This window comes from Nostoc sp., from assembly GCF_036917155.1.
In the GTDB taxonomy this organism is placed as follows: domain Bacteria; phylum Cyanobacteriota; class Cyanobacteriia; order Cyanobacteriales; family Nostocaceae; genus Nostoc.
Genome location: NZ_JBALDZ010000234.1, coordinates 1 through 57,671, shown reverse-complemented (window position 1 = coordinate 57,671; position 57,671 = coordinate 1). Strand labels below are relative to the sequence as shown.

Below are 57,671 nucleotides of genomic sequence, written 5' to 3'. Positions count from 1 at the left end.
TAAAAGTTTGGCCAGGCTGGAGGTGGCACTCAACACGGTATGATTAGGGGGTGCGATATTCCTCAAATCCTCTAGGACACATGATCCCCGCGTATTGTTGTACAAAAGTGGTGCATCTACAGGATTACCAACAGCATCGACTAGCAAGACAGTGGAAGAAGTACCATTGATTGCGATCGCTTTAATTTCTCGCCGCAATTGGTTAGGTATTTGTTCCACTAGCACAAACAAAGCCTCTTGCCAAATTTTTGGCGTAACGGCGGCTGGTGAGTCGTGGAAAGGATATCGCACCTCAGCCTGAATACAAGAAGCTTCCTCGTCAATCACCACGCCGCGCGCGCCAGATGTGCCGAAGTCGATACCCAGATATAAATTCATATTTTTATAAATTTTTTTTAATGGAAAATAAATAAGGACTACTGACTAATAACTGCTTTTGTTGCATCTTGTAACAAGATATTCCACAATCTTGGCAAAACAAGGAAAAGTAGTAAACGAACTGTTCAAAATCTATTCAGGTTAGGAGGTTTTCAGCCATGCCTATCTTAGATACTCTGTACATCGCTCAGATATCTTCTCTCTCAGATACTCAAGTCTACATCGCTCTAGTTGTGGCGCTGATTCCAGGAGTTCTAGCTTGGCGGTTAGCCACAGAACTTTACAAATAACGCTCCGATGTGACACAGTTGAAAAGCTAATAATCCTGGCAGTACGGGGTGCAATTTCCAGAAACTTGTGGCATAGAACCACAAGTGGCTAGAAACCTGGCACTTACGTAAGCCAGGTTATTTTTTAACTGGTGCAACACTTGTAGCTATTTCAAAAAAATGAAGTAATATGACAGCTAAATCAAGCATTCAGGAGTGCCGATCTCGGAGTGCTGAGTGCTGAGTGCTGAGTGCTGAGTGGACAGGAAGAAGCAATGAGTAAAAAGTAGTACTTATTAATCTCCCCACTCTAAGCCGAGACACTAGCTACTCTGAACTGATTTGATGCCAAGTTCTAATTCAGTTCCGAGTATCGAGTGCTGTACATGGATAGCGGGGCGTTTAGCCCGGCTAAGTTGTAAATATCACTCAGCACTCAGCACTCATAACTCAGCACTCTTGATAGTGCTTCCCTTCACTAAGCGAGGTTATCTTTTAGCATCATGAACGCAATTCAACCGTCCAGACCACCGTCACAACCGATACAAAAACGCCGGGTCATTCCTCGACCAAAGCGGCATATTCGTCAACGTTCTTACCAGGTGATGGCACTGGAAAGCACAGCCAAAATAGCAGTGAATTTCGTCATTACAGCCGTTGCCGCATCTGCGTTGGCACAACTTTTGCCTTATCATTGGTTACAGCAAGAAAAGTTGCGAGAAATCAGTACTGAAGTCAAGCAGATGGAAGGGCATGTCAATAGTTTGCAGGCGGAATTTAGCCGTAACTTCGATCCGCAACAAGCTAAAAGTATTAGACAACAGCAAGGATACCGATTTGATCCCAGCCAGCGTCAAGTGGTGTTGATGAATCAGGATCGCCGAGAAGATGAACAAACAGAGTCATCGCCCTAAGACAAATAGCGAATTTAGAATTATTTAGGTTTCTTGTAATTCTAGCTATGTATAAACCGGGTGTTAATTTATATTATTGCTAATAAATAATGGTTAATAGCTAATTTTTGAATAGCTATGTAGTTATCATCTATTAGTCATTAGCGATGCAGCGTCGCTTTGCTCAAATTCAAAATTCAAAATGAAGAATCTGCTTTTTGAACCTTGAAATTTGCCAGAAGGATTAATCTACCAATTAGGACGCTGATTCAGATAGTAACTCGTTGAGCCGATTTTCGAGTTGTAAACGCAAGCGATAACCAATAATATCATTACTGTTATCGAGAGAGGGCAGTTGAGTGAGGGCGCGACGATAATCTGCGATCGCACAATTCCAGTCGCCCCAAAGATGGTAAGTCTTGCCGCGTTCAGCCCAGATATGAGCTTCTAGTTGACCGAAAAGCAGTGCTACCTCAAAATTCTCAATTGCCTCCTCGTATTGCCCCAAATCACGCCAGGTAATGCCTCGGTTAATCCGCGCTCGGACATGGCGCGGATTCAAATTAATCGCTTGATCGTAGTCGGCAAGTGCTGTTGCTAATTCTCCACAAGTCGCATAGTAATTTGCCCGATTATTATAAACACTAGCCAAATGGGGATCGAGTTTAAGGGCGGTGTTATAGTCGTAAAGCGCTTTTTGCCTTTCACCACTTTGAAAATAAATCAGCCCCCGATTGTTGTAATCAACGGCATTATCGGGGTGGCGGCAGATTAGTTGGGTTAAAAGTGCGATCGCTTCAGTATAATTTCCTTGTTGAGCCAACCTCAAAGCACAAGAGCGTAAGTCACTATCCCCAAAAATCGATTCGCTGCGATCGCTTGTACCCCGGTCTTGAAGTTTGTTTGTAGTATATAGAACATACTTATATTGCTTACTTTGCTGGTTATCGTCAGCTAAAAATGAGTGAATATTCATCTTTACCTACATTAAAGCCCTGCTTTTTGAAATAAAAGTCTAGTTTTTTACCACTGTCTTTATTCTTAAGGTATTTATGGTTACTTGGAAGCCATCTCAAGACTGAATTTAACTACTCACACCACTAGAAATCTACGCCCTAAATAAACAATTGCTCCTCAAACCTAATTATGGATACTCGATCCCGAAGGTGAATTCCAGAAATAGCAGACGTGAATCTCAAAGACTAGTCAAGTAGTGAGAGCGACAAATTGGTAGAATGCCAACAAGCTGTTCGTTAAAGAGGGGACTGGGGACTGGGAACTGGGGACTGGGGACTGGGGACTGGGAACTGGGGACTGGGGACTGGGGACTGGGAACTGGGAACTGGGAACTGCAAAGAATTCACTACCCCCTCTCTCCATGCCCAATCCCCAATCCCTAATCCCTAATCCCCAATCCCTAATCCCCAATCCCCAATCCCTAATCCCCAATCCCTAATCCCCAATCCCTAATCCCCAATCCCCAATCCCCAATCCCCAATCTCCAATCCCCAATCCCCCATCCCCAATCCCCATATTCAATTTTTTTGAGAAATTTCCTAATGACAACCGCAACTTCTTATTCCAATGCCCCTGATTTAGCAACCGATGATTACATTGTCATCGGCTTGGCAACCTGCTTCGTCAAAGAAGATGGAGAAGTTTATCAAATCGAAGTTATAGAACCGATCCCCTCTGCGGCTTTAGAAGCGCTGTTAAAGGGCATTCCTACCTCCTATAAGCTGGCTCATGCCACAACTTTGGGATCTGTGCTGGATGGCGATTCACAACTGCTGCCAGATGGCTTCCCAGAGTCGGCTCAGTTTGGAGAGGAATTTGTGCCACGGGCATTTGCAGCAGCTCGTACCTATAAACGTCGTGAATCCGCAAAATCTCTGATTCCCTTAGGTACAAACTACAGTGATTTTAAGTATTCCATTGAGCGCAAGCGGGTGTTAAACGCCGCTAGAGTTGTCACCAAAGAAGACAACGTTAAACAGCATTCTCACACTCACAAAGTTCTTTAATTAATTATGGTAAAACTTTACGGCGGCGCTCGGAGTCGAGCATCAATTGTTCACTGGTATTTAGAAGAACTAGGAATTCCCTACGAATTCATCAAGCTTGATATGCAGGTGGGTGAACATCTCAAGCCTGAATATTTGGCAATTAACCCATTTGGTAAAGTTCCAGCCATTGTTGATGGGGATTTTCAGCTTTGGGAATCTGGGGCAATTTTGCTGTATCTTACCGATAAGTACAGTAAAACTTCACTTTCACCAGAGGAACGTGCTGTACTTTCTCAATGGGTGTTGTTCGCTAATGCTACCCTTGCTCCAGGAATTTTTGGAGAGGAGAATCGGGAACGGGAAATGCCCCGCTTGTTGACTCCGTTAAATGAAATTTTCGGTAAGCAACCTTTTTTACTTGGCAATGAGTTTACTGTTGCTGATGTGGCAGTGGGGTCTATTCTGAATTATATTCCCATGATACTGAAGCTAGACCTCAGCCCCTATCCAGAGGTGTTGAACTATATGAAGCAGTTATCTGAGCGTCCGGCATTTCAAAGAAGTATTGGCGGACGGGCTTAAAATAATTCGTAATGACGCTCCTGCGTCGCTAACACTGCGCTAACGTAATTCGTAATTCGTAATTCGTAATTGAATGCGTAACTACGAATTACGAATTTGTTAACGATAATTTGTAAATTGTAAAGCAACTGGGTAGTCTTCTTGTTTTAGTCGCTGCATGACAACTTGCAAGTCATCTTTAGATTTGGCAGAAACCCGCACAGCATCACCTTGAATTGAAGCTTGTACCTTTTTGAATTCGTCCCGAATCAATTTGGAAATTTGTTTGGCGATTTCCTGACTGATGCCTTTTTTGAGTTTGATTTCTTGACGCACGCGATTACCACTGGCTGATTCAACCTTGCCAAAATCAAAGATTTTCTGGGAGAGGTTACGCTTGGCGGCTTTTTCTCGCAAAATGGTGTGTACAGAATCTAAGGTAAACTCACTGTCAGTGCTAACGTTAATGCTTTCTTCGACTAACTCGACAGTAGTTTCAGTGTCTTTGAGGTCGTAACGACCTTTGATGTCTCGTATAACTTGATCGACAGCGTTAACCAACTCTTGTCGGTCAAAGTCGCTCACAATGTCAAAGGAAAAAGTAGAAGCCATATAAAGATTTTAGATTTTAGATTTTAGATTGGGCATGGGGCATGGTAATTTTCCTTGTCCCCCTTGTCTCCCTTGTCTCCCTTGTCTCCCTTGTCTCCCCACTCGCCTAACTAGTAGTCTGTCAAGAACTAATTGAAGGATAAATTCCCTGTAGAGACGGCGATTTATCGCGTCTCTCTAACCGTCAAAATGAATTTGACAGACCACTAGTAGCTTGGATGATGCTCAAAAAGATGAGAGTGGCAGAGCTAGAGATGCCAATGGCAAACATGAGCGATCACAAAAGGGGTATATTCAAAATATAAAAAATCGAGTATAGGAAACGAACCACCACAAAGGCGATCGCAGCTATTTGGGCTGTAAAAGAATTTACACCAGTTACATAAGCCATCAATGCAGCTGCGGCAAATATCATAAAGGCTTCAAAGGTGTTCTGATGTGCCCAGGTAGCCCGTTGGGCATAAGGTGGCAATTTATCAAACAGAGCGCGAGGAGTAGAAAGCATTTCAGACCCAATACGCACACGGGCATAAGCTACTGGCAAAAATGGCACATAAATGAGAACGGCAGCAGCCGCGATCGAGTACAAAAAAATTATCATTACTTATTAGTCGTTGGTTATTAGTCATCAGTCATTAGTCATTAGTCATTAGTCAAATACAAATGACGAAAGACAAATGACAAATGACTAATCAAAGTAGAAAAGCGTCACCACTTTTCTTTGTTCTTCTGCATCCTGACAAGTTTGTAACAGGGTGCGACTGTCGTGAAACGCAAAGCAGATTAGTTGCTGGCAACGGGAGACAATCTCCTTGTTGCACAAATAACTAGCTTCCGCCAAAGATAAATTATCATTACTGGGATTTTCGACTAGATGCATTACCTGTTCTAGTTGCTGGCGCGATTCTAAAGGCTGGCGTTCCAGGCTTTGGGGTAGAATCACTGTCAACAAATTTGCATCAGCCCGGGTTGCTCCCTTGATGGCCGCGGAATTTGTCCCTGTAGCACCAGAAGTAATGATTCGATTACCCGATAAAACTAGGGCATAAGTCATCATTTCAATAAGATTCTGATGCGTTATCGGGACGTGACGAGAACCTAGCAAAGCAATTCTTTTAGAACCTGTTTGCTGGATTGTCGCCAATTCTTGGGCTAATGTATCGAGGTTAATAAGGTCTGTTGATTGGCTCAAAGATGGAGATAATCAGACTAAACGACCCAGATATTTTACCAAACAGCGTGTAGATGCGAGGAAAACTTAAGTTAGACATTGCGACTAATTTTCGATTCTTTGGTTCAGTAACTCCATTACTTGGTAACACCAGGCTAGCCAATGTGTTTCATAACTAATGCCATTTAGGAGAGTTAAATACTGAAATTTGCCTGATTCTGGCAGTTCTTGCGGATTCTGAAAGTAATGCTGTTCTAAGTTATGGTACGTAGACAATTTTTTTTGATAGGCTTTTTGGTGATTTTCTAGCTCTGCCAAGATAACTTGCTTAGCGCTCTTCTATGACTCTGGAGAGAGAATAATCCAGGCGATTAGAAATAGTGGCTACACAAGTAAAGTCCGCCTGCGCGGACTAACGCCAAAATAGGGTTTCAAATTTAATCTGACGAGAGTAATAAAAGAGCGTTAGATAATTCCGTGGTTAAAGCGATTGCTTGTCTGCGACACACACTTGCGAACGTCCTTCCTCCTCGCTGCGGACAGGCTGACAGAGCGATCGCACAATCCTATTGCTAGATGACGAAACCAAGTACTAGGGGGAATTTTAAGACTTGTGTGTACACCGTAGCCTATGAGGTGGGGATTATTGCAGGTCAATCAAGGGGGTTCACTCTTTGATTGACAATCTCTTTATCAGGTCGCGTAATACCTCTGTTTGATTTCTTTCGCTCAATTCACAATACTTCTGCAAATGTTCTTTCTCTCGTTGAGATCACCTCAAGCTAATCTGCGACACAGTAGCAAATACATATAGATATGCTACCATTATACTGGCTGCTGACCCACCCACACGGCTCATAACAAACGGCCGCAGTAGCGTTAATACGCTATGACTTGACTAAGAGCGTGAGAAAAGGAGAAAGACCTCGGTCACTGGTTCGCATGATTACGTTCTGCGGTAAAAGATAAGCCATACAAAGGTGTACGTAAAAATAATTACTGCCTTGGGAAGCAGGGCGGCTGCGCGGGTTCTCCTTTCAGAGGAGATAAAGGTAGCAATACCAGAGACGTTGTGTAAGACCAGACGCTCGTTCGCCCTTGGCGTCTCCCCTTCTCCCAAAGGGAGAGGCTAACGCCAAGGGAGAAGACTCGGCTTAGCTGCGCTATCATCGGGTTTGTCCCGAATTTTTAGCAATAGGAATTCCTAACGTGGCAATGGCGAGTGAGACGCGAAGCCCCATCCGTCTATACGATGGGGTACTTCACTAGTTTGAGTTGATGAATCTAAGACAATGCCGCTGCGGGAGTTAAACCTAGTTTGGATAACAAGCGGTCAATGTCAAAATGCTCGGACATCAACTGACGAATATACTGAACCTTAATCGGCTCGTGGACACGGACTTGACCAAAAGTGCGGTCAACAATTCCGACAGTAGTCAGGGTATCTAAGTCAACAGACAAAATGGGTATTTCTAGTTCTTCAGCGCGACTGAGAATGAACGGCGGCGGGGGTAGTTGCCCGGTGAGAATTAAACATTGGGTAGAAGTTTCCAAAGCCGCTTGCTGAATTTCCACCCGATCGCCTCCTGTCACCACTGCCATATTCCGGCGTTTGCGGAAATATTTCACAGCTGAGTTGACATTCATCGCTCCAATTGCCAGACTTTCTACCAACAAATCCATGCGATCGTTGCGACAGAGAACATCAGCCTTTAACTGCTTGACTAGTTCGCCAACACTCACACTGCGGAGCAAATCGCTGTTTGGGAGCATTGCTAGCACCGGAATCCCCTGCTGTTCCAAAAATGGGTGCAAGAGAGTGTCAACCGCTTCTAGTTGGGTGACAGGGATATCATTGATCACAACTCCAATCAAGCGATCGCCTACACGCTGTTTTGCAGCCAATAGGGCCTCAACGGAAAGCAACGATTTATAGCGGGCTACCAACAGCACAGCAGCATCCAATACTTCAGCCATTTGCAGCAAAGACAAGTCAAACAAATTGCCTTCGGATAAATCACCAGGCCCTTCCAGTAATACCAAATCTCCTTGAGATTTATGTAAATATTGCTGTATTAGGGACTGCTGATAATTGGTTTTGTCTTCCCCTCGCAAGCGCTTTTGCACATTTGGTTCATCCAAAGCCAGCATTGTAGGTGCAACGCGGTTTTCCGGCAAATTGAGGCTAAGAGCGATGAACTGGACATCTTCTTCAATTACGGTTCCACTAGACGAATTAAAAGACGTACCGAGTGGTTTACCGTAAGTAATATCCAGACCTTTTTGCTGTAGCTGATGAGACAAACCCAGAACAGTTGCAGATTTACCGCTGTAAGTCTCGGTTGATCCAATCAGCAAATATTTAGGGGATTTTGGCACACATGCACTCCTAATTTCAAAAGTCAGAAGAACCCAGCTAGGTGTTTCCTAATTCTAGTTCCTTCTGGCAAAAGCCTCTCGCTCTCACTAATTAAGGTTTCCCAGAATTACCTTTTGATTGAACAAGCAGGAGTGGGGAATGGGGAGTGCCTGGATTTCTCACAAGCGAGAAATTGAGGGGTGTGGGGGGTGTGGGGAGTGTGGGGAGAATGAGGAGGAATTGAGAATGGGCACTTCATATCGAGCGCTTTGTGCAACGCAGCACCTCCCACACCTCCCAATACTGCGTAGGTTTTGGAATTTCTTGGTTGAGGCAAGCTGTTCTTGAGCAGGGGGAGAAATGGAGGCTGGCGTTGAGTTTTGCTTCCCCTGCTTCCCCTGCCTCCCCTGCTTATCCGAGCAGTATTGCCACACCTCCCACACTTCCCACACCCTATTAGTGAGAAATTCGGGAGTAGTAGTCTGTCCCATTAATTTTGAGGGATAAAAGAACGAACCGCATTCGCGCACCGTCTCGTAAGAGTTGGACGCAAAGAGGAGGCAGCGCGGTCTTGGGGGTTTCCCCCATGAGCGACTGCCGTCGCAAAGGAAGAAAAGTTAAGAATGAGTTCACCCATTATATTTAATGGGACAAACCAGTAGTAGTTTGTCCCATTAAATTATTGATGGATAAGTTCCCTGTAGAGACGATTTTTGTGCTTTGCGATGGCGTACCCACCCGCTGTAGGCGATCGCACTCTCGCAAAACGGGTATTTGACCACAAAACCAGTCAGGCTATAGGTTCAGCGAGCTTATCCTTTAATTTTTGGCAATCTTTTCCTTTAAGTCACAACTTGTGGTCAGCTTATGGTTCATAGTCTGGCCATTTTTTCGGTAAAAGCACAGTTGGTTGGGTGGAGTACTTAAAATCAAGACGCGTCAGTCTCGTTTTACGGCACTTGCTCCCACTGCTTCTGCTTAATAGAGTTTACCATACTGAGTAATGAATTAGAGCGAAGCGACATATTCATCGACTATAAGCACGCTTTGATCGAATCCAGTTTTTTTGAGTGTTTCTAATACCATTTCCTGCGGAGCAACTATGTAAATATCCGCAGCCGCATCTATTGTTTGTTTGGCAAAAATGAGTACCCGTAGACCCCCACTGGCCATATATTCTAAGTCTTGCATCAACAACACGAGGTGTTTTGGATGCTCAACTACTGCTTTCTCTACCTCTATCTTGAAAATCGGTGCAGTCATGGCATCCAATTCTCCAGACAAAGTGATTTTAGCGACATCATTGCTAATTTTTAGTGTGGCACTGAAAGCCATCATCTTTTCCTTATATCAATTCTACAACTGCAAATTCTGAATCACTCGCGATCGATATTGTTCCAGCACTGAAAGACTGCCTTCTAATATGACGCTTAGGGGTGTAGTTAGTTCGCAGAACTGACTTTCATCATTAGCATCAAAGGAAGTATCTCCTAATTTATTGGTTAAAAGCACCACTGCAAAAACTCGATTTGTGCTATTGAACATCGGTAAGCAAAGGATATTACGAGTATGATATCCAGTGACTTGATCGATTTCTCGATAGAACCGAGGATCGTTCTGAGCATCAGTTACATTCATACTTTCACCCTTTGTGGCAACATAACCAGTAATGCTACCATTCATCGGTAGGAAAATTTCTAATGCTTCTTCGTTTTCATTGGGGACAACCTTAGCCCAAAGCTGATTTTTTGCCTCATCAACGACAAAGATCGTAGCTCGATCCGCAGCCATGATTTGGGCGATTTTCAAGGCTAAAGCCCTAATCACTTCTTCAATATTTGCTTCTAGCATTTGCTCGCTGAGAATATCCATTGCTTGCAAAACTTGTTCAAATTCTTCTTTGAGCTTTTGAAGCAAACTCAAAAATTGAGGGATGGTTAATTCTTGGATCTTGCGGCTCAATTCCTCTTTCTTTGCTTTAACTAATGAGGTCGTTGTACTCTCAATGTCTAGAATTGCTTGCTCTGTAGGCGATGCTAAACGGCCATCTTCTAGATGAACAATCCGATCGGCAATATCTAAAATCCGATTGTCATGTGTTACTAGCAAAATCGTACAATTCTGCTGCTTTGCCAGTTTTTGCATCAATTCTACGACATCTCGACCACTAGTTTTATCTAGCGCTGCTGTTGGTTCATCTGCCAAAATAAGTTGGGGTCGGTTTACTAAAGCTCGTGCGATCGCCACTCGTTGTTTTTGTCCACCTGATAACTGGTGCGGATAAGAATGAATGAGCTTTTGGAGTCCCACTTGCTCTAATATTGCTTGCGATCGCTGTTGTGCTTCCTCCATTGCGATCGCATCATTAAGCACCAAAGACATTTGGACATTTTGGTTTGCAGTTAGAGAACCTAACAAATTATGAGCTTGGAAAATGAACCCTATCTGCTTGCGGACATTTTCCAGCAAACGATTACTCACCCCGCTTAACTCATATCCTAGTACCTCAAGGCTACCTTCCTGAACAGAACGCAATCCCCCAATTAAAGTCAATAGTGTTGTCTTCCCAGACCCGGAAGGACCGGACATAATAACAATTTCTCCAGGATAAATCTTCAGGGAAATATCAAATAAGATTTTTTTACGTAATTGCCCCTTTCCATAATAATGATTGAGATTTTTGATTATAATAATTGGTTCTACAAGCATCATTTTATATCAATGTTTGTTCAAAAATTTTGTTAATAAATATCAGCAGGATCTATCTTTTGAAGTTTTATTGTTGTTATCAGTCCGGAAACAACACACATTAAAACCGTTAAACATAGCACGAGACTAATAACGTTAAAATCCATGTGTAATTGCAGCCCTGTAGCTGTAGAAATTAATTTATAAAAAAGAACGCTTAAGCAAAAACCTGGAAAAAAGCCAAAAAATGAAAGAATGAGAGATTGCAGAAAAACAATATTCACAAGATAAAGATTAGAATGACCAATGGCTTTCAACGTGCCATATTGAGCTAGATTATCTGCAACATTGCTATAGATAATGTTGTAAACGACGACAATTCCAACCACAAAACCGATGATTGTTCCTAGCCCAAAAATAGCCCCAATTCCAGATGCTTGCATCCAATAATCTAGTTCTTTGGCAATAAAATGTTGTTTTGTGTAAACAACTATATCAGATGGTAAAGATTGATTCAAAAACTTTTCTAGACGATTGCTATTCGTTCCTGGAGTCACTTTGAGTAGACCGATATCAACGTCCTTGAGCGATGAACGAAGCTTGGCATCAATGCCAGAAGGTCTAGTTGCAAAGATTCTCAGAAAATTTAGATCGCTGACAATTAAATTGCCATCAGTTACAAAGTCAGCACCCAGTTCAAACGTTCCAATTATTTTAACTTTTACCCCAGAAAGCTCAGTTGTCACACCTGGTTGCATAGAACCATAATCTTTGCGAGACTTGCTATCGGCCAATAGAGTGTTGGGCATTTTGAGGGCGAATTCAGATCCTTGGATCTCAGGCAAGAGAAAAACAGGATCGTCTAGATTAAATGCAAACACTCGGATAGATCTTTCCTCAGCAGTTCCATAACGTCTCCAACTACCAAGAGTCATATAAAGTGGATAAGCGGCTGCAACGCCCTCAAATTCTCTAGCTTGATATAATCGACTTCGATCGAAGGTTTCGTCAATAACGGTAACATACCGTCGCTGGCTGAGGATGATTAAATCAGCATTTAATAGGCGTAGAAAAGCAACGTTACTATTCAACATTGCATTCTGAAATCCGAGTTGTGAAAACATGAGAAAAACTGCAAACGTGATAGCGGCTAATGCTGTGACAAACTGCGATCGCCGCTGGAGCAGGTTGCGCCAGGCAAGGGAAAACTTAAAGAGGGCAACTCGAATCTTTTTGCTAGAAAACATCAGCGGGATCTGCAACTAACACTTTGCGGGCAACAACAAGTCCAGATGTACTAGATGTCAGAATCGTCAGACCAAATACTAATAACATCCGACTAGCAGTCATGGTGATCGGTAGTCTTGTAGCAGTAAAAATGGCATGGTACATACCAAAAGCCAGAAGGCAACCGGGAATAAATCCGAGGGACGCCAGCAGGATCGCTTCCTTGATAACGACCGTCAACAAACGTAGATTACTATATCCAATGGCTTTTAAGGTTGCGTACTCGTGCAAATGTTCAGTGACATCAGAACTCAGGACTTGATAGACAATCACAGTCCCAACCAGAAAAGCCATGACAACGCCAACACCAATGATATAACCGAGCGAAGTAGACTTAACCCAATATTCCCGATCTCTAGACATAACTTCCTGACGACTGAATACTTTAATCGTTGCCGGCATGATTTGGCGTAAGTTTTGCACCACTTCATCAACCTTTACACCCGGCTCAACTGTAATCAACCCCAGACTTATATCATCCAACGATCGCCCCGGATTTAGACGAATAAAATTTTGATCGCTAACAATCGCAGTGCCATCAGCACGGATAGTGTTATTTAAGCTAAACAGCCCCACAATCTCAACTTTTCGCCTGCTCAGTTCAGTTTTCAGACCCACTTCTCTCGGACCAAATTCAGAGCGTGAAAGGCGATTCATTAGCAAAGTATCTTGGCGTTGCAGGGCTTGTAAAGACTGATAAACTTCTGGCACACGCAATACAGCATCCCGATAATTAAACCCCACAACTAAAAGCGCTCGTATTCGCGTCGTTTCTACATTGCGCCACGAGCGAAATGCCAGGTAAAGTGGTCTGGCAGCAGCAACGCCATTCGTCCCTCCCGCCTGATACAAATAACGTCGGGGAAAAGGTGGAACATAGGTGGACTCCGGTGACTTGGATGAAATCAATACAATGTCAAAATCGAGGCTGTCGTAGAGGAGTGTTGCTCCCTTCATCACTCCGCTAAACAGTCCAAGTTGCATAAAGACTAAGGAAACTGCAAAGCTCATGGCTGACACTCCCGCACCTAAGCGAGCTTTACTCTGAATTAAGTTCTGCCATGCCAACGGGGGTCCTTTCCAGTGTTTGCGGTGCTGACGGTTAGTCACATTCCCTGACTCCTGATAATTAGACATCTGCAAAAATTGTTAAAGTCTATCTAAGCAAACTTTTCCGGTGTTGTTTTAATCACAATTAGCGAATTAATTTAAATCAATCTGGGCGTCTACTTGCAGATTACTTAGATCGGAGACAACTTCACTTCGATCTAAGCGGATTTTTACTTCTACCACTCGGACATCTGATTTTGCTGTCGGATCGTCCCCAATAATGTCGTTTTTGAACACCAATTGACCAATTTTTGTGACAGTGCCAGTAATTTTTTCCGAAAAAACCGGACTGGTAATCGTTGCTCGCTGTCCTACCTTAATCAACTTAACGTCTGTTTCAAACACCTCTGTCACTACATACATATTACGTGTGTTGCCCAGAGCCAGAAGCCCGCGATCAGAAATCACTTCCCCAGCCTGGGTGTAAATCTTCAGAACTTGGCCGTTTTTGGGCGCACGGATTATCGTTTGCTCTAACTGTGCCTGAACCAGTTTTAAATTTTGGATGGCTGAAATCAACCCACTATGGCTAGCGACTCGCTTTAAATTCATCTCTGAGCGTTTGAGGTTCTCTTGAGCTACTTTGATATCCGTTTTCCGGGCCGTGGTTAATTGCTCTAACTTGGCTCTGGCTTGACTTAAATTCTCCTGGGTTTGTACAACCAATAACTTCCTGATCTCAAAATCTTCTTGAGAAACTGCGCCTTGACTATAAAGTTTTGTATAGCGATCGCGTATGAGAATTGCCTGTTGCAACTCTGCTTGCGATCGGCGAACAGCAGCCTCTTGAGAGCTAATTTCTTGCAAACGAGGAGTAGAAATCTGACTAATCTGTGCTTGTGCCTGACTAATCTCAATCTGATTGACGGAACTATCTGTTTGTATCTGTTTTTGCACCTCCTCTACCTGGCTAGCAACCAAATTTCGTTTAGCTAGAACTTCTTGATGGCTTTTGAGATAAGCCAAAACTTGCCCGGCTTTAACCCAATCACCCTCAGAAACTTTTAATTCATCAATCTGTGCCCCCACTGGAACTGCAACCTTGGTAATCTCCCCCTCTGGTTCCAACCGCCCCAGTGCCAGGACTTTTGTTTTTTCAGGGGGCAACGATAAGGATGATGGTGAGGTGTTGTTGGCGGGTGACTGGCTAGATACCTTAGATAGGAAAACGTATCCAGCCCCGATACTTAATGCCAGTAGACCAGCAAAGATACTAAGATTGCGAGCAGTAACAGTAGGGGTCATCATAAGTAGCAAAAGTTACTAGTTCTTATTCGTTCTTCAAGTTCAGCCCCGATCGCTGAATTTCGCTTTTAAGTTCATCTATAGATTGTTTGAGATTCCGAATCTCTTCAGATGTCTGTTCTTGAACTCCCCGCATCTGTTCTTCGGTGGTCATCACAATCCCAGCTTCCTGTTCCTGTAACATTTCTTGTAAAAAGATGCTAAGAATCCCTCTAATGGGTTGCCATAACTGATGCCACCGTTTTTTGTCTTCTTCCAGCAGTTGAATGTAGGTATCGAAGCTGTGAGGGAAAGGAATACCTCCCATAAATTCTGCCGCTCCCCCAAAATTCAGAGAGACACCGTGATTTCCCAGTCCGATTACGTGATGAACTTCTCCCACATGCTCGTAATTGCCTAAGTAAAGTTCCCCCAATCTCAAGCCATTGCCAGCAAACATACTCAAAGGGAAAGGAAGGCTAAAAGGTACCAGCGTAAACAGATCCAGTTGATTTTCGATGCGGTAACTAAATCCTTCTCCTAATTGTTCGTTGTAGTAATTGGCAAAATGCTGATTGCCAACTTTCACAGATCCAAAGGTGTATACTTTGGCTCGTAAAGCTGACTCTCCTAAAGAACTAAAGCGGCGTTTTAAGAACAGAGCGCATAGTTGAGCTAAACCACCGCCCAAACTATGACCCCCCACGTAAACCTCAACGCGACTAGTGTTTTTAGGCCTATTAGATATAGAACTCAAGCTAGCACCAGCCCTACGAGTATTCGATAACTCACTCACTTCTCTGGAGATGTCTTCAAAGTTCAAGAGTTCATCGCGAGCAAAACTCCAGGCTCGATTCAGGTTGCCGATCGCATCATAGGAGAAGACTTCCGAAATTAATTTTTTTAATCGGCGCTCAAAGGCAAGTCCAAACCGGATTCCTCCAGCCGCAGCAATGGCATGGGCAATAGCAATTTGTTTGCCAGGATTCAAGGTTTGAAATATCTCAAAATCTTGAGCATTAATTTGACCTAAGAGAACCTGAAAAAAGGCAGCCAGTTCATCTTTGACGGCTTCAAATCCTTCAAAAAATCCCCGTGCGACTTTGACTCGCGTATCTGGTAGGGAACCATAGTTAACTAAAGACCAATTGAGATCGGTCAAAATATCCGTTAATTCAATTTGACCGCGATCGGTAACAATCGAGCCTCGAAAAATCACCGCAAATTGATTACCTCCTTCTCGTTTAAAAATGAAACCTCGGATATTATTTTCATTATTCTGCAAGCTATGAACTAATTTCCAGCCCTCATTCTTATACAGAGAGTTATAGATATCTTGGACTTCGGCATCCTCAACAGAGCCTCCTCCGACTTGAAATATTTCATAACTTCGTTTGGAGAACTTAGCCATTAAAATCGCTTCATCAAAGCTAAAACCACTGCGAAGCTTTAAAGGTATACTCATAATAAGTAGGTCGGTGTGAATATTTATTATTGGAATCGGGCAGAAGCCAGCTACGCTGGAGGCAGAAGGAAAAAGGGTTTAAGGTATTTCATTTTTATTTACATAGTTTGGTTTTTTGAAGTCGTTCTACTTATGTTTGACTTTTATCCTCTAAATCATAGATGTGGACTTGATAGGATAATATCAGTTAGTGCTGTTTTATAACTATCATTGACACTTTGAATCAAGAATCCTCGTACCTTTAGGTCGAGGAGTGTCAAAACACCTCCATCTTTTGAACCTCCACGCGATCGAGACAAGCTTTTAGCTTTTCGGCAAGTACCTCTACATGGGGCGGGAGGACTAAATTCAGATGGTTTCCCGGAATTTGATGAATCTCAACTCCTCCGATTGCTAGATCGCCCCAGCCAAGGGTTGCATCTTGAGGATTTTTTCCAGTTTGTTTGCTTGTCCGAAAGAGAGTAACTTTACCTGGATAAGGCTGTGGCTTGTATTTGAGGAGGGCTAAGTTGTTAGCTTGTATGACTTGAAATAGCCGTCGCGCAGCTGGTTGGAAAAGCTTACTCAGCTTGGACTGGTGGGCGACAACCTTAGCTATACTTCCTGGCTCAACCAAAAAATCCAATGGCTTCGATGTCTGAGTTCCAATCTGTTGGGTGAGTTGTCGTTCTTCGACAGCAGTGAGAAAATGGTCTACTGTCTCATCCAGATAAGGGCCAAGATTGCGGAGGATAGAATTCACCAGAAATTTAGCCATCTGGAAGAAATTCTGAGTGCGATTGTCGCAAAAGGCGGGAGTATCAATCAGTGCTAGTAAGACAATGGTCTGTCCTACTTGCTGTAGCTGTTGGGCCATTTCAAATGCCACCAGCGCACCAAAAGACCAACCTCCTAGACAATAGGGGCCTTCTGGCTGCACCTGTTGGATACCGTGGATGTACTCAGCAGCAATGTCTTCTATACAATCTTTTGATTTGCCTTCGCCAGTAATCCCCGCAGATTGTAGCCCATAGAAAGGTTGTTCTTGACCCAATAACTCTGCCAGGTCGGAATAAACGGAAGCGACACCCATCACCGGATGAATGCAGAAAAAGGGTAGCTTTTCGCCTTGCTGCTGAGAATTTACTCCAGTCAATTGTCTGAGAATTTGAGCAGCGAGATTTCTGATGGTCACACCTTCGAGAAACTTGACCACAGGAACATTGACTTCTAGATCGACTTCGATTTGATGTTTAATCTCAATTGCAGTCAAGGAGTCGAGGCCTAGCTGATGCAAGGGTTGTTGGGGATGCAGTTTCGCCAAGTCAACTTTCAGTCCCCTTGCGAGTTTTGCTTGAATGTAAGACTCTAAGTGCTGCTGTCTTTGTGTGGGAGCGATCGCTAACAGTTCTGCTACTGTAAGTTTAGATTCGCTAGCTCCACCATCCCATTGGGGCAAGATGTCAGCAGCAATGATGTCCAAACTCTCTGTTTGAAATCCATTGCGGCAAGCAGTACGAGAAATCTTACCACTTGATGTTTTGGGAATGCTAGCAGTCTTGAGTAGCAAGACTGCATAAACTGATAACTCATGAACTTGTGATACCGCTTGGCGAATTGCCGCGATCGCTTCATCTGCATTGAGCTTTCTTAAGTAGGTTCGCTCGATTTCTTGAGCAACGACGATTCTTTCTTCCCCTTCTACCTCAATGGCAAACACTGCTCCACAGCTTTGCCGGAGGGCTGAATGACTTTCCTGCACCGTCAGTTCAATGTCTTGAGGATAGTAGTTGCGACCTCGAATCACAATTAAATCCTTGAGTCGCCCGGTAACAAATAATTCACCATTATGCAGAAATCCCAGGTCGCCCGTTCGCAGAAACGAACCCCCGCCTGTATCGTCTAAACAGGCATAGAATGTTTCTTGCGTCTCTTGGGGTTTCTGCCAGTACCCTTGAGCAGTACTCCCTCCTGTAACCCAAATTTCTCCAACTGTACCATCTGGACATCTCTTGAAAGATTGCGGATTGACGATCGCAATTGTTTGACCTAACCCCGTCCTCCCCTGTCCCACAATCTTTATACTATGCTGCTGTTGCTCTGCACATAGCACAACTTGGTTTTGTTCGAGAGCAGCACTTTCTACATTACACACCGTTGGGTAGCACTCTTTTATCCCCCCGGAAATCAACAATGTGCCTTCAGCCATCCCATAGCAAGGATAAAAAGCTTCAGGGCGAAAGCCGTAAGGCTCAAACTTGGTAACAAATCGTTCTAATGTTTGGGCACGAACAGGTTCGGCACCATTGAAAGCAACTTTCCAACTGCTCAGGTCAAGACCCACTAATTGTTCTGGCTGAATCTTCTGCACACACAAGTCATAAGCAAAATTCGGCCCGCCGCTAATCGTGGCTTGATAGCGGGAAATTGTTTCTAACCAACGATATGGCTTCTGCAAAAACGCAACGGGTGACATCAAAATTATTGAGGAACCGACGTAGAGGGGTTGGAGGATGCTGCCGATTAAGCCCATATCATGATAAGGGGGCAACCAGGACACGCCTAATTGGTTGGGAGCGGTTTGGAAAAGCTGATGAATCAGTTCTAAATTGTGTAATAAGTTGCCATGACTGACCATAACCCCCTTGGGTGTCCCGGTTGAGCCAGAGGTGTATTGCAGAAATGCGATCGCATTTGGATCGAGTAAAGGTTCTTGCCATAATTCTGCTTGCTGATTAGCGATGGTGTCTGTAGTGAAAATCTGTTTTGTAGCCAGGTCTGGATGATCCGTAAATTGAGTAGCGATGGTTGTAAGTAGGGAGGTTGTAGTTAGCGCAACCATAGCTTGGGCATCTGCCATAATTCCTATCAGCCTGGAGATAGACTGATTTTGTCGAGGTGGATAAGCAGGAACGGCGATCGTACCAGCGTATAAGCAGCCAAAGAAGGCGGTAATGAAATCAAGACCAGGCGGGTAGAGAAGCAGGACACGCTCATGCTTGGCACTGACAGTTTGCAGTTGCACCGCGATCGCTCGTGCCGATAGATCCAGTTCTCGATATGTGAGACTAATTACTTCCTTTTCTCCATCCACCACAAAACTATAGGCCAGGCGATCGGGCTGTTGTTCGGCGCGATAACGCGTCAGCTCTACTAAATTTTTGACTGACAAACTGGATGTTAACAATTCATTGAATACCATATTCAGCCCTCTCCAAAACCCGATCTGCTTTTGTTTTTGTACTCGTCTCAATACCGAACTGAGGCTAAAGTGTTAACTCCTCTATTTCCTCAACAACATTAGCAATCTGAATAGTTGGTAAACTCAAATTTTTCAAAATTAATTGTTCGTGGCAAGCTTGAGCTAATTCCGCAATGCTAGGACTAGCAATGAACTGTTCGATTGGCAGTTCGATCTTTAAATTGGTGACAATGCGATTTCTGAGACTCATAGCCATCAGAGAATCGATGCCCATACTAGTCAGTGGCTTTTGGACATCAACTTGAACAGCCTCACACTCTAAGGCTTGGACAATTTGTGCTTGAATGTAAGTACTTAATAAATGGGTGCGTTGGCGTAGGCCGTCGTAGACATCGCTGCTTGCCGCTAATGACCATTGCTCTACAATATCAATCTGTTCGGCAATCTTAGAGCAAACCACACTAGAGGCTTCAACAGTATTAGATTCTCCTAATCTATCTTGCCGTGAGGCTTCTGATTCCTGCCAGTAACGCTGTCGTTGCCATGGATAGGATGGCAAACGCACAAAATAACCACCATGAGGATAAAGAGCGTTCCAATCAATGGAATCTTCTAGGGTATAGCGCTCTGCTAAGGAATTCAGCATTTGAGAGCATTCAGTACCAGGATTTTCCTCTACTCTACTGTTTTTGTGTTGCTCTACATAGCCTGAAAACATTGAGGGACGGCTTTCTTGTGCAAGAAAAGCCATTAAATGCTCGGCAAGTTGTTTTTTGGAATCAACCACCATTGCCAAACGGTGGGAGTGATGGCTACGGCGCAAACTAGTTGTGTAGCAAATATCTGCCAAGGAAATTCCGGCGCTAGAATCCTGGGTTAAAAACTCAATATAAGCTTTAGCAAAGGCTTTCAAAGCCTCTGGGCTACGAGCCGACATTAAAAACAGTTGTGGTTGGTTAGCGATCGCAGCGTCAATTGGCCAGGATTCTACACCTTGCAGAATCACATGAACATTTGTACCCCCCATGCCAAACCCATTCACACTCACGATCGGTGGTTGATTATCTTTATTCGTTAGTGGTTCCAGGGATTGTGGCACGCGCAACCGGAGTTCCTGCCAAGGAATTTTGGGATTGGGGGTTTGAAAATGCAGATTGGGTGGAATTTGACGATGGCTAACCGCTAGCGCTGCTTTAATTAATGCGCCAATCCCGGCAGCTGCTTCCATGTGTCCAATATTTGTTTTCACAGATCCGATGGCGCATTCATTGCCCAAAGAGCGATCGCTGCCGATGACAGCCCCAATCGCTTTGGCTTCAATTTCATCGCTCATTGACGAACCGATACCTTGGGTTTCCACATACTGCGCCTGCTGAGGAAAGATTCCTGCCTGCTGATAAGCTTTTTGCATGACTGCTTTTTGCGCCAAAGCATCTGGGGCTGTAAAACTGGTTCCACGGCCATTTTGGTTGACAACACTGCTGCGGATCGTTGCATATATTGCATCACCGTCAGCGAGGGCATGGGATAGTGGCTTGAGGACAACAACCCCCACCCCTTCAGCCCGGACAAAACCATCTGCTACTGCATCAAAACTCTTGCAACGACCATCAGCAGACAGTAAAAATGCCTTACTCATGGCGATGCTGAGTTCTGGCTTGAAGATGATATTGATCCCACCTGCCAGGGCAAGGCTACATTCACCATTCCAGAGACTAGAGCAAGCAAAGTGAACGGCGACTAATGACGAGGCACAGCCAGCGTCAATCGGCAGACTGGGACCTGTGAAGTCAAAGCAATAGGAAATGCGATTTGGTACCAAGTTAAGGTTTGAGCTAACTATGGTATGGGCATTAATCGCATCGCGATTGCGCTCCCCCATTTGAATGTAACTATAATCTCGGTTAAGTACCCCAATAAAAACCCCGGTATCGCTGCCAGCCAGATGTTCCGGCACTTGTCCAGCATCTTCCAGTGCCTCCCACGCCGTTTCTAACAAAAGTCGTTGTTGAGGATCAATCCGAGCCGCTTCCGCGCCGGAAATCCCAAAGAATTTGGCATCAAACTGGTCTATTTGGTCGAGAAACCCACCCCGGCAGCTGCACATTTTACCTGGTTCTACCGGATCGGGATGATAAAATTTGTTGACGTTCCAGCGATCGCCAGGAATTTCTGTAATCGCATCTCCGCCATGACGCAACAAATTCCAGAAGCTAACTGGACTGTGGACACCACCAGGAAAGCGACAACCAATTCCAACGATCGCGATAGGTTCTTGGGTCATATACTACTCACTCGTCGATGAATTTCAGGCAAAAGCTGGACACCAGATTCAAAGTCAATAGCTCTGGCACCCAGGTAAAACATGTACATTGTTGTCAGCCAGTTAGTAAATTCCTGCTTAGAACCCATATGCCGCTCCATATTGAGCATAACCCAGCCCATCTGCGACCAGGTTTGGTAACAGGTTGAGCAATCGGGGTGTTCGCTTGTGCAGCACGTCCTGCTTGATTTTGCATCAGGATTGTAAGCCCGAAAGTGAAGATTGTAGGGTTTACCATTTTTGAACCGTGCAGCATTCTCTGGGCGATTCTCACTGATGCAAGGGCAGACATCATATCCCCAGGTTTCGTTGTACATTTGCCCTGTAGAAAACACTTTGTTCATGTACGAGGTCATTAAGATGCGATCGGGATAGCGGGCAATCATCCGATCAATTTCATGACGCACGGCTGCAAACCCTCGTTCATTATCATAAACACCCCCTAACCCTGCCTTATCCCCGTAAAAGTTAAACATTACGCAATTACCGTTTTCAACACATTGTTCAACAACCCGTTCAATTTCATGGGCGTTACCAGCGGTCGTTGTATAGTACCAAAAGGCTCTGCGATCGTCTTTGTAATTTTTGAGAGCCTTGCTGAAAACATCTAACTTGCCTCCTCCCCGCAGCTTTTTATCGGTTTCGCTATCTCCCCAAAGCGAAACACCAATAGCTGTATTTTCAAATCCCTCATAAGGAATTTTGATCATCCCGTTTGTAACCACAATCATCCAAAAATTTTGCGCCAGCTTTCGCAATCGATCCAGCATTAGGGTAGGCTCACCCCCAACTGCTGTAATGTAGTTAGTGCCTCTAGCTTTTTCTTGTGCAATTAATGCCTCAAATTCAGCATCATCTTTAGGTGCTGCATTTTGATCCAGATCGTCGGTGAAAAAACAACAACCCTCACACCGCAGATTACATAGATGAGTTAAGTCTACAGAGATTCCTTTAATGGCACCCGCTTTTCTAACCTGAGTGAACAGATTATGTAGAAATGGGTCTTCTAAATACTCCATTAAGGGATCTTGCACCTCGGTTTCTATTACCTGAGTAGCCATAGCAATTTATTTCCTTTGCGAAAAACTGACCAATATAGAAACGAATTGATCCTGGGTGATTAACAATTTACTCGTTGATGAATTTCCGGCAAAAGTTGCACACCGGATTCAAAGTCAACCATGCGGCACATCAGGTAAAACAGGTATGTCGTAGTGAGCCAGTTAGTAAATTCTTGTTTGGAACCGAGGTGTCGTTCCATATTGATCATGATCCAACCAACCTGCGCCCAAGTTTGGTAACAGGTTGAGCAATCCTGACTATCACCTGTGCAACAACGCCGAGTTGATTTCAGATCGGGATTGTAAGCGCGATAATGGGGGTTATAACGTTTACCATTTTTAATCCGGTTTTGATTAATTTCATGATCCACAGTGAGACTGGTGCAAACCTCATAACCCCAAGTTTCATCGTACAGTTGCCGCGTGGTAAATACGTTGCTCATGTACGATGTCATTAAAATTTTGTCGGGGTAGCGAGCGATCGCTTTGTCAATTTCACGTCGCACATCTGCAAACCCCTGATTGTGATCGTAAACTCCTCCTAAGTCAATGCGATCGCTGTAAAAGTTAAACAAGACGCGATTACCGTTGGCTACGCACTGCTCAACAACGCTAGCGATTTCATGGGCGTTACCCGGTGTGGTAGTGTAATGCCAAATAGCACGCGGATCGTCTTTGTAATTTTTTAAAGCTTTGCTGAAAACATCAAGTTTGCCACCTCCCCGGAGTGTCTTGTCAGTTTCATGATCGCCCCAAAGAGAAATAGCGATCGGCATTGTTTCAAATCCCTCATAAGGGATTTTGATGACGGCGTTGGTCACAACCATTAACCGAAAATTCTGGTAAAGCTTCTGCAATCGATTTAACATCAAGCTGGGTTCTCCCCCAACCACTGTAATAAAATTTGTTCCTCTGGCTTTTTCCTGTGCAATAAATGTATCAAATTCGGCTTCATCGTTGGGTGCTTTGAATTGATCCAACTCATCTAAAAAGAAATAACATCCCTGACACCGAAGATTGCACGCATGAGTTAAGTCAACTGATATACCTCTAATTTGTTCAGCTTTTCTGATTTGTTTAAAAAGGTAATTTAAAAACGGATCTTCCAAGTATTCCATTAATGAATCTTGGACATCGATATCGACAACTTGAGTAACCATTTCCACCTGCTTTTATAAAAATGATTGGGGACTGTGTAAAGAGCAGAAAATCGTCCTTGCTTCAATCCCACGTTTTTAAGCGTGGGTTCCTCCTGCCTCCTTCACCATCGCCCTTTTATTGCGTAACTTTAACTTCTTGAGCAGCTTCGTCTTTAAACTTGGCGAACAGTTCCACCAAGTCATTGATTGTCTTAAAGCTAGAAACTTCTGTTCTGGGAATTTTTATTTTGAGTTCTCGCATACAAGCAGAAACAATTTCTACGCCGTCAAGACTACTGGCTCCATATTCTCCGATTGTTTTATGCGGATCTATTTCAACATTTTCCAGTCCATCTACGTTGAGCTTGATATGTTTAATTACGACATTTAATACTTGCTCTCGATCCATGATATCTTGTCTCCTATATTGAAAATCAAAAAACAAAATCTAGGCTAAATAGGCCGCTTCGATGTGTGCTAAGGTACCTGGAATTCCAAAACAGATTTTGTGCATTAGGTGTTCGCGGGACAGTGCTGCTTGGAGAACTTGACGCCGGGGTAGAGACAGGGTGTCTTTCACCATCTCCAGAACATGTCTGGGTTTTTCGGCAATTCTCCGTGCCATATCCAAGGTTAAAGTCATAACTTCCTCAGATGGAACTATGTAGTTAAATAAACCTTTTTCCTTGAGTTCTTTGCCCTTGTATAGCTTGGCGGTGAGGAGCATCTCGCTAGCAAAGTGGTGTCCAACCATTGCTGGTAAGACAGATAAGATACCCATTCCAGGAGTAAATCCCAAATCTGTAAAATTAACTCCGTACCGACTGTTTTCGGATGCGATCAGAATATCGCAGTAGAGCGCTAACGCTATGCCACCTCCCACAGCATGACCCTGTAAAGCTGCAATAATTGGTACTGGAAAACTCAGCAGTCGATCGGGCAGTGATAAATCTTTGACATCTGCATTGCCATTGACAACTTGTTTAATTACGTCTAAGGTTGCTCCCGCGCAGAAGACATCCGCTCGCCCACTTAAAATCAGCACCTTAAGGGCGGGTTCTGTCGCTAGATGAGTGAGGGCTGCGATCATTTCATCACACAGTTCTTCACTCAAACGATTTTCGTTGTCAGGATCGTCTATTTTGAGTTGAAAGATGCCATCTTCCGGGTTGGCGAGCAAAATTTTAGACATGGATTTTTCCCCTGTACTTTTCAAACCAGGGTGGCGAGAATCCCTCGGTGAAACTTTGAATTCCTTCTAAGACATCAGATTGTGCTAACCATGAAACAAGTTGGTTAAGGGCAATATTGGTTTGTCGCTGTAAATCTGAACCATAAAGTTGTTCAAAATATTGTTTACTTGCAGCGATCGCTTCGGGAGAAGAGCGAAACAGCCGTTGTAATTGTCGGTTCAAGGTAGCAGCCATACCTTCAGTCGCCACTTCATCCACTAACCCAAATGCCTTGGCTTCTAGGGTGTCGATTCCCCGACTACTGAGGGTTAAATACTTAAGCTGTGCTATGGTCAGACGACGGAGTAAGAAGGGTGCAATTAGAGCAGGAATCATGCCAATAATCACTTCTGGCAACATAAATATTGTGTTCTCGTTGGCAATGACCAGATCGCAAGCCGCAACTAAACCCAGTCCTCCACCTGTAACATTACCTTCAACACAGGCGATTACAGGCAAGTGGGAATGACAAATTAATTGCAGACAATCTATAAAGGCTTGAAACAGTTCTATTTGAGGTCTTCCTCCCTGCTGTAATATCCATTCCAAATCAAGTCCTTTGCAGAAGTCAGTTTCCTGAGCCGAAAGCACGATCGCCCGACAAGATGAATCAGCGATTGCAGCTTGTAATGCTTGACTAAGTTGATTAATCAGGGATGGATTGAGTGCATTACCTGTTTGGGGTTGCACCAAAGCAATCTGGGCAACTCCTGAATCGATTTTATATCGGACGGCCTCTACTATTAACTCCATTTATATTGCCTATAGTAATTTTCAACATTGCTTAACACAAGTAAACCTTGGCCTCGATAGCGTTTTTCATAGGGTTCATCTAAATAGTTTTCTAAGTTAAAGTCCCGGCGATCGCTATATTTTTCACGGGTCAACTCGCTAGCTTCATAATCTGCAACAGATAAACGAAGTCGCTGATTAAGATGTTCGTCAATGTTGAGCGAGCGGACAATTTCAGTTGCAGCCTTTCCAATGGTGGCGCTGTAGAATTCTGCTTGGCAACCACCACCATAAGCAAACAGGGAAATGCGATCGCCCGGATTCAGATCCTTGGCATAATTTAAAAGACTTAACAAACAAATAAAATTGGAACCTCCATAGGAACTACCAATTTGTTGAGCAAAATGTATACTCTCTGCAACTTTTGATTGAAAACTTAACTTAGCAGCCGCTTTCCCTACCGCCTCCAATCGGTTGAGTATGGTGCGATGTGCCTGAAACGTCATTGCTGGGAAGGGTGCATGATAAATGTGTTTTTTGAAATCAGCATCATAGTCTACAGAACCCACGATTTGCTCGTAGTGACTGAATGCTCCCTCCAAAGCATCTAAATAAGAGTAAAGACTCGTTTCACTTTTGATCACTTCGGTGTTGAAAGTGGGGCGCAGGTAGTCAGAAATCTCCTTTGTCCAGTAACCCGCCTTATCCAGTTCAATTTCGAGAATTTGTGGATTAGTACTAACGAGCATCGCCACTGCACCACCTCCGCAGATAAACTCCTGGTCAGTATTGAGTGTCACGCTGCTGAAGTCCGTGTTAATTACCAATGCTTTTTTCCCAGGTCTAGCCCCTGAAGCTACCCACGAAGCTGCCATTTTGAATGCCGCAGTGCCACCGTAACAAGCATGTTTCACCTCGAAGTTACGGCAATTAGGAGACAAATTACAAAACCGATGTACCCAGGTGGACAGGGATTTGCCACAATCAACCGCAGATTCAGTACCCACAATTAGTAGTTCAATGTCTTCCAGGTCTTGAGGTGATAAGAGTTGTTTGGCTGCATTCACCGCCAGAGTAATAGCATCTTCATAGACTGGATAAACCGATCGCGTTTTGCACATTAAACTATCGGCAATGTGCTGGAAGTTTTTACCACGCGCTTCGGCAAGATCGGCAATATCTAGATAGAACTGCCCTGAATACAAATTGAGTTTCTCGATTCCTATAGGCATAGAGTGTCAGTTATAAGCTGTGCATTACTATTTAACTTCTAAAATTTACGTGAAAATTCTCTGAAACTCTTATTCCTCGGTGTCCTCTGCGTCCTCTGTGGTTCGATTTTTCCTTACCTCTGCGTAAGCCCTAATCCCAAAAGAATCATTCCAACAGCGTTGGCGCTGGAAAGGATAAGTGGGCAGAGCAACTCGTTGTCTGGGAGAATCTCTATGAAATTCTGACCAATTAATGTTTATACCCTTCTTGTATAAGGTAGCTAGGCTGTCAAGCAGCGATCGCCAGTCATCGTGCCCTTGTCTTAAAGAAGACAACCAAGTACCAGTGTTTTTAAGTAGACAGCGCTTACCCATACTTGCCAGAGTATCTGTTGGCCCAATTTCCAGGAAAATTTCATACCCTGCCTCTGCTAAGGTCTGGATACCTCCATCGAAACGCACAGGCGATCGCAGTTGAGAGCGCCAGTAGTTAGTATCTAATATTCCTGGCTCGAATTCTCCCGAAAGATGAGAGATAAACGGTAGACAAGGGGAATGAAACTCCATTTTCCTCAAAGTCTGTTCAAAGGCATTTTGGATGGGGTCTACTAAGGGTGAGTGAAACGCGTGGGCAATATTCAGTTCGCGAGTCATAATGAAATCCGATTCCAGACGGGCGATTGCTGCTGAAACCGCTTGTCTATCGCCCGCAATCACAGTTTGGCTAGGGCCGTTAAAGGCAGCAATGGCAACAGCATCCTGGTAGGATGCGATCGCCTCCTCTACAATCTCCTTAGCTGCAAACACCGCCACCATTTGCCCTTCTCTGGGCTGCGTTGCCATCAGTCGTCCCGGTTCGGCACTCAAGTACAGTCCTTCCTCCAAGCTGAATACACCTGTCACGCAAGCCGCTACATACTCTCCGACGCTATGACCCATCACCGCATCGGGTTCAATGCCCCATGACTCCCACAATTTCACTAAGGCATACTCTACGGCAAATAGAGCAGGTTGGGCGTAGGCAGTTTCATCTAGAAGATAAGGCGCTAAGTTTTTTTCGCCTAACTCTGGATACATTACTTCCAGCAGTGGCCGATCCAAATAAGAGCGTAAGATGCGATCGCAATCGTCTAAGGCGGCACGGAAAATAGGTTGGGTGTTGTAGAGTTCCCATCCCATACCAATGTATTGCGAACCCTGTCCAGTGAAGAGAAATGCAATCTTTGGGCGATTATCTGGCTGTGGCTGTCCTGTTGTCTGTTTGCTAGTGGCGAATGTCTTCAGTTGGGAGATTAAATGGGGTAAATCGCCTGATGAAATGATGGCATGACGATGGTTAAAATGTGACCGACCAATATTAGTTGTGAAACAGATATCGGGAATCGATTGAGCGGCGTAGTTTTCTAAACTATCTGCATAGCAACTTGCTAGTTCCCGTAACGCTGTCTCAGTTTTTGCCGAAAGCGTCAACAGATGCCAAGCTTCTTTCTTTTGACCTTTGACTTTTGACTTTTGACTTTCTACTGGTGCTGCTTCCAGTACTATATGAGCATTGGTACCGCCAAAGCCAAAAGAATTAACGCCAGCAAACCGAGGCTTGATATCTATCGGACGATCGATTGTAGGAATCAAGAATGGTGTTGACTTGATGTCAATATGGGGATTGATGGTTTTGAAATGGGGATGAGGGGGAATTTCTCCTTGTTGCAAACAGAGGACAGTTTTGATGAATGCGGCAATCCCACCAGCGGCTTCTAGGTTGCCAATATTAGTTTTCACAGAACCGAGTCCGCAGGGTTGGTCAAGGGTTCGTCCCTGTCCTAGTACCCCCAAGATTGCTTGTAGCTCAATGGCATCCCCCATTGGAGTACCCGTACCATGTGCCTCAACATAGTCAATTTCATGGGGTGCTACCCTCGCATTTGCCAGTGCTTGCCGAATCACTGCTTGTTGAGCCAACCTATTTGGTGCTGTTAGTCCAACACTGCGGCCGTTGTGATTCACGGCGGTTCCCCGCAGTAACGCTAGAATGCGATCGCCATCTTTGACTGCATCTGAAAGACGCTTCAGGATAACTACCCCACATCCTTCTCCACGGACGTAGCCATCGGCTGTAGCATCAAAGCTTTTGCAACGTCCATCAGATGACATCATGCCAGCCTGGGAAAAGGTGACATTGACCTCCGGTAACAACATAATATTCACGCCGCCTACCAATGCGAGATTTGACTCTTGGTGTCGCAGACTTTGGCAAGCGGTATGAATGGCAACCAGGGACGATGAACAAGCAGTATCGATTGTGACGCTAGGGCCTCGCACATCTAAAAAGTAGGACAGGCGATTTGCCGCCATACTATTGGCAATACCTGTGCCGGCTCTAGTGGGAATTGCGGTCATGGCTTTGTAATAATCACAAGTGGCAATTCCCACAAACACACCAGTCTGAGAACCAGCCAGTTGTAAGGGGTCATATCCAGCGTTTTCTAATGCCTCCCAACTTACTTCTAATAGCAGCCGTTGTTGGGGGTCAATAGTCGCTGCTTCGCTCGTGGAAATTCCGAAAAAGGCAGGATCGAATTGATTGATATTTGCTAAAAAGCCACCCCAACGGGTGTTAGTTTTGTCATAACTACTTAAATCAGGATCGTAGTAAGCATCTACATCCCAGCGATCGCCAGGAACTTCGGCGATCGCATCACCACCATTTTTGCATAACAGCCATAACTCCTCTGGGGAGTTAACTCCTCCAGGAAAGCGGCAACCAATACCGATGACTGCAATGGATTCAGTTGCAGCATATTCGAGGGTATTGAGCTTTGCTTGGAGGGCTGATAGTTCCAGCAATGCGTTCTGCATCAATTGTCCATAATCTCTGGTTTCTGAAGAACGACTCATAGCAGTTTTCCCTCTCTGATTGATGCTAGTTTTGCAGCCAGCAAATCTGCAATTTCGTCAAGCGATTGGTCAGGCGATGATAATCTCACTCTCTTTTCTTCTAATGATGATTCTTCCAGTAAGGCTTGTTGCTGGAAACTCTCTGAGTTAGAGGCAGCCTCCTGCGCTGATTCTTTTGGATCTAAGAGGGACAAAACTTGCGTTTCCAGATAATTTGCCAACGCTGCTACCGTGGGATAATCAAATAGTATGGTTGGGGAAAGCGAACAGCCTAAACTATTTTGCAATTGGTCTTTCAACTCCGTAGCAGTTAATGAATCCATCCCTAATTCAAAGAAACCTTGCTGCAAACCGATGGACTGGGGTTGCTTTAAGCCTAAAACTTTGGCTACTAATGAGCGGACATGAGCTACTAATTCCTCCTGTCGCACTCGTACAGGCTTGGTTATTAGCGATTGGAGATATGTTGATTGTGCCGTGTTGATGGTGGCAGCAATGGGCGATGGAAGATGATTGTGGTTAACAGGGTTATTGGTACTGATGCTCTGAGCCAGGATGACAACCTGTTGGAATGAATCACCGACTTGGGAATCAGGCGCAAGATGCACAGCCCCTTGAAATCCACAATCAGACAACAATTCCAGCCAGTCAGACACTCCTAACAAAGGGTAGAATGGTCGCAACTCGTAGTCTGAGAATTTCCACCACCCTGGCGTTAATCCAAAGACCAAATCTAACCAGCGTCGGGGACTTGTTCCCTCCAGCAACACTAATAATCCTCCTGGTGCTAATAGGCTGCGAACGTGACGTAAGGTTTGCTGTAAATCCTCGGTTGCGTGCAGAACATTTGCTGTCACAATGATGTCGTATTGATAGTTAGTAAATCCCTGAGATTGGGGGTCTTGTTCAATGTCTAAGGATTGATAGCGGACAAATGGGTAATCTCGGAATTTCTCTTGAGCCTTGGAAGTGAACCACGTTCCTAAGTCTGTGAACACATATTCAGTTCGATCTGCTGGGAGATGAGGTAGGAGGTAAGCAGTTGTTCCGCCAGTTCCGGCTCCAATTTCCAAAATGCGTACTGTAGCAGTGGAAATCGCGGTGGAGATTGCCTTTTGGACTAGCGCGTTCATCACCTTTGCGCCGGGGGAATCCTGGTAAAGCTGGGTTAATGCTGTCAAATCGCCTTGGGGAAATAGCAACTCCAGTGGGCGAGTTTCACCTTGGAGTACTTGAGCCAGGTGCGAACCGCAACGCTCTAGCAGTGTCAGTTCTGCATTTGCTTGGGGATATTGCGATCGCAGTTTATGTAGTTGCGCTTCTGGTGTCGGTAACTCTAGTATTCGAGTTACTTCCCACTGATTACCAATTCGCTGAAGAATTCCTTCTTCAACCAGCATTTCCAACAGGCGCAAAGCGAGTTTCTGATGTTGCTTGATGACTCCTAGTTTGGTGAGTTGGGGGATGGAATAGCGATCGCCTAGTTGCAAATTCCACCCCATCTGCCGGAATGCCGCCACCACATAAAGGATACTTAGTGATTCCAAAGTACTTAGGGCTTCCCCATAGTTTTTTAGACTCAGTTGGGTTGTCAATTCAGCCAACTGGGGCATAAGCAAACGCTTGATTTCTGCTGGCGAACAGAGCGATTCTCTAGCAGTCACGTCACTAGATGCAGTTTCCATCCAGAAGCGCGATCGCTCAAAGGGATAATTGGGCAACACTACGCGACGATGTTGAAAGCCATGATGAAAGCCTACCCAATCGATGGATATTCCAGACTCGTACAAAGTTGCCAAACTGGACAACATCTGCTGTGAATTTGATTCCTTTTTGAGGCTGGCAAGCCAGATATTCTCCCTACCGGGTAAGCACTGGCGACCCATTCCCAATAAAATCGGTTGCGGTCCTACTTCCAAATACGCTAAGGCTCCCAGTTCTGCTAGAGTTGCCATTCCATCAGCAAACCGGACTGGCTGCATCACATGTTGCACCCAATATTCAGGCGTGGCGATCTCTGCTTTTGCCAGTTGACCTGTGAGATTAGAAATAAAACGAATATCGGGGTTTGCTGGACAGTAGTTTACTTGCTGGACAATTTGCTCAAACTCCGCCAGCATGGGTTGCATCAACGGCGAATGAAAAGCATGGGAAACCTCAAGTGGTTTTGTCTTCACTCCCTTTGCTTCTAACCTAGCCACAGCCGATGTAATAGATTGAGATCCACCTGAGATGATCAGATGTGCGCCGTTCATTGCTGCGATCGCCACATCTGAATATTCATCGATGATGGTCGATACTTGTTGCGATTCAGCAAACACCGCTACCATTGCTCCCACAGGCGGTAATGCTTGCATTAGTCTGCCCCGTGCGGCAATCAACTTCAGTCCATCTTCCAGACTGAACACTCCTGCAACAGTTGCGGCAACATACTCGCCGATACTGTGTCCCATCACCACACTTGGTTTGATTCCCCAAGACTGCCATAGCTCACACAATGCATATTCCAGAGCAAATAAAGCAGGTTGGGTATATGCGGTTTCATTAATATAGGCTTGAGTTGGGTTGTCTAACTCACTCACTGGATATAGAACTTCTAATAGAGGCTGGTTTAAATTGGGCTGCAAGATTTCAGCGCAGCGTTCTATGGCTTGCCGGAAAATGGGTTGCGTGTTGTAAAGTTCCCGCCCCATACCGATATATTGCGAACCTTGGCCAGTGAACAGGAAAGCAACTCCTTGGCAACGATCGCCTGTTCTGGAAGGGGAGTCATCAATGAACGCTGCAAGTTCCTCCCGAAGTTGCTCGGAAGATTCTGCAACCAAAGCTAGCCGATGGTCAAAATGCGATCGCCCGACATTGCTCGTATAACAAATATCCCCTAGAGATACTTCTGAATGAAACTCCAAAAATGCCACATACCGCCGAGCTAATTCCCGTAACGCTATTTCACTTTTTGCCGAAAGCATCAGCACAGATTTGAGTTGTAAATTTACTCCCTTGCTCCCCTGCCCCCCTGCTCCCCCTGCCCCCCTACTCTCTTCCGGCGCTTCCTCCAGAACAACATGGGCATTAGTACCGCCGAAGCCAAAGGAACTTACTCCTGCAAAACGTTGCTCCCCAACACCAGACCACTTCTGAGTCTCGCTGGGAATTGAAAAAGGCGTGTCTTGGATGGTAATCTTCGGATTTAGCTGCTGGAGATGAAGCGTACCGGGAATCTCTTCATGTTGCAAAGCCAGTACAACTTTAATTAACCCTGCAATTCCCGCCGCTGATTCTAAATGACCGATATTAGTCTTTACTGAACCGATCGCACAAGGTTGTTTTGGGGAACGACCTGACATCAACACTGATTGCAAAGAATTAACTTCAATCGGGTCGCCCAAAGCTGTACCTGTCCCGTGAGCCTCAACATAGCTAATGGCTGCGGGTGCGACTCCAGCATTCACAAGCGCCTGATGGATAACGGCTTGTTGGGCAATTCCTCTAGGAGCAGTCAGTCCATTGCTGTGACCATCCTGATTGACTGCCGATCCGCGAATCAGCGCCAGGATATTATCCCCATCTTTGATAGCATCAGTAAAACGCTTCAGCACTACGATTCCACAACCTTCTCCCCGGACATAACCATCTGCATCTGCATCAAAGGTCTTACAGCGACCATCCCCCGACATGAATCTTGCTTGAGAGAGGGCGATTGTCATTTGAGGGGTGAGAATTAAATTAACACCACCTGCCAAAGCCAAGTCACATTCCCTTAACCGTAAACTCTGACAAGCCTGGTGAACTGCAACCAGAGATGAAGAACAGGCAGTATCAACTGCCCAACTGGGCCCATGCCAATCGAACTGATAGGATAGGCGGTTAGCAGCAATGCTCAGAGCGTTGCCTGTACTAGCATAGACATCAATATCAGACAATCGATCGAACTGAAATCTAGCATAGTCATTGGTACTGATGCCGATAAATACACCACTGTTGCTGCCTGTCAAGCGATCGCTTGCTAATCCAGCATTTTCTAAAGCCTGCCAACTCACTTCTAGTAACAGCCTTTGCTGCGGGTCCATCCGCTCGGCTTCTCGGGGAGAAATACAAAAAAACTGGGGGTCGAATTGGTCAACTTGCTCGATAAATCCACCCCAACGAGTACTCATTTTGCCCGGTTGAGCGGGGATGGGGTTGTAGAAAAGATGAGAATCCCAACGATTGGCTGGAATTTGGTCGATGGCACTTTTACCATTTCGTAGTAATTGCCAAAAGGCTTCTGGGTTATTAGCTCCGGGAAAGCGGCAGTCAAGACCAATAATCGCGATCGCCTCGACAGATTTGAGATTTTGTCTGGGTTCTGGAGATTCTCGCTGTTGGGATAAAGTTTCTGTGAGATAGGCTGATAGAGTTGCGATCGTCGGGTAATCGTAAGCCAAAGTAGGCAATAACTTACAACCTAACCAATCCTCTAAATCTGCCGAGAGGCTGACTGCGGCAATAGAATCTAACCCATAGTAGGAAAATGATTCACGCGGATCTATTGAATGCGGTGCAATGTTTTGTCGCTGAGAAATCTGATTTACCAACCAAGCTTGAATTTCCGCCGCTCCCTTTTCTCCTGACTTGCGACTTCTCAACGAAGAGGCAGGGGGCAGGGGGCAGGGAGCGGGGGGAAATGACCCCTGACTCCTGCCGTGTAGCGGAGCGGAACATGTTCTTACGTCCCCGACTTCTATTAAGTGGTTCTCGTTCAGGTGGGGTTGAATCCCTTTCTGTTCCTTCTCCCCTGCTCCCTGCTCCCTGCTCCCTTGCCTCTTGTTCAATTCTCCCTGCTCCCCTGCCTTCCTCCACTGTCCCACCACTTCCAAAGTACCCGCCAAAAATCCTGCACGGGTGGCATAGCGCTGAATCTTCCCACTGGAAGTCTTGGGGATACTGGCTGGCTTCAACAGCAAGACAGCATAAACTTCTAACTCGTGCTGTCTTGTGACTGCTTGTCGGAGGCAGCCTATTACTTCGCTTGCATCAAGCTTGCGTAGAGCAGTTCGCTCGACTTCACACACCACAACGAGTTGTTCTTCACCGTCTACCTCGATCGCAAATGCAGCTGCTCCCTGCGATTGCAAAGCCGAATGACTATTTGTGGCTGTGAGTTCAATGTCTTGAGGATAATGATTGTGTCCTCGAATAATAATTAAATCCTTGAGTCTTCCGGTGATAAATAGCTCGTCGTCTTGTAAAAAGCCTAAGTCTCCTGTGCGGAGAAACGGGCCTTCCCCTGTGTCTGCTAAATAAGCTCCAAAAGTGGATTTTGTTTCCTCTGGTTGCTGCCAATAGCCTTGGGTGATACTCGCTCCCGCTACCCAAATCTCGCCGACTTCATCCGCTAAACATCGCGTCAACAATTCCGGATGAACGATCGCAATTTGGGTATCGCCCTGCTTGCTATTGCCGCATCCAACTAAAAGCCGCGAGTTGAAATCCTCTACTGTTGCCAGCACTACCCGATTCTGTGTCAATGCGGTTGACTCTACCCTAATAATTATCGGCTGAGTTTGTGCCTCTACGGTTGTCACTTTCAGCGTTGCCTCAGCTAGCCCGTATGCCGGACAAAAAGCTGTTTCTTGAAACCCACAGGAGGCAAATGCTTTGGCAAACCGTTGGAGCGTTTCTCCTTTAACTGGCTCGGCACCATTGGAAGCTACCTGCCAAGAACTGAGATTTAGGCTAGCACGTTGTTCTGGGGTAATCTTCCGGACGCATAGTTCATAGGCAAAGTTGGGGGCGCTACTATGGGTTGCCTGATAGCGGGAAATAGCTTGCAGCCAGCGAATCGGACGCCCAATAAAGGACACAGGTGCCATGATATAGCTAGGAAAGCCGTAGTACAAAGGTTGCAGGACTCCATAAATTAACCCCATATCGTGAAAGAAGGGAATCCACGTCACCATCACGCTATTAGCTGTGTGATTCCAGCCTTGGTCAATGTAGGCTAAATTGTGCAGCAGATTGCTGTGGCTGACCATCACTCCTTTAGGCATTCCCGTAGAACCGGAGGTGTATTGCAGAAACGCTAAAGTATTTCCATTGATATTAGGTGCTTGCCATTTGTGTGCGTAGGCGTAGCCCGTCGTAGACATCGCATCAGAAATCGCATCGCTGGCCAACACTTTTAGAGATGCTAATTCTGGATTGTTTGCAAAGTAGTTCTTAACAAGCGGCAACCATGCTGTTGTTGTCAGTATCGCAGTTGCTTGGGCGTCGGAAACGATCGCACCCAACCTAGCAATCGACTGATTTTGCCGAGGGGGATAAGCAGGAATCGCGATCAGACCAGCATATAAGCACCCGAAAAAGGCAGTAATAAATTCTAAACCAGGTGAGTAGAGAAGGAGTACCCGATCGCCTGGCTTTGCAAATGTTTGCAAGTAGGTAGCGATCGCTCTTGCCAGTTTATCCAATGCTCCATAAGTGAGTCTACTTCCTTCAGATTCACCATCTACCAAAAAGGTATAGCCTAGCGTCTGAGGTTGCTGAATAGCTCTGTAGTGCAATACGTCTACTAGCGTCTCACTAGTATGTTGTTCTTCCATCCATGACTACTCCTAAAACCTGGAAATTTTTCAGATCGCTAATCTCTAGCACATTGACAAACAAAGACAACATCCGCAATTAAAATCTTATCAGACTGATGGCTTTAATCAGTCTGATAAACTTTTGGATCTCCGAAAAATCTTGATTTTATTCAGAATACCAAGATTTAACGCTTCACCCACAAATCTTATAAATTCTCAACTATTTAAGGGATGACTTTCATATCAAAATAACTTAATAGTTATCGCAGGAGACTTGTAGAATTTATATCTAATTAGCAGATGCATTCAATTCAGTGAAGTAATTGCCGTGCTGAATCTTACCCCTAATAAAGCGACAGGTCTATATTATGATCCAACAATCTTATGAAGAGAATGGCATAGCAGAAAAACATCAACAGCTAATTGAGGAACTGAAGTCCCTGCGGCGAGAGGTAGCTGAATTAAAAACAGAAAAAGCTGCTTTCCAAGCTCAAAAAAAGCTGCTGGAGCATTCAGTAGCGACAATTATTCGCGCTTCATCTGAAGAAGAGATGTTGAAAGCTACTTTACAAGACACGTTAGATGTTTGTAGTCAGCTTACTGGTGCCCAGAAAGGCAGTCTGTTTTTACTCGATCGCCAGGGTGCTGTCACCGATAGTATCCTCACCCAAAGGGAGACAGCACTAGCGGAGCGCGATCGCCTGATTGGTTGTGTTTTAGCACAGGGGCTTGCTGGTTGGGTATACAGGCAGCGCCAGGTAGGATTGATCGTAGACACTGAGACCGACGATCGTTGGTTGCAGTTGCCCAATCAGCCTTACACTGTACGTTCAGCATTAGCTGTTCCCATTCTCAGGAATGAAGAGGTGTTAGGCATTCTTACCTTGCTACACCAAGAACCGGGGCACTTTAGCCCAGAAATTGCCCATCTGATGCAGCTCACTGCTGACCAAATCGCTATAGTTTTAGAAAATGCCCAGCTCTATGGGAAAATTGAAACCTATTCCAAAGCGCTCAACTACGAATTAGAAAAAGGGCGGCAAATCCAGAGAGATTTTCTACCCAACGAAATCCCACAGCTACCTAATTTAGAGATTGCCACGTTTTTCTCTCCTGCCCGCCAAGTAGCTGGTGACTTCTACGACGTTTTCATGCTACCTGGTGACTACTTGGGGCTAGTTATTGCTGATGTCGCCGACAAAGGTGTAGGTGCTGCGTTGTTTATGGCTTTGTTCCGTAGCCTAATCCGTATTTTTTCTGGACAAATTAGTTTGGGCGGACTCTCTATTATTGCCAATGAGGCGGAATTATCGATTTTGCTTGAGTCAGAGATGGCGACCAATTTATACCAAATTAACCCCCTGAAAGCGGTAGCACTCACGAATAACTACATCGCCCAGCAGCACGCGCAGATGAGTATGTTTGCCACGCTGTTTTTTGGCGTGCTAGATCCGGCAACTGGCATTCTCACCTATATCAATGGTGGACACGAAACTCTGTTTATTGTCGGCGACACTGGTATTAAAGCCAGTCTCAACTCAACCGGGCCAGCGGTAGGGATGATGCCTAATATGAAATTTAAAATTCAACAAGTACAGTTGGAACCAGGCGATATCTTAATTGGCTATACCGATGGGGTAACTGAGGCACGCAGCCCCAGCGGTCAGTTCTTTACTGAAAAGCGACTGCGATCGCTCCTAGATCAATCTGCGCTTTTGCCATCTCCCCTGCTAGAGCGCATTACAACTAATTTGTTCGCTCACATCAGCAACGCACCTCAGTTTGATGACATCACAATGCTGATTGTGCAGAGAAAGGCATCAGACTAAAATTTCAACCTTTCACTCACTCCCAATCCGTAAAATATGGAACCTTTAACTGTGCCTGGAACACTGGACTCTTTAAAGGCGATCACAGAATATGTGATGGCAGCAGCAATGGTAGCAGGTTTGAATAAAAAAACCTCCTATAGACTGCGTTTGGCGGTCGATGAAATCGCTACAAACATCATTAATTACGGCTATAAGGCAGCAAGTCGCGAAGGCATATTGATTTTAAAAGCCGATCTTGACGATCGCTCCTTGACGATTGCGATTAAAGATACTGGTGTTCCCTTCAATCCTACCCAGAAGTTAGCTCCAAATGATTTGAACAAGTTGCTACAGCAACGACAGATTGGCGGTTTGGGAGTTTATCTAGCTCTTAACAGCGTAGATCGGTTTATTTACAAACAAGACGGAAACCAAAATTGCAATATTTTAATTGTCAATCGTGACGATGGATTGGGAACCAAGTAAGCTTGCCCGGAGGTTCGGGTTATTTGTGCTGTAATCTCAGTACCGATTGCTTAGGGCTACTACAAAGCCCCGCCCTTTAGGGCTGGGGTTAGCTTACTTGTTACAAATGGTCACGAAGTTAGTGACTACGAAAAAATTTCATGTATTCTCAATATTCACAAGGTAGCGACCTTGAACAGCAAATATGTCAAAAACGGCTAAAAAACGCATATATAGCAGTTGCCTTGGTAGGTTAGGACATCAACCGATCGTCAAACCCCGACACCAAGGACTTTTAAGCTTGTTGCCTATTAGCTGTTGCCTGTTATATAAAACCACCAACTAATAGGGTTGCTTGTAGAAGTGAAGACATCCCGCAATAGCAAACGTGTCTAAGTTAGTTTGGAGCTTATAGATGTTGGAGAAAATTAATACCCTCAATGGTTTTCAGGCAAACTTAGCAGACCAAGCAGCCTTGCAAGCAGCACTGGAAACTGCACTCCTGACCCATCCAGAAATGGAAGAGTGTCGGGTATTAATCCGAGAAACAGAAACCGCAGATATGTGGTTAGTTGCCTACGTAGTTGCATCAGGAAAATGTTCGTTGGCACAACTAAACGCATATTTACAGGTTCATTTGCCAAACACTATCCTGCCTCAATCCTACGTTTGGTTATCCAGATTGCCGCTTACCAGTGAGGGACTAATTGACGATCGCCGTCTAACTGATTTGGTGGCGATCGATATCGATTTGGTTAATCGATGGGAGTCGTCTTTGCGATCGCTCCCCTCGATTAACCAAGTCGCAGTTATCGTACAAGACCAGACGAAACAACTACCACCATTACACGTTTGGGATTTGCTAGGGAATCCACAAGCAACAAAGCTCAATTTTCAATTAGAGGATTCTGAGGAAAAACTAGAATCCGATGGCGTAAATCAACAATTCGAGCCTTCAAAATCTCCGATTTACTACCCAAAAGCCAAAGCAATTAGTCATGGCGAACCTTTACTACTTGCAACAGACGCAACCACTAACTTAGTGGAACTACTCCAAAGGGCAGCGTTACAAACCTCAAAAGGAATTACTTACATCCAGCCGGATGATACTTACCAAAACCAATCCTACGAAGATTTATTAGACGCAGCTCAACGGATTTTGGCGGGCTTAAGAAAATTAGGGCTTGTACCTCAAGATCGAATTATTTTTCAATTTGACCAACCTCAAGACTTCATTCCTGCCTTCTGGGGCTGTATTTTGGGCGGATTTATCCCAATTCCTTTATCCGTTCCTCACGCCTACGATCGCTCTGATGGTTTCGTTAATAAATTAGCTCAAATCTGGCAAAGACTAGAACCCAGCTTGGTGCTGACTAGCGATCGATTAGCACCTGAACTGAGACGTTCCCTGGTAGATTTGCCACTTGAGAATTTGGCGATCGCTACCCTCAATGAGTTGCAATCTCACCATCCCGATCCTAACTGGGATGTTGCTGCTTTAGATGATTTGGCAGTGCTGTTTCTAACTTCTGGCAGTACAGGTACGCCGAAAGCAGTTATGCAAAGCCATCGCAGTCTCATCTGTCGGTCGGCTGCGAGTGTCCAAATGAACGGGTTTACCCAAGAAGACGTTTCTTTAAACTGGATGCCACTCGATCACGTTGCCGGATTAGTGTATTTCCATATTCGGGATGTCTATGTGGGTTGTCAGCAAATTCATGCCGTCACCGATTGGGTATTGCAACAACCCCTGAAATGGCTTGATTGGATGTCTGATTATCGCGTGAGTGTTACCTTTGCACCCAATTTTGCTTATGGGCTAATCAACGCCGCCGAAGCAGAACTTTCTCAGGGGCATTGGGATTTATCATCAGTGCGATACATCTTCAACGGAGCAGAAGCCATTGTTGGCAAAACGGCGAGAAGATTTCTAGAATTGCTGACAGCGCACGGACTCCCGACTACGGCAATACATCCCGCTTGGGGAATGGCTGAAACTTGTTCGGGAGTGACTTACTCTCACAACTTTTCTGGAGAATCAACTACTGATGAAGATGCATTTGTAGAAGTTGGAGCGCCGATCCCCGGATTTTCTCTGCGGATAGTTGACGATCAAAACCAGCTCGTTGAGGAAGAAGCCATCGGACGACTGCAAGTCAAAGGATTGACAGTCACATCAGGTTATTTTGGTCAACCGGGATTGAATTCGGAGGTGTTTACAGAAGATGGCTGGTTCAATACGGGAGATTTAGGTTTATTACGACAAGGACGTTTAACAATTACAGGCAGAGAGAAAGACGTTATTATCGTCAATGGTCTGAATTACTATAGTCATGAAATCGAAGCAGTTGTTGAAGAAATTGCAGGTGTAGTTGTTTCCTACACTGCCGCAGTGGCTGTGCGTGATGGAGAAACTAAAGAACAGCTAGCTATCTTCTTCCATGCAGGTGACACGAATGAAATGCAAATTTCAGCGTTGATGCAAACCATTCGCCAACAGGTTGTCCAACGTTGTGGGATCAATCCCAGCTATGTAATTCCAGTTGAGAAAGCTGTGATTCCGAAAACGGCCATTGGCAAGCTCCAGCGATCGCAACTGGTTAAACGCTTTGAATCAGGTGAATTTAAACCTATCCTCCGTCAGTTTGATATCCTCAGTGGCAATGCCAACACAATACCTGACTGGTTTTATCGCCGAATTTGGTGTGTTAAGCAGTTAAGTCACAAGCATCTGGAGCCAGTAAAACTTCCGACTCAGAAATTCCTCGTGTTTCTCGATGGTCTAGGTTTAGGAAAGTACCTGTGTACAGAACTCAAACGCCATAGCCAATCTTATATCTGCGTAGCAGCAGGTACGGATTTTATCAAATCTGAGTGGGGCGATCACTTTACTATCAACCCCGAAGATCCCGATCACTATCGGCGGTTGCTAGAGTCTTTGGCATCGGATATTCCCACTCAGATTTTGCATTTGTGGACATATAACGAGTTTATGGGTCAAGTTTCTAGTCTAGAGGAACTAGAACGTGCCCAATACTTAGGACTATATAGCATTCTATTTTTAGTACAAGCCTTAGCAAATGCCAAGGAAAAACACCAACTACTGAATGCAGATATTCAGTTACAAGTCATTTCTAACAACGTCCAGTTAACTACCAGCGATGATGCGATCGCTTATGAAAAATCTACACTTATCGGATTACTGAAAACAATTCCTTTAGAACTGTCTTGGTTGCACTGTCGCCACATTGACTTAGAAATTGGGTCACTAGAAACAAATACCAACTATGTTTTTAAAGAACTAAATATTACTAAAGGTGATAGTGAAATTGCTTATCGTCATGGTCAACGGCTAGTCTCATCACTCGCCAAAGTCGATATGCTTGCTAGTCCAACCCAGGAAATACCAATTAAACCAGGGCAGACTTATCTGGTAACAGGCGGATTGGGTGGAATTGGGACTTCCGTTTGCCAATATTTATTTAAGCAATATGGTGTGCGATTGCTGATTGTTGGCAGAACAAACTTGCCACCAGAAACAGAATGGTTGCAGCATCTCGATCAGAATACAGCGATCGCCAAGCGAGTGAAAAATTATCGATCGCTCATGGCAACAAGTGGTGATTTCCTATACAAAGCTATTGATATCTGCGATCTAACTTGCTTGCAGCAGGCTGTCACTGAGGCAGAGTTGAGATGGAATCAACCTCTGGCAGGAATTATTCATCTCGCAGGTGAAGGCGACCTTAAACACCACTGGACAGTGATGGAAAATCACTGGATAGCTGTGGCTACACTAGAAAGCTTTCGCACCATGCTACGCCCGAAAGTTCAGGGCACTTGGACACTTTTCCAACTGATTCAGAATCGACCAGATGCCCTTTTCATCGGCTTTTCTTCTGTAAATAGTGTGTTTGGGGGAGCAACTTTTAGTGCCTATGCTGCTGCCAACAGTTTTTTAGATGGTTGTTGTCAATATCAGCAACATCATTGCTATCCTGATACTTACTGCTTTAACTGGAGCCAGTGGGATGATGTTGGTATGAGCGAAGGAAACCCCATCCACAGCCGGGAAGCAGCTCATCGCTTGGGCTATCAGAGTATTACTCAAGAACAGGGCTGGCGTTCCTTACTAGCAGGTTTATCGCGTCATCAACCGCAGCTGATTGTCGGTTTAGATGGCAGCAATCGTCATATTCGTCGATATCTGAAGACAGAAGCCGATAACGTCGAGAAATTAACCGCTTATATTACCACAGTGGATGGTGCAGAGGTGAATAGTTGGGAGCAAACTTTGAGAATTGGCGATCGCTTTGGGACTCCCAGCCATTGTGAAATTGTACAGCTTGCAGAAATGCCCGTAACACAAACGGGTACGATAGACATTGCTAAAATTATTGGCAGCAATCAGAAGCACAGCCAACCTTGGCAAGTCGTTTTGCCCCAAACTGACATTCAACGCCAGATAGCTCAAATATGGCAAGACATACTGGGCATTTCTTCAGTGAGTGTCGATCGCAACTTTTTTGAACTAGGTGGCAGTTCGCTCACCTTGGTTCGGGTTCACGATCGGTTACAAAAACAATTTGGGCAACATCTGTCACTGATTGACTTGTTCCAATATCCAACAATTCAGACGCTAGCAGAGTTTCTGAATCAAGCTCAAATGCCAGATTTGCCGGAGCGATCGCAATTATCGCCAAGTACCCAGCAATTAGAAATTGCCATCATCGGCATGTCCGGGCGTTTTCCAGGAGCCAAAACACTCGATGAATTCTGGCAAAACTGCTGTAATGGCGTGGAATCGATTTCATTTTTCAGTGATGAAGAACTGGAGTTAGCTGGAATCGATCCCTCATCCTTTAATGATGCCAATTATGTAAAAGGTAGTGGTATCTTATCTGACATTGATTTATTTGATGCGGCATTTTTCGATATCTCTCCCAAAGAAGCCCAAATCATGGACCCGCAGCATCGCCTGTTCCTAGAGTGTGCTTGGGAAACACTCGAAAATGCTGGCTACGACCCTGCAACTTATACAGGATTAATCGGGGTTTATGCAGGTATGGGGATGAATCTTTATGCAGGTAGAACCTACTGGAATCACAATCTTTACCCAAATCGGGAGCAACTAGAATACGTTGATGACTCGCAACTGGCGATCGCCAATGGTGCGGATTTTCTCCCCACACGGGTTTCATACAAATTCAACTTGCAAGGGCCGAGCGTCAACGTGCAAACCGCTTGCTCAACTTCCTTAGTTGCCGTCCATCAAGCGTGTCAGAGTTTGATTCAGGGAGAATGCGATATGTCTCTAGCTGGTGCTGCGGCGATCGCAGTACCCCAAAAATCTGGTTATCGGTATCAGCCAGGGATGATTCTTTCACCCGATGGTCACTGCCGAGCATTTGACGCTAACTCCCAAGGAACCGTTGGCGGAAATGGCGTTGGCATTGTGATGTTGAAACGATTGGTAGATGCGATCGCGGATGGAGATCATATTTACGCCGTCATTAAGGGTTCTGCGATTAATAACGATGGCTCCCAAAAAATCAGCTATACGGCTCCCAGCGTTCAGAGACAGGCAGCAATGATTGCCCAAGCGCAAGCGATCGCAGATATTAATCCAGAAACTATTACTTACATCGAAACCCACGGAACCGGAACGACTCTCGGCGATCCTATTGAAATTGCAGCATTAACTCAAGCTTTTCGTAGCAAAACACAGAAGCAACAATTTTGCGCTATTGGTTCTGTGAAGACTAATATTGGACATTTAGATACAGCCTCAGGCATAGCAGGATTGATTAAAACAGTTTTGGCACTCAAACACCAAGTGCTACCGCCTAGCCTAAATTTTAAACATCCCAATCCCCAAATTGATTTTGCTAACAGTCCATTTTATGTAAATACAACTCTATCAGACTGGCAAACAGACCAAACCCCTCGGCGGGCTGGCGTAACTTCCTTGGGTGTTGGCGGTACGAATGTCCATGTCATTTTGGAGGAAGCGGCGGAAGAGAGTAGGGGGCAGGGGGAGCAGGGGAGCAGGGGAGCAGGGGGAGCAGGGGGAGCAGAGGAGCAGGGGAGCAGGGGAGTAGCTTCACACGTCTTGACGCTTTCGGCAAAAACTGAGATAGCGTTACGGGAATTAGCTCGGCGGTATGTGGGGTTTCTGGAGTGTCATTCAGAAGTATCTTTGACGGATATTTGTTATACGAGCAATGTGGGGCGATCGCATTTTGACTATCGGCTGGCCTTGGTTGCCGATTCACCCGCACAACTCAGACATCAACTAACAACATTTATTGCCGAAAATTCGCGCACTCGCGTTCAGGCTTCAGGGGTAGCTTTCCTGTTCACCGGACAAGGTTCGCAGTATATCGGTATGGGACGAGAACTTTACGAAACCCAACCTGTTTTTCGGCAAGCCATAGAACGCTGTGCTGAAATTCTGGACTCATTATTAGAGCAACCATTGTTAGAAGTGCTGTATCCAGAGTTAGGGGAAAGGGAAAAGAACTTACCCCCTCATCTTCTGGATGAGACTGGCTATACCCAATCTGTCTTATTTGCCTTGGAATATGCATTGTCTGAGCTATGGCAATCTTGGGGTATCAAGCCTAGTGTTGTTATGGGTCATAGTGTGGGCGAATATGTTGCCGCAACTGTTGCAGGTGTATTCAGTCTGGAAGATGGATTGAAACTCATCGCCGCACGGGGTAAATTGATGCAAGCACTACCGCAGACAGGGACGATGGTGGCGGTATTTACTGATTTGGCACAAGTCTGTGCAGTGATCGATTCATTGCCGGAGGTAACGATCGCTGCAATCAACGCACCAAGGCAAATCGCGATTTCTGGTGCAGCTGCGGCGATCACATCGGCTGTGGCTATCTTAGAAGCCAGAGGAGTGCAAACAAAGTCACTGAAAGTTTCCCATGCCTTTCATTCGCCGTTGATGCAACCAATGGTGGCAGAGTTTGGGCAGATTGCCCAGCAAGTGAGCTACCGTACACCAAACCCGAATATTCGATTCATTTCCAATATCACAGGGCAATTGGCAGGAGTGGAGATTAGCACGCCTGAATATTGGGTGCAGCATATTTTGCAGCCAGTACAATTTGCTAACAGTATTGTCAGCCTGTCAACGTTAGGAAATTTGGCTTGTTTGGAAGTGGGGCCACACCCAATTTTAGTCAGCATGGGTCGTCAGTGTATCCCAGAATCGGGACATCTGTGGCTAGGGAGCCTCAAATCCCAAGAATCGGATTGGCAGCAGATGTTGGGCAGTTTAGCGGCGTTGTATGAGCAGGGAATATCGGTGAATTGGTCGGAGTTTCATCGGGGATCTGAGCATCGGCGCGTGGTGTTGCCGAATTATCCCTTTGAGCGATCGCGTTTTTGGGTTGAACCAAACAAAGACAGCAGGCAAAAAAATGTTCAACTCTCCTCTGCAAATCTCAAATCTTCTCATCCTCTGCTCGGTTCTAGATTGCACCTAGCAGACTCGAAAGAGATTCGTTTCCAGACCCAAATCAATTCTCATTTCCCCGCTTTTTTAGCTGACCATCGCGTTTACGGAAAAGTGATCGTGCCAGGAACGGCCTATCTAGAGATGGTTTTAGGGGCAGCAGCTAAGGTTTTGAAATCTAAAAATTTAATTTTAGAAAATGTCCTATATAAACGGGCATTAATTCTATCAGAAAATGAAGTTAAAACACTCCAGCTAATTCTTCACCCAACGGAACAACAGGGATATTCCTTTGAAATTTTTAGTTGTGAACTAGATGAGGAAGACTCTTCACCTTTTTGGATGCTGCATGTTTCTGGAAATGTCATAGCATCCAATCTCAAACCATCGATGGAACCCTCTGCAACGCACTGGCTCCCCAAGAATGTAGCTTACCACAGCCAAGCCGAACATTATCAACAGTTTCTTCAGCGGGGAGTTGATTATGGTGCTAGTTTTCGGGGAGTTAAACAGTTGTGGTTGAATTCAGAAGTAGTGACAGGGGAAATTGAGTTACCCCAAACATGCGTTTTAGAAACAGATGCCTATCAGTTTCATCCAGCATTCTTGGATGCCTGTTTTCAAGTTTTGCAAGCTAAATTCCCACAAGATGGTAGCAAAGAGGCTTATGTGCCGATCGCCATCAAGCGATTGCAAGTTTGCGATCGCCCCAGCAACCGACTATGGAGTTTTGCCAGAGTACATCCTAGCCAGAACAGTAACAAAACACTCGTTAGCGATTTGCAATTAGTTACAGATGATGGTGAGATTCTAGCGGTTGTTGAAGGTCTGCAACTTCAAAGGGTCGCTTCGCTAACATTGACCTCTCCTCAAGTTCCGCCAGACTGGTTTTATCAAATCGAGTGGCGACCTCAAGCCCGAATGGGGCAATCGCTCTCACCAGATTACCTGCTCAATCCCAAGGACATCAGCCAAAACCTGATTCCTCAATTGGCTGAACTCCTAACAACAACCTCATCAAACGACGAATTTTTACCCCAACTTGAAGCCCTCAGCTTGTCTTATGTAATCAGTGTCTTGCAACAACTAGGATGGGACTTTCAACTCGGATTGCAGTTCTCCTTTAGAGAAATAGCAGAACAGTTGGGGGTGATTAGCCAGTATCACCAACTGCTACATCGGTTTCTGGATATTTTGACTGAAGCAGGATGGCTCAGACCTCTTGATTGTACCAACGGCAGGCATCACTGGGAAGTAATTAGCGCCCTCGATCGCCAAACGCCGCAACCAGACCGACTGTTAGTCCAATTCCCTACCGGAGATACTGAGATCGCCCTAGTAGAACGCTGTGGTGCCAGCTTACCAGAGGTACTTCAGGGAAAACTTGACCCGCTACAATTACTATTTCCCGATGGTGATTTCACCCTGCTGACGCAACTGTATCAAGATTCCCCAGCTGCTAGAGTGATGAATACATTAGTGCAAAAGGCAGTTTCCGCAGCACTGCTGCAAGTACCACAGGGAAGCAAGATCCGCTTGCTAGAAATTGGGGCGGGAACTGGCAGCACCACCGCTTACATTCTGCCGCAATTGAATAATTACCAAGCTGAATACACCTTCACAGACATTTCACCTCTGTTTGCAGCCAAAGCACGGGAGAAGTTTCGGGATTACCCATTTGTCCACTATCAGCCTTTAGATATCAGCCAAGATCCAGCGACTCAAGGCTTGGAAGGCCAAAAATATGACGTGATTCTGGCAGCAAATGTGTTACATGCTACACCAGATTTACAACAAACATTGGCCCATGTCCACACCTTATTAGCAACAGGCGGAATTCTGGTGTTGTTAGAAGTCACCGATCGCCATTGTTGGCTAGATATGAGCTTCGGTTTGACCCCAGGTTGGTGGTTGTTTGCCGATCGCTGGTTGCGACCAAATTACCCGCTCTTAAGTAGTGCCAAGTGGCAAGATGTGTTGCAAGCTAATGGATTTACGTCGGCGGTGGCGATCGCACCTAAAAATCAAGTCATCGATTCCCTAGCTCAGGCTGTGATTGTTGCCCAAACAGGAACCGAGAGCCACATACAACAAAACTGGCTAATTTTAGCAGATAGTCAAGGTATCAGTCAGAAACTTGCTCGACGGTTTCAAGAACGAGGAGATACCTGTACTCTAGTTTTTCCCGGACAGGAATACGAACTGTTGAGTGAGTTCGAGTTCAGGATTAATCCTCAGAAACCGGAAGATTTTCAGCGGTTGGTTTCGCACATACTTAGCAAGCGATCGCGTCTATCAGGGGTGGTACATTTGTGGAGCCTGGAGACTGGAGAAACTGCACCAACCTTAACCGTCGAAGATTTGCAAGCAGCAACCCGTATTGGCTGTGGCAGTACTCTGTACTTGCTGCAAGCGCTAGTTAAAAAGATGGGTATAACGCCACCTCAGTTATGGGTAATAACTAGAGGAGCAGTTGCCGATGGAGCTGGATTAGTTCAATCGCCCCTATGGGGAATGGGGAAGGCAATCGTTAGAGAACACCCAGAATTACAGCTTCGCTTGATAGATTTAGACCTCCAAGAAAATTATGGGCTAAGTCAAAACCCCCTTGATGCATTATTTACAGAGTTGACATCACCAGATCGAGAAAATCAAATTGCATTCCGTAATGGGATGCGTCAGGTGGCAAGACTGGTTCCTTACCGTGGAAAACAAAACTCTCCCAATCAAGGAGATATCCCCATCCACCCAGATAGTACCTACTTAATTAGTGGTGGATTAGGGGGACTGGGACTGCTAATTGCCCATTGGTTAGTAGAACGTGGGGCAAAGCACTTAGTTCTCATGGGACGCAGGGGGACAAATGAACAGAGCGATCGCCAGATTCAGCAACTTCGGGCAGAAGGTGTATCGGTGATGGTAATGCAAGCTGACGTATCTGTACAGTCACAAGTGGCGGAGGTCTTGGCAGAAATTGGCCGCAGCCACCCGCCTCTACACGGCATTATCCATGCAGGCGGAGTTTTGGATGACGGTGTTTTACTCCAGCAAACTTGGGAGCGCTTTCATCGAGTCATGGCACCGAAAGTACAAGGTGCTTGGAATCTGCACACATTAACCCAAGCCTTACCGCTCGATTTCTTCATCTTGTTTTCTTCTGCTGCTTCTGTTTTGGGTTCTGCCGGTCAAGCTAACCACTGCGCTGCCAATGCCTTTTTAGACGCTCTAGCACATTATCGTCATCAATTGGGGTTATCGGGATTGAGTATTAACTGGGGAGCTTGGGCTGAAATTGGTGCAGCAGCCGAACGTCAGTTCGGTAAGCAACTCCAACATCAGGGAATGGAAATGATGTCGCCATCCCAAGGTTTACAGGCTTTGGAGCAGAGCTTTTCTTGGGAGGTTGCTCAAGTAGGTGTAATGCCGCTCAATTGGCTGACGTTTATGCAGCAATTCTCACCGGGGACTTGTCCGGCATATTTGGCAGAGTTTTCTCAGGTGGGGATTGCTCAATCGGTATCACCACCGCCGATGGAAATTCAGCAACAATTGCAAACTCATGACTTTGGCGATCGCTTGCAGATTTTAACCATCTACCTCAAAGAAAAGGTTGCGAAAGTGTTGGGTTGTTCTGTGGAGCGAGTCGATGCCAGTCAAGCACTGAGCAAAGCTGGACTAGATTCTTTGATGGCGATCGAAATCCGCAATCGCATCATCACAGAACTGGGAATTGACCTTTCTTTAGAAAAGTTTGTTGAAGGTTCCAGCATCAACCAACTAGCAGACCTGTTATTGAAACAGCTAGCTTTACAGGGACTCAACGAAAATTCGGCGATGGAAATCACTGAGGATGTGGAAGAAATAATACTATGAACCTAAATGCCCTTTTAGCCGAGCTTTTAGACCGGGGAGTGAAATTATTAGTTGATGGGGAACAACTCCGCATTCAAGCACCTAAAGGAGTTCTCACTCCCGATCTACGGAATGCTTTAGCTAACAATAAAGTAGAGCTAATCCGGTTACTATACCAGAACAAAATCGGCGCTGCTTCCATCCCTTTAGTTCCGGTTTCACAAACGCAAAATGTGCCGGTATCCTTCCAGCAGGAACGCCTGTGGATTTTGGCCCAGTTAGCTGCTGTAGAATCTGCTCATAATATTGCTCAAGCCTTGCGGTTGAATGGCGATTTAGATTTAAACTGCCTGGAAAAAAGTATTAATGAAATTTTCCGTCGCCACGATGTCTTTCGGACAACGTTTGGGGTATGCGAAGGAAATCCCGTGCAAAATATCGCTGCACCAGAACCTTTTACATTATCTGTTTTCAGTCTTGAGCATTTAGATGCAACCGAACAATTAAAAACTTTCTGGCAACTTGCCGATGAAGCAGCCGAAGCTCCCTTTGATTTAACGATCGCTCCTTTATGGCGGATTAAACTCATTCGCTTAAATGCACGCGAGCATATTCTCTTGCTCGTCATTCACCACATTATCAGCGATATGATCTCGATGGGTTTATGGATTCGAGAACTGGCAACAGTCTACAGTCATTTCTACAAGGGGCAACCTTCCCCACTACCAGAACCTTCGATCCAATATCGAGACTTTGCCCTATGGCAACGCCAGTGGCTCAACAATGATGCACTAAAAAGCGAGCTAACTTACTGGAAACAGCAACTAGAGGGGGCATCGTTTGAATTAAAATTACCCATCGACCATCCCCGACCGCCACTCCAGAATTTCCAGGGTCGGCGAAAGTTTTTTAAACTCGATCCTGTTTTGTGGGCTGCAATCAAACAACGAAGTCACGAACAAATGGGAATTACTTCCTTTATGACTTTCGTCGCGGCGTTTAAGGCTTTGATTTACCTCTGTTCTCAGCAGGAAGACATTTTAATTGGCTTTACCGCCTCTGGTCGAGTTCATCCGCAAGTGGAGTCGCTGATTGGTTTTTTTGGCTACCCTTTGTTGCTACGTACAGATTTGTCTGGCAATCCCACTTTTGCGGAAGTACTCAGCCGAGTGCGCTCGGTGTTGTTATCTGCTTATGCTCACCAAAATGTCCCCTTTGGTAAAGTCGTTGAAGTCATGGGGTCAAGTCGGGTTGCACAAGATACTCCCTTTTTTCAAACATTCCGCACCGGATTAAGCTATGTCAACAGCCAACTACCGAGCGACCTGACAAATTTACCCAATCTGACGTTTTCATTAATTGATGAAGGAATTTGGGGGCCTACTGATTTAGATTTATATACCTACATTTACGAAGTCGGAGCAGATTTACAAATAGGAATTGCATATAACACCGACATATTTGAAAGTGAAACAATTGACGCTTTTGGTAACGCTTTATTCCAAATTCTAGAACAATGGGTTGAGTCAAAAGATATTCGCCTCAATGAATTGAGACTGCCAACAGACCTTGATAGAAAAGCAAAATTAGCCAGGAGTCGATACCAAAAGCAAAAGCTGGCGATCGCAGCTACTTTTACTGCCGATTTAGTTGCAGATTCTCTAAATTTCTGGATGCAGCAGCTAAATTTACCCTCAGAAATAACCTTTGCTCCCTATAACCAGGTTTTTCAACAACTGCTGACTCCTGATAGTGTGTTATCGCAAAATGAAACGGGAGTCAATATTGTTCTAGTGCGGTTAGAAGATTGGGTTATGTCTGAGAATTCACAAGAGTTATCTAGTAACGAACAAAGGAATTCCATTGAGCGCAATGCTCAAGATTTAGTTATAGCATTATGTCAATCTTGCGAACGGACTAAAATTCCTCATTTGCTTTGTTTGTTGCCAAGTAATTCAATAATTGCTAATGCAGAAATGGCAAATTTTTTACAACAAATGGAAGCAAATTTATTAACAGAACTTGCCGATATCAGTGGACTGCATATTATTATTTATCACGAGTTAGCAACAAGCTACCCAGTAACTAACTTCTATGATTCTTATAGCAATGAAATCGGACATATTCCATTTACGCCAGCATTCTTCACAGCGTTAGGAACAATGTTGGCGAGAAAAATTCACTGCCTACATAGACAGCCTTATAAAGTAATTGTCTTAGACTGCGATCAAACCTTATGGCAAGGTGTTTGTGGCGAGGATGGAGTTGAGGGCATTGTCATAGATTCATCCTATCAAGCATTGCAAGAATCTATGATTCAGCAGTGCGATCGCGGGATGTTGCTATGTCTGTGCAGCAAAAATAATCAAGCAGATGTCTTTGCTGTATTAGACCAACATTCCGACATGCGGCTGAAGCGTCACCATTTGGCGGCTTGGCAAATTAATTGGCAGACTAAATCAGAGAACTTGAAATTGCTGTCTCAAGAACTAGGGTTGAGTTTAGATAGCTTCATCTTTATTGATGACAACCCCATCGAATGCGCTGAAGTCCGGCATCACTGTCCAGAAGTCTTAACCCTGCAATTGCCGACAACTGCCACTGAAATTCCCCAATTCCTGGCTCATATCTGGGCATTCGATCGCCTCAAGATCGTTTTAGAGGATCAACAGCGAACGATTGTTTACCAGCAAAATCGCCAACGTCAGCAAGCAGCTAGCAAATCTCTCACGTTGCGAGATTTCCTCAATAGCCTCAATCTGCAAGTGGATATTATGGAAATGCAGCCCTCCCAGATAGATCGTGTTGCTCAACTAACGCAGCGAACAAATCAATTTAACACCACCACCTTACGCAGAACGTCAGCTGAAATCAAAGCCTTTTGCCTGTTAGAAACTCATACTTGCTATGTTGTGGATGTGAAAGACCGTTTTGGGAATTATGGTTTGGTGGGCATGATGATGGTACAAACCACATCGTCTGTACTGGTGGTAGATACCCTATTACTCAGTTGTCGAGTGTTGGGCAGAGGAGTTGAGTATCAAATGCTCAATTTCCTAGGTAAAATTGCCCTGGCACGGGGGCTGAAGCAGATCGATATTATTTACAAACCCAGTTCTAAAAACCAGCCTGTTGGGGATTTTCTAGAACAGTTGGCAGCCATTGACAAGGAACCTTTAGCAGAAAGCTATTGCTATAAGTTATCAGCAGATGTTTGTCGAGCGATCGCTATTGCTTCTGAACGATTAGACAAAGAAGCAATACATTCGGCATCTGAAGGGAGTTTAACGCACAGCGATCGGGCAATACCCCAACAATCCGTCAATTACACCGCCTTATTCCAAAAAATTGCTTCAGATTGGCATACACCAGAGCAGATTCTCCAGCACATTCAGGAGTCTCAAGTTCAATACCAAGAGCAGCATCAGACATTTGTTGCACCCCGCACCGCAACGGAAAAACACTTAGCTGACTTGTGGCAAAACTTACTTCACAGATCCCCACTCAGCATCTACGATAACTTCTTCGATTTGGGAGGCAATTCTTTGTTAGCAGTGCAACTGCTGTCTCGGTTGCGAGAAAACTTCCATGTAACCATACCCATTCATCAATTATTGGAGGTTCCAACAATTGCGGGAGTGGCTCAAGTAATTGAAGCGATCGCTCAGACTGGAATGGCTGCCAATTTAGCGATCGATCTCTCAGCAGAGGCTATCTTAGATCCGGCAATTCGTCCAACGACAGCATTCAAGTTTATCGCCCAACCCCAGGCGATTTTCTTAACTGGAGCAACCGGTTTTCTCGGTGCGTATTTAGTAGACGAACTCCTGCAACAGACCACGACTAATGTTTATTGCTTAGTGCGAGCGCAGGATGTAGAACAGGGCATCCAACGTATCCAAAGCCATTTGCAAGCATACGGACTTTGGCAAGAACAGTTTCGCTCTCGCATCATTCCAGTCATTGGTGATTTGGCGTTGCCCAACTTAGGCCTGAACGAGTCACAATTCCATCAACTTAGCCATGAGATTGATGTCATCTATCATAATGGTGCTGTCGTCAATTTTCTTTATCCCTATGCCAAACTCAAAGCAGCCAATGTCTTGGGAACTCAGGCGATTTTGAGGCTAGCAGTTCAAACAAAAGTCAAACCCGTGCATTTTGTTTCGACACTGGGCATCTTTTCTGCTTCTGCTTATGCAAATGCTAACTACATTCAAGAATCCGATGGATTGGCAGAATTTCAAGGGTTGCAAGGGGGTTATTTACAGAGTAAATGGGTGGCAGAAAAGCTGGTTATGCAGGCACGCGATCGCGGACTTCCTGTATGCATCTACAGACCAGGTGCAATCTCTGGACATAGCCAAACGGGAATCGCCAATGTGGATGACTTCTTTTGCAGCCTGACTAAAGGCTGTATCGAACTAGGTATGGTGCCGGATCTAGAATTCCCCCTCGATCTGACCCCAGTTGATTATGCTAGTAGGGCGATCGTCCACCTCTCTCAAAACCCTGACTCCTTCGGCAAGGCATTTCACCTTGTTTCTCCTGATTGTCTGTCTTGGCTTAATTGGTCTGACTTAGTTCGATCTTTGGGCTATTCGCTAGAGCAAGTTTCTTACCATGAGTGGTATGCTAAATTGCTACACAATGCGGAACACAATATTCCAAATGCTTTACATGCCTTCCTGCCATTGTTAGACGAACAATTATTAAAGAACGTACAGCTACCTGCATTTGATTGCCAAAATACATTGACTGGACTTGCTGACACCAATATTATTTATCCAACTATAAACACCAAATTACTCAATATCTACTTTGCCTACTTCAATAAAAGTGGCTTTTTGAGCGGAGTTTAGCTTTCTTTTGCCACCTTATACCATTTTAGATTTTGGATTGGGAATTGCCTTGGTGCGTCTGGCTTGGTGTGAATTGTAAACACTGCCGAAGGTACTCTCATGACCAAGTTAAATCAAAACCTAGAACCTGAAGTCTAAGCCACACCAAATTAACTGCGGCGGGGTAGCCCCTAAATTCTATTTATGGGGGCTAGCCGCAGGCGAATTTATTCGCCGTCAAGTCTCTTTTTGGTTTTGAATGTACATTTTAATGGTGTCTAAAGTCGCACCGCCAACGGTGGACACGAAATAAGAATTAGTCCACAAAGAAGGTAATCGGCTTTAAAGTTTCAGGAAATTCCAATCGCAAGTATCTAGATGTTGCGCCCTTGAATCTCTTCACTACTCGGTGTACTCCAAATTGAGGGTCAACATCTATCAACAAATGTACGTGGTCGGGCATTATCTCCATTTCCAAGATTTCAACTTTAATCTCAATAGCAATAGTCGCAAGTAATTCCTTGAGTCTAGATGCAATAGCATTAACCAGTACTTTTCTCCTGTATTTTGGGCAAAAAATCACATGATATTTGCAAGAATAAACAACGTTATTGTTTGATTTGAATTTTTCAGTCATTGTTGAGAATAATATTTTACCGTGTCTTATCTATATGGTAAGATGTAGAAAACTAATAGACAAGTATAGGGAGATGATTTAATTTTGGCAGCTAAGACAGCCAGCTTTATCACAGAAATACCGTTAATAGCTACTTCTGAGGATAGTCGTGTTCTTGCTGCCAGATTGGAAGCTGGGAGACAGCTATATAATGCTGTTTTATCTGAAGGTAAAACCAAGCTTGAACTAATTCGTAATTCTGAGCTTTATCAACAAGCTAAGGCTATTAATAAAGTAAATAAAAAAGAACGGTCTGTAGCTTTTCAGAAAGCAAGAGAATTTTACCGTTTTAGTGATTACGACTTACAAGCTTTTGCCAACAAAACAGCGATTGCAAGTGTTTGGATTAAGTCTCACCTTGATGCTAATACCATTCAAAAAATAGCAACCAGAGCATTTTTTGCTGTTGAGCGAATGATGTTTGGTAAAGCTAAAAAAGTCAGGTTTAAACAAAAAGGTCAATTTGCCTCGTTAGAGGGTAAAACCAATAAACAAGGTATTCGCTGGACTGGTAACGGTGTTGAATGGTCGGGATTAAAGTTGCAAGCCATCATCAACAATGACCCAGTAACATTGCACGGTTTAAATTCAAAGGTTAAATATGTTCGCTTAGTGCGTCGTATTCTTAATCAAAAAACCTATTGGTTTGCCCAATTAGTTTGTGAGGGTAAACCATATCAAAAGCCTAAAAATATTATCGGTAATGGTACTGTTGGTATTGACTTGGGCGTTTCTACTGTTGCAATCGTTGGGGATGAAGAGACTATCTGGACTTCTTTTGCTGTTGAATTAACGTCAAAACAGAAAAAGATTAGAAAGTTACAGCGAAAGATGGATAGGCAACGTAGAGTTAACAATCCTGAAAATTTCAATCCCAACGGCACGGTCAAAAAGGGTTCAAAACGTTGGAATAACTCTAACCAATATAAAAAAACTGCTGCCAAGAAACGCGAAATTGAGCGCAAACAGGCAGCACATCGCAAATCATCGCATGGTAAGTTAGTCAATCTAACTTTAGAACTCGGTAAGAATATCAAAAAAGTCTGATATATATTTAATTGAAGTGATTTTATACAATCCCGAAAATGCGAGCGAAAATACGAGATACAGAGATTTTCTTTGATGTGGAAGGTTCTGCATTAGTGGTGGATGGCGATCAAATCTGCTCTAAACCTGTTGCTTTTCTAATTCACGGGGGACCTGGTGCGGATCATACTTCCTTTAAACCAACATTCTCGGCTTTAAGCCGAAAACTACAACTAGTCTATTTTGACCATCGCGGTCAAGGAAGGTCTGCCCGTGGATCTAAAGAAACCTATACTCTAGACAATAATGTTGAAGATATGGAAGCGTTGCGCCAACACCTTGGTCTGGACAAAATTGTTGTGATTGGCGGTTCTTACGGTGGTATGGTGGCTCTAACTTATGCAGTTCGCTATCCTCAGAATGTCTCTCATCTGATTGTCATTGCCACGGCTGCCCATAGTGGCTTTTTAGAAAGAGCTAAGGAAATCTTAGCATCAAAAGGAACTGAAGAACAAAAAGCAAGCGTTCAGCGACTTTGGGATGGGAACTTTGAAAATGAGGAACAGCTAAGACAGTATTTTCAAGTATTGGGACCAATGTATTCCCTAAGATATGATCCCACTAAGTCAGGCATTGCATGGAGCCGGAATATTCTCTCAGTTGATGCGATTAATGTTGCTTTTGGCGGTTTCCTCCGCAACTACAATATTCTTGACCAGTTACATAAAATTACCGCACCCACTTTAGTTATTGCAGGTCGGTATGATTGGATTTGCGCTCCAGAGTTTTCTGAAGAAATTGCTCAAGCAATTCCTAATGCCGATTTAAGAATTTTTGAGAATAGCAGTCATTTGATTCGGGCAGATGAGCCAGAAGCACTTTTAGATGCAATCGCGGGGTTTTTGGTTTACAAACATTAGCTCAATTCGTAATCCCGTTTAGTAGTTTAATTTGAATTTTTGGTGCGTAAACACACCATCCCTCATCCAAAACGAATCTCACCCATAGACAACTTATTATTTCTTACCTGCTTGCAACCGTCCTTTTGTACTTTGTGTCACCTTCGATGTAAACGTTCACAGGATTTATCCTGCTACTGTAAAAAATAAGTACACGTAGATGGTAGATTAAGAGGCATGAATGAAAACTGCCTCGCCTACGGA

34 protein-coding genes and 3 pseudogenes (1 of these 37 running past the window's edge) are annotated in these 57,671 nt (G+C 44.7%); 12 read left to right on the top strand and 25 right to left on the bottom strand.

Features of this window, described 5'->3' with window-relative positions; genetic code table 11:
* On the bottom strand, positions 1–378 hold the beginning of the coding sequence (locus V7K67_RS31250; protein ID WP_334733156.1) for an FGGY-family carbohydrate kinase. Its footprint begins 885 nt before the window's first position; 378 of the gene's 1,263 nt are visible here — the first part of the coding sequence; its start codon is at positions 376–378; its stop codon lies beyond the left edge, outside the window.
* 191 nt (positions 379–569) lie between these two features.
* On the opposite strand from V7K67_RS31250, the gene psaM reads away from it, so the two are divergent.
* Positions 570–668 (top strand): photosystem I reaction center subunit XII, encoded by a 99-nt coding sequence (gene psaM, locus V7K67_RS31245; protein WP_334709783.1) that lies wholly within the window; start codon positions 570–572, stop codon positions 666–668.
* Between the two features lie 482 nt (positions 669–1,150).
* Positions 1,151–1,561 carry a hypothetical protein gene (locus V7K67_RS31240; RefSeq protein WP_335169910.1) on the top strand — a complete coding sequence of 137 codons (411 nt, stop codon included), beginning with the start codon at positions 1,151–1,153 and terminating at the stop codon, positions 1,559–1,561.
* 235 nt (positions 1,562–1,796) lie between these two features.
* Here V7K67_RS31240 and V7K67_RS31235 read toward each other — a convergent pair whose 3' ends face one another.
* Positions 1,797–2,516 carry a tetratricopeptide repeat protein gene (locus tag V7K67_RS31235; RefSeq protein ID WP_334733155.1) on the bottom strand — a complete coding sequence of 240 codons (720 nt, stop codon included), beginning with the start codon at positions 2,514–2,516 and terminating at the stop codon, positions 1,797–1,799.
* Between the two features lie 259 nt (positions 2,517–2,775).
* Between V7K67_RS31235 and V7K67_RS31230 the strand changes: the two genes are divergently transcribed.
* From V7K67_RS31230 to V7K67_RS31220, 3 genes are all read left to right on the top strand, one after another.
* Positions 2,776–2,940 (top strand): hypothetical protein, encoded by a 165-nt coding sequence (locus V7K67_RS31230; protein WP_335169908.1) that lies wholly within the window; start codon positions 2,776–2,778, stop codon positions 2,938–2,940.
* A gap of 159 nt (positions 2,941–3,099) precedes the next feature.
* Positions 3,100–3,564 carry a hypothetical protein gene (locus tag V7K67_RS31225; protein WP_334733153.1) on the top strand — a complete coding sequence of 155 codons (465 nt, stop codon included), beginning with the start codon at positions 3,100–3,102 and terminating at the stop codon, positions 3,562–3,564.
* 6 nt (positions 3,565–3,570) lie between these two features.
* Positions 3,571–4,128 (top strand): glutathione S-transferase family protein, encoded by a 558-nt coding sequence (locus V7K67_RS31220; RefSeq protein ID WP_334733152.1) that lies wholly within the window; start codon positions 3,571–3,573, stop codon positions 4,126–4,128.
* Between the two features lie 99 nt (positions 4,129–4,227).
* Here V7K67_RS31220 and V7K67_RS31215 read toward each other — a convergent pair whose 3' ends face one another.
* The 5 genes and pseudogenes from V7K67_RS31215 to V7K67_RS31195 all read right to left on the bottom strand — a co-directional run bounded on the left by V7K67_RS31215 (position 4,228) and on the right by V7K67_RS31195 (position 8,269).
* A complete protein-coding gene (locus V7K67_RS31215; protein ID WP_012411046.1) occupies positions 4,228–4,719 on the bottom strand; it encodes a YajQ family cyclic di-GMP-binding protein in 492 nt (163 codons plus the stop codon).
* Positions 4,720–4,903: 184 nt separating this feature from the next.
* Positions 4,904–5,320: pseudogene (locus V7K67_RS31210) on the bottom strand (MAPEG family protein).
* A gap of 87 nt (positions 5,321–5,407) precedes the next feature.
* Positions 5,408–5,911, bottom strand: a complete 504-nt coding sequence (locus V7K67_RS31205; RefSeq protein WP_041565591.1) for a hypothetical protein — start codon at positions 5,909–5,911, stop codon at positions 5,408–5,410.
* Positions 5,912–5,995: 84 nt separating this feature from the next.
* Complete coding sequence (locus tag V7K67_RS31200; RefSeq protein WP_334733151.1) at positions 5,996–6,208, bottom strand: hypothetical protein; 213 nt, start codon at positions 6,206–6,208, stop codon at positions 5,996–5,998.
* 966 nt (positions 6,209–7,174) lie between these two features.
* Complete coding sequence (locus tag V7K67_RS31195; RefSeq protein WP_334733150.1) at positions 7,175–8,269, bottom strand: phosphotransacetylase family protein; 1,095 nt, start codon at positions 8,267–8,269, stop codon at positions 7,175–7,177.
* A gap of 705 nt (positions 8,270–8,974) precedes the next feature.
* Between V7K67_RS31195 and V7K67_RS31190 the strand changes: the two genes are divergently transcribed.
* Entirely contained in the window at positions 8,975–9,127 is a 153-nt protein-coding gene (locus V7K67_RS31190) for a hypothetical protein (RefSeq protein ID WP_335169905.1), read from the top strand.
* 130 nt (positions 9,128–9,257) lie between these two features.
* Here V7K67_RS31190 and V7K67_RS31185 read toward each other — a convergent pair whose 3' ends face one another.
* The 17 genes and pseudogenes from V7K67_RS31185 to V7K67_RS31105 form a co-directional block, all read right to left on the bottom strand.
* On the bottom strand, positions 9,258–9,587 hold the full coding sequence (locus V7K67_RS31185; RefSeq protein ID WP_334705527.1) for an anti-sigma factor antagonist: 330 nt from the start codon (positions 9,585–9,587) through the stop codon (positions 9,258–9,260).
* An 18-nt stretch (positions 9,588–9,605) separates the two neighbouring features.
* Entirely contained in the window at positions 9,606–10,100 is a 495-nt protein-coding gene (locus tag V7K67_RS31180; RefSeq protein ID WP_334733168.1) for a GAF domain-containing protein, read from the bottom strand.
* Positions 10,101–10,247: 147 nt separating this feature from the next.
* Positions 10,248–10,958 (bottom strand): annotated as a pseudogene (locus tag V7K67_RS31175) (DevA family ABC transporter ATP-binding protein); the annotation flags it as partial.
* Positions 10,959–10,990: 32 nt separating this feature from the next.
* Positions 10,991–12,184: an ABC transporter permease DevC gene (devC, locus tag V7K67_RS31170; RefSeq protein ID WP_334733147.1), complete on the bottom strand. Its 1,194-nt coding sequence runs from the start codon at positions 12,182–12,184 to the stop codon at positions 10,991–10,993.
* On the bottom strand, positions 12,174–13,361 hold the full coding sequence (gene devC / locus V7K67_RS31165) for an ABC transporter permease DevC (RefSeq protein WP_334733146.1): 1,188 nt from the start codon (positions 13,359–13,361) through the stop codon (positions 12,174–12,176). The genes devC (V7K67_RS31170) and devC (V7K67_RS31165) overlap by 11 nt, the downstream gene beginning before the upstream one ends.
* Positions 13,362–13,427: 66 nt before the next feature.
* Positions 13,428–14,582 (bottom strand): efflux RND transporter periplasmic adaptor subunit, encoded by a 1,155-nt coding sequence (locus V7K67_RS31160; RefSeq protein ID WP_335169902.1) that lies wholly within the window; start codon positions 14,580–14,582, stop codon positions 13,428–13,430.
* 22 nt (positions 14,583–14,604) lie between these two features.
* Positions 14,605–16,023, bottom strand: coding sequence for a lipase family protein (locus V7K67_RS31155; protein WP_334733145.1), 1,419 nt, complete (start codon positions 16,021–16,023; stop codon positions 14,605–14,607).
* Between the two features lie 256 nt (positions 16,024–16,279).
* Positions 16,280–19,204, bottom strand: a complete 2,925-nt coding sequence (locus V7K67_RS31150) for an AMP-binding protein (protein WP_335169900.1) — start codon at positions 19,202–19,204, stop codon at positions 16,280–16,282.
* 64 nt (positions 19,205–19,268) lie between these two features.
* A complete protein-coding gene (locus V7K67_RS31145) occupies positions 19,269–21,488 on the bottom strand; it encodes a type I polyketide synthase (protein ID WP_335169898.1) in 2,220 nt (739 codons plus the stop codon).
* Positions 21,485–22,588 (bottom strand): radical SAM protein, encoded by a 1,104-nt coding sequence (locus V7K67_RS31140; RefSeq protein WP_334733142.1) that lies wholly within the window; start codon positions 22,586–22,588, stop codon positions 21,485–21,487. Before V7K67_RS31140 ends, V7K67_RS31145 begins: the two co-directional genes overlap by 4 nt.
* 59 nt (positions 22,589–22,647) lie before the next feature.
* Positions 22,648–23,748: a radical SAM protein gene (locus V7K67_RS31135; RefSeq protein WP_334733167.1), complete on the bottom strand. Its 1,101-nt coding sequence runs from the start codon at positions 23,746–23,748 to the stop codon at positions 22,648–22,650.
* Between the two features lie 115 nt (positions 23,749–23,863).
* Positions 23,864–24,136, bottom strand: a complete 273-nt coding sequence (locus tag V7K67_RS31130; RefSeq protein WP_334705517.1) for a phosphopantetheine-binding protein — start codon at positions 24,134–24,136, stop codon at positions 23,864–23,866.
* 39 nt (positions 24,137–24,175) lie between these two features.
* Positions 24,176–24,919: a polyketide synthase gene (locus V7K67_RS31125; RefSeq protein WP_334733141.1), complete on the bottom strand. Its 744-nt coding sequence runs from the start codon at positions 24,917–24,919 to the stop codon at positions 24,176–24,178.
* Positions 24,912–25,712, bottom strand: coding sequence for an enoyl-CoA hydratase/isomerase family protein (locus tag V7K67_RS31120; RefSeq protein ID WP_335169895.1), 801 nt, complete (start codon positions 25,710–25,712; stop codon positions 24,912–24,914). The genes V7K67_RS31125 and V7K67_RS31120 overlap by 8 nt, the downstream gene beginning before the upstream one ends.
* Complete coding sequence (locus V7K67_RS31115) at positions 25,703–26,923, bottom strand: hydroxymethylglutaryl-CoA synthase family protein (RefSeq protein ID WP_334733139.1); 1,221 nt, start codon at positions 26,921–26,923, stop codon at positions 25,703–25,705. The genes V7K67_RS31120 and V7K67_RS31115 overlap by 10 nt, the downstream gene beginning before the upstream one ends.
* A gap of 69 nt (positions 26,924–26,992) precedes the next feature.
* Positions 26,993–29,797: a type I polyketide synthase gene (locus V7K67_RS31110; RefSeq protein WP_335169893.1), complete on the bottom strand. Its 2,805-nt coding sequence runs from the start codon at positions 29,795–29,797 to the stop codon at positions 26,993–26,995.
* The gene (locus tag V7K67_RS31105; RefSeq protein WP_335169891.1) at positions 29,794–36,381 is read right to left on the bottom strand and encodes a beta-ketoacyl synthase N-terminal-like domain-containing protein; all 6,588 of its coding nucleotides are present in this window, start codon (positions 36,379–36,381) and stop codon (positions 29,794–29,796) included. The genes V7K67_RS31110 and V7K67_RS31105 overlap by 4 nt, the downstream gene beginning before the upstream one ends.
* 350 nt (positions 36,382–36,731) lie before the next feature.
* Between V7K67_RS31105 and V7K67_RS31100 the strand changes: the two genes are divergently transcribed.
* The 4 genes from V7K67_RS31100 to V7K67_RS31085 all read left to right on the top strand — a co-directional run bounded on the left by V7K67_RS31100 (position 36,732) and on the right by V7K67_RS31085 (position 54,827).
* Entirely contained in the window at positions 36,732–38,192 is a 1,461-nt protein-coding gene (locus V7K67_RS31100) for a PP2C family protein-serine/threonine phosphatase (RefSeq protein ID WP_334733136.1), read from the top strand.
* A 36-nt stretch (positions 38,193–38,228) separates the two neighbouring features.
* On the top strand, positions 38,229–38,660 hold the full coding sequence (locus tag V7K67_RS31095) for an ATP-binding protein (protein ID WP_334733135.1): 432 nt from the start codon (positions 38,229–38,231) through the stop codon (positions 38,658–38,660).
* A gap of 394 nt (positions 38,661–39,054) precedes the next feature.
* On the top strand, positions 39,055–49,986 hold the full coding sequence (locus tag V7K67_RS31090) for an SDR family NAD(P)-dependent oxidoreductase (RefSeq protein ID WP_335169889.1): 10,932 nt from the start codon (positions 39,055–39,057) through the stop codon (positions 49,984–49,986).
* Positions 49,983–54,827, top strand: coding sequence for a thioester reductase domain-containing protein (locus V7K67_RS31085; RefSeq protein ID WP_335169887.1), 4,845 nt, complete (start codon positions 49,983–49,985; stop codon positions 54,825–54,827). Before V7K67_RS31090 ends, V7K67_RS31085 begins: the two co-directional genes overlap by 4 nt.
* Positions 54,828–55,043: 216 nt before the next feature.
* Here V7K67_RS31085 and tnpA read toward each other — a convergent pair.
* Positions 55,044–55,443 (bottom strand): annotated as a pseudogene (gene tnpA / locus V7K67_RS31080) (IS200/IS605 family transposase).
* A gap of 84 nt (positions 55,444–55,527) precedes the next feature.
* Between tnpA and V7K67_RS31075 the strand changes: the two are divergent.
* Both V7K67_RS31075 and V7K67_RS31070 read left to right on the top strand, forming a co-directional pair.
* Positions 55,528–56,529, top strand: a complete 1,002-nt coding sequence (locus tag V7K67_RS31075; protein WP_335169885.1) for a transposase — start codon at positions 55,528–55,530, stop codon at positions 56,527–56,529.
* A 38-nt stretch (positions 56,530–56,567) separates the two neighbouring features.
* Positions 56,568–57,428 (top strand): alpha/beta fold hydrolase, encoded by an 861-nt coding sequence (locus V7K67_RS31070; RefSeq protein ID WP_334705507.1) that lies wholly within the window; start codon positions 56,568–56,570, stop codon positions 57,426–57,428.
* Positions 57,429–57,671: the final 243 nt, after the last annotated feature.

Coding starts and splice junctions, on each gene's coding strand:
- V7K67_RS31140 (WP_334733142.1), bottom strand. CDS start 22,588: ATGGCTACTCAGGTAATAGAAACCGAGGTGCAAGATCCCTTAATGGAG.
- V7K67_RS31155 (WP_334733145.1), bottom strand. CDS start 16,023: ATGAGTATACCTTTAAAGCTTCGCAGTGGTTTTAGCTTTGATGAAGCG.
- V7K67_RS31110 (WP_335169893.1), bottom strand. CDS start 29,797: ATGAGTCGTTCTTCAGAAACCAGAGATTATGGACAATTGATGCAGAAC.
- V7K67_RS31185 (WP_334705527.1), bottom strand. CDS start 9,587: ATGATGGCTTTCAGTGCCACACTAAAAATTAGCAATGATGTCGCTAAA.
- devC (WP_334733146.1), bottom strand. CDS start 13,361: ATGTCTAATTATCAGGAGTCAGGGAATGTGACTAACCGTCAGCACCGC.
- V7K67_RS31100 (WP_334733136.1), top strand. CDS start 36,732: ATGATCCAACAATCTTATGAAGAGAATGGCATAGCAGAAAAACATCAA.
- V7K67_RS31220 (WP_334733152.1), top strand. CDS start 3,571: ATGGTAAAACTTTACGGCGGCGCTCGGAGTCGAGCATCAATTGTTCAC.
- V7K67_RS31125 (WP_334733141.1), bottom strand. CDS start 24,919: ATGTCTAAAATTTTGCTCGCCAACCCGGAAGATGGCATCTTTCAACTC.
- V7K67_RS31145 (WP_335169898.1), bottom strand. CDS start 21,488: ATGACCCAAGAACCTATCGCGATCGTTGGAATTGGTTGTCGCTTTCCT.
- V7K67_RS31215 (WP_012411046.1), bottom strand. CDS start 4,719: ATGGCTTCTACTTTTTCCTTTGACATTGTGAGCGACTTTGACCGACAA.
- V7K67_RS31225 (WP_334733153.1), top strand. CDS start 3,100: ATGACAACCGCAACTTCTTATTCCAATGCCCCTGATTTAGCAACCGAT.
- V7K67_RS31235 (WP_334733155.1), bottom strand. CDS start 2,516: ATGAATATTCACTCATTTTTAGCTGACGATAACCAGCAAAGTAAGCAA.
- V7K67_RS31240 (WP_335169910.1), top strand. CDS start 1,151: ATGAACGCAATTCAACCGTCCAGACCACCGTCACAACCGATACAAAAA.
- V7K67_RS31150 (WP_335169900.1), bottom strand. CDS start 19,204: ATGGTATTCAATGAATTGTTAACATCCAGTTTGTCAGTCAAAAATTTA.
- V7K67_RS31180 (WP_334733168.1), bottom strand. CDS start 10,100: ATGCTAGAAGCAAATATTGAAGAAGTGATTAGGGCTTTAGCCTTGAAA.
- V7K67_RS31230 (WP_335169908.1), top strand. CDS start 2,776: ATGCCAACAAGCTGTTCGTTAAAGAGGGGACTGGGGACTGGGAACTGG.
- devC (WP_334733147.1), bottom strand. CDS start 12,184: ATGTTTTCTAGCAAAAAGATTCGAGTTGCCCTCTTTAAGTTTTCCCTT.
- V7K67_RS31135 (WP_334733167.1), bottom strand. CDS start 23,748: ATGGTTACTCAAGTTGTCGATATCGATGTCCAAGATTCATTAATGGAA.
- V7K67_RS31120 (WP_335169895.1), bottom strand. CDS start 25,712: ATGGAGTTAATAGTAGAGGCCGTCCGATATAAAATCGATTCAGGAGTT.
- V7K67_RS31160 (WP_335169902.1), bottom strand. CDS start 14,582: ATGATGACCCCTACTGTTACTGCTCGCAATCTTAGTATCTTTGCTGGT.
- V7K67_RS31130 (WP_334705517.1), bottom strand. CDS start 24,136: ATGGATCGAGAGCAAGTATTAAATGTCGTAATTAAACATATCAAGCTC.
- V7K67_RS31070 (WP_334705507.1), top strand. CDS start 56,568: ATGCGAGCGAAAATACGAGATACAGAGATTTTCTTTGATGTGGAAGGT.
- V7K67_RS31085 (WP_335169887.1), top strand. CDS start 49,983: ATGAACCTAAATGCCCTTTTAGCCGAGCTTTTAGACCGGGGAGTGAAA.
- V7K67_RS31095 (WP_334733135.1), top strand. CDS start 38,229: ATGGAACCTTTAACTGTGCCTGGAACACTGGACTCTTTAAAGGCGATC.
- V7K67_RS31090 (WP_335169889.1), top strand. CDS start 39,055: ATGTTGGAGAAAATTAATACCCTCAATGGTTTTCAGGCAAACTTAGCA.
- V7K67_RS31190 (WP_335169905.1), top strand. CDS start 8,975: ATGGCGTACCCACCCGCTGTAGGCGATCGCACTCTCGCAAAACGGGTA.
- V7K67_RS31115 (WP_334733139.1), bottom strand. CDS start 26,923: ATGCCTATAGGAATCGAGAAACTCAATTTGTATTCAGGGCAGTTCTAT.
- V7K67_RS31105 (WP_335169891.1), bottom strand. CDS start 36,381: ATGGAAGAACAACATACTAGTGAGACGCTAGTAGACGTATTGCACTAC.